The sequence below is a fragment of the Aliinostoc maniaoense genome, assembly GCF_058172895.1.
In genome coordinates, this window is sequence record NZ_CP187952.1 from 1,498,629 (window position 1) to 1,556,299 (window position 57,671).

At 41.2% G+C, this 57,671-nt stretch carries 56 protein-coding genes and 1 pseudogene (2 of these 57 cut by a window edge); 26 read left to right on the forward strand and 31 right to left on the reverse strand.

Translation table 11 applies throughout. The features are described from left to right. On the reverse strand, window positions 1–524 hold the start of the coding sequence (locus tag ACPZ3T_RS06685; RefSeq protein ID WP_490274575.1) for a DUF4335 domain-containing protein. Its footprint begins 946 nt before the window's first position; the window shows 524 of its 1,470 coding nt (coding positions 1–524); it begins with the start codon at window positions 522–524; its stop codon lies off the left edge, out of view. Then, window positions 521–1,147: a DUF3038 domain-containing protein gene (locus ACPZ3T_RS06690; RefSeq protein ID WP_490274577.1), complete on the reverse strand. Its 627-nt coding sequence runs from the start codon at window positions 1,145–1,147 to the stop codon at window positions 521–523. Before ACPZ3T_RS06690 ends, ACPZ3T_RS06685 begins: the two co-directional genes overlap by 4 nt. Before the next feature lie 348 nt (window positions 1,148–1,495). Here ACPZ3T_RS06690 and ACPZ3T_RS06695 point away from each other — a divergent pair, with 348 nt between their 5' ends. Genes ACPZ3T_RS06695 through ACPZ3T_RS06705 form a run of 3 tightly spaced genes read left to right on the forward strand, consistent with a single transcriptional unit; the run spans window position 1,496 to window position 3,225 of the window. Beyond that, window positions 1,496–1,645: a hypothetical protein gene (locus ACPZ3T_RS06695; RefSeq protein WP_490274579.1), complete on the forward strand. Its 150-nt coding sequence runs from the start codon at window positions 1,496–1,498 to the stop codon at window positions 1,643–1,645. Window positions 1,646–1,650: 5 nt separating this feature from the next. Further along, on the forward strand, window positions 1,651–2,169 hold the full coding sequence (locus ACPZ3T_RS06700; protein ID WP_490277143.1) for an adenine phosphoribosyltransferase: 519 nt from the start codon (window positions 1,651–1,653) through the stop codon (window positions 2,167–2,169). Between the two features lie 15 nt (window positions 2,170–2,184). After that, entirely contained in the window at window positions 2,185–3,225 is a 1,041-nt protein-coding gene (locus tag ACPZ3T_RS06705) for an ABC transporter permease (RefSeq protein WP_490274581.1), read from the forward strand. A gap of 6 nt (window positions 3,226–3,231) precedes the next feature. Here ACPZ3T_RS06705 and ACPZ3T_RS06710 read toward each other — a convergent pair whose 3' ends face one another. Continuing rightward, window positions 3,232–3,378 carry a hypothetical protein gene (locus ACPZ3T_RS06710; protein WP_490274583.1) on the reverse strand — a complete coding sequence of 49 codons (147 nt, stop codon included), beginning with the start codon at window positions 3,376–3,378 and terminating at the stop codon, window positions 3,232–3,234. Between ACPZ3T_RS06710 and ACPZ3T_RS06715 the strand changes: the two genes are divergently transcribed. After that, window positions 3,377–3,658, forward strand: a complete 282-nt coding sequence (locus ACPZ3T_RS06715; protein ID WP_490274585.1) for a hypothetical protein — start codon at window positions 3,377–3,379, stop codon at window positions 3,656–3,658. The genes ACPZ3T_RS06710 and ACPZ3T_RS06715 overlap by 2 nt on opposite strands. A gap of 27 nt (window positions 3,659–3,685) precedes the next feature. Further along, window positions 3,686–4,291: a hypothetical protein gene (locus ACPZ3T_RS06720; protein WP_490274586.1), complete on the forward strand. Its 606-nt coding sequence runs from the start codon at window positions 3,686–3,688 to the stop codon at window positions 4,289–4,291. Between the two features lie 58 nt (window positions 4,292–4,349). Here ACPZ3T_RS06720 and purF read toward each other — a convergent pair whose 3' ends face one another. From purF to ACPZ3T_RS06745, 5 genes are all read right to left on the reverse strand, one after another. Continuing rightward, complete coding sequence (gene purF / locus ACPZ3T_RS06725) at window positions 4,350–5,849, reverse strand: amidophosphoribosyltransferase (protein ID WP_490274588.1); 1,500 nt, start codon at window positions 5,847–5,849, stop codon at window positions 4,350–4,352. A gap of 243 nt (window positions 5,850–6,092) precedes the next feature. Continuing rightward, window positions 6,093–6,224, reverse strand: coding sequence for a hypothetical protein (locus ACPZ3T_RS06730; protein WP_490274590.1), 132 nt, complete (start codon window positions 6,222–6,224; stop codon window positions 6,093–6,095). 39 nt (window positions 6,225–6,263) lie between these two features. Next, window positions 6,264–8,603, reverse strand: coding sequence for a phosphoribosylformylglycinamidine synthase subunit PurL (purL, locus tag ACPZ3T_RS06735; RefSeq protein ID WP_490274592.1), 2,340 nt, complete (start codon window positions 8,601–8,603; stop codon window positions 6,264–6,266). Window positions 8,604–8,765: 162 nt separating this feature from the next. Next, window positions 8,766–9,416, reverse strand: coding sequence for a hypothetical protein (locus ACPZ3T_RS06740; protein WP_490274594.1), 651 nt, complete (start codon window positions 9,414–9,416; stop codon window positions 8,766–8,768). 487 nt (window positions 9,417–9,903) lie between these two features. Further along, window positions 9,904–10,389, reverse strand: a complete 486-nt coding sequence (locus ACPZ3T_RS06745; protein WP_490274596.1) for an allophycocyanin — start codon at window positions 10,387–10,389, stop codon at window positions 9,904–9,906. 125 nt (window positions 10,390–10,514) lie between these two features. Here ACPZ3T_RS06745 and rlmD point away from each other — a divergent pair, with 125 nt between their 5' ends. Then, window positions 10,515–11,897 carry a 23S rRNA (uracil(1939)-C(5))-methyltransferase RlmD gene (gene rlmD, locus ACPZ3T_RS06750; RefSeq protein ID WP_490274598.1) on the forward strand — a complete coding sequence of 461 codons (1,383 nt, stop codon included), beginning with the start codon at window positions 10,515–10,517 and terminating at the stop codon, window positions 11,895–11,897. 413 nt (window positions 11,898–12,310) lie between these two features. Next, window positions 12,311–12,760 (forward strand): ATP-binding protein, encoded by a 450-nt coding sequence (locus ACPZ3T_RS06755; RefSeq protein WP_490274600.1) that lies wholly within the window; start codon window positions 12,311–12,313, stop codon window positions 12,758–12,760. Window positions 12,761–12,773: 13 nt separating this feature from the next. Here the strand turns inward: ACPZ3T_RS06755 and ACPZ3T_RS06760 are convergent, their stop codons facing one another. Together ACPZ3T_RS06760 and ACPZ3T_RS06765 are read right to left on the reverse strand one after the other, a co-directional pair. Further along, a complete protein-coding gene (locus tag ACPZ3T_RS06760; RefSeq protein ID WP_490274602.1) occupies window positions 12,774–13,988 on the reverse strand; it encodes an RNA-guided endonuclease InsQ/TnpB family protein in 1,215 nt (404 codons plus the stop codon). A 263-nt stretch (window positions 13,989–14,251) separates the two neighbouring features. Beyond that, the gene (locus ACPZ3T_RS06765; RefSeq protein WP_490274604.1) at window positions 14,252–14,542 is read right to left on the reverse strand and encodes a DUF6439 family protein; all 291 of its coding nucleotides are present in this window, start codon (window positions 14,540–14,542) and stop codon (window positions 14,252–14,254) included. Between the two features lie 50 nt (window positions 14,543–14,592). Between ACPZ3T_RS06765 and ACPZ3T_RS06770 the strand changes: the two genes are divergently transcribed. Then, window positions 14,593–14,958 carry a sll0565 family protein gene (locus tag ACPZ3T_RS06770; protein WP_490274606.1) on the forward strand — a complete coding sequence of 122 codons (366 nt, stop codon included), beginning with the start codon at window positions 14,593–14,595 and terminating at the stop codon, window positions 14,956–14,958. A 3-nt stretch (window positions 14,959–14,961) separates the two neighbouring features. Further along, window positions 14,962–16,353: an asparagine--tRNA ligase gene (gene asnS / locus ACPZ3T_RS06775; protein WP_490274607.1), complete on the forward strand. Its 1,392-nt coding sequence runs from the start codon at window positions 14,962–14,964 to the stop codon at window positions 16,351–16,353. A gap of 55 nt (window positions 16,354–16,408) precedes the next feature. Here the strand turns inward: asnS and ACPZ3T_RS06780 are convergent, their stop codons facing one another. The 5 genes and pseudogenes from ACPZ3T_RS06780 to ACPZ3T_RS06800 all read right to left on the reverse strand — a co-directional run bounded on the left by ACPZ3T_RS06780 (window position 16,409) and on the right by ACPZ3T_RS06800 (window position 19,410). Continuing rightward, window positions 16,409–16,594, reverse strand: coding sequence for an Rpn/YhgA-type helix-turn-helix domain-containing protein (locus ACPZ3T_RS06780; protein ID WP_490274608.1), 186 nt, complete (start codon window positions 16,592–16,594; stop codon window positions 16,409–16,411). Between the two features lie 42 nt (window positions 16,595–16,636). Further along, a complete protein-coding gene (locus ACPZ3T_RS06785) occupies window positions 16,637–17,458 on the reverse strand; it encodes an Rpn family recombination-promoting nuclease/putative transposase (protein ID WP_490274610.1) in 822 nt (273 codons plus the stop codon). Window positions 17,459–17,528: 70 nt separating this feature from the next. Continuing rightward, window positions 17,529–17,870, reverse strand: coding sequence for a DUF1815 family protein (locus ACPZ3T_RS06790; RefSeq protein ID WP_490274612.1), 342 nt, complete (start codon window positions 17,868–17,870; stop codon window positions 17,529–17,531). Between the two features lie 288 nt (window positions 17,871–18,158). Beyond that, a pseudogene (locus ACPZ3T_RS06795) lies at window positions 18,159–18,430 on the reverse strand (gluconokinase); the annotation flags it as partial. A 302-nt stretch (window positions 18,431–18,732) separates the two neighbouring features. Further along, complete coding sequence (locus ACPZ3T_RS06800) at window positions 18,733–19,410, reverse strand: response regulator transcription factor (RefSeq protein WP_237992963.1); 678 nt, start codon at window positions 19,408–19,410, stop codon at window positions 18,733–18,735. An 832-nt stretch (window positions 19,411–20,242) separates the two neighbouring features. Here ACPZ3T_RS06800 and ACPZ3T_RS06805 point away from each other — a divergent pair. From ACPZ3T_RS06805 to ACPZ3T_RS06825, 5 genes are all read left to right on the forward strand, one after another. Further along, window positions 20,243–20,377: a hypothetical protein gene (locus tag ACPZ3T_RS06805; RefSeq protein ID WP_490274615.1), complete on the forward strand. Its 135-nt coding sequence runs from the start codon at window positions 20,243–20,245 to the stop codon at window positions 20,375–20,377. A gap of 42 nt (window positions 20,378–20,419) precedes the next feature. After that, entirely contained in the window at window positions 20,420–20,731 is a 312-nt protein-coding gene (gene groES, locus ACPZ3T_RS06810; protein ID WP_066375868.1) for a co-chaperone GroES, read from the forward strand. Between the two features lie 122 nt (window positions 20,732–20,853). Further along, the gene (gene groL, locus ACPZ3T_RS06815; protein WP_490274618.1) at window positions 20,854–22,488 is read left to right on the forward strand and encodes a chaperonin GroEL; all 1,635 of its coding nucleotides are present in this window, start codon (window positions 20,854–20,856) and stop codon (window positions 22,486–22,488) included. A 145-nt stretch (window positions 22,489–22,633) separates the two neighbouring features. Next, window positions 22,634–22,921 (forward strand): hypothetical protein, encoded by a 288-nt coding sequence (locus ACPZ3T_RS06820; RefSeq protein ID WP_490274620.1) that lies wholly within the window; start codon window positions 22,634–22,636, stop codon window positions 22,919–22,921. Next, entirely contained in the window at window positions 22,922–23,326 is a 405-nt protein-coding gene (locus tag ACPZ3T_RS06825; RefSeq protein ID WP_490274622.1) for a type II toxin-antitoxin system VapC family toxin, read from the forward strand. A gap of 29 nt (window positions 23,327–23,355) precedes the next feature. Here the strand turns inward: ACPZ3T_RS06825 and ACPZ3T_RS06830 are convergent, their stop codons facing one another. From ACPZ3T_RS06830 to ACPZ3T_RS06850, 5 genes are all read right to left on the reverse strand, one after another. Next, window positions 23,356–23,775: a hypothetical protein gene (locus ACPZ3T_RS06830; protein WP_490274624.1), complete on the reverse strand. Its 420-nt coding sequence runs from the start codon at window positions 23,773–23,775 to the stop codon at window positions 23,356–23,358. Then, window positions 23,776–24,618, reverse strand: coding sequence for a ParA family protein (locus ACPZ3T_RS06835; protein ID WP_490274626.1), 843 nt, complete (start codon window positions 24,616–24,618; stop codon window positions 23,776–23,778). 219 nt (window positions 24,619–24,837) lie between these two features. After that, window positions 24,838–25,365, reverse strand: a complete 528-nt coding sequence (locus ACPZ3T_RS06840; RefSeq protein WP_490274628.1) for a hypothetical protein — start codon at window positions 25,363–25,365, stop codon at window positions 24,838–24,840. A 26-nt stretch (window positions 25,366–25,391) separates the two neighbouring features. Beyond that, a complete protein-coding gene (locus ACPZ3T_RS06845; protein ID WP_490274630.1) occupies window positions 25,392–25,838 on the reverse strand; it encodes a Tse2 family ADP-ribosyltransferase toxin in 447 nt (148 codons plus the stop codon). Window positions 25,839–26,041: 203 nt separating this feature from the next. After that, complete coding sequence (locus ACPZ3T_RS06850) at window positions 26,042–26,986, reverse strand: restriction endonuclease (RefSeq protein WP_490274632.1); 945 nt, start codon at window positions 26,984–26,986, stop codon at window positions 26,042–26,044. A gap of 114 nt (window positions 26,987–27,100) precedes the next feature. Here ACPZ3T_RS06850 and ACPZ3T_RS06855 point away from each other — a divergent pair, with 114 nt between their 5' ends. Then, window positions 27,101–27,919, forward strand: a complete 819-nt coding sequence (locus ACPZ3T_RS06855) for an Rpn family recombination-promoting nuclease/putative transposase (protein ID WP_490274634.1) — start codon at window positions 27,101–27,103, stop codon at window positions 27,917–27,919. 67 nt (window positions 27,920–27,986) lie between these two features. Here the strand turns inward: ACPZ3T_RS06855 and glgA are convergent, their stop codons facing one another. The 3 genes from glgA to ACPZ3T_RS06870 form a co-directional block, all read right to left on the reverse strand. Continuing rightward, a complete protein-coding gene (gene glgA / locus ACPZ3T_RS06860; RefSeq protein ID WP_490274636.1) occupies window positions 27,987–29,465 on the reverse strand; it encodes a glycogen synthase GlgA in 1,479 nt (492 codons plus the stop codon). Between the two features lie 215 nt (window positions 29,466–29,680). After that, window positions 29,681–30,436, reverse strand: coding sequence for a circadian clock KaiB family protein (locus ACPZ3T_RS06865; RefSeq protein ID WP_490274638.1), 756 nt, complete (start codon window positions 30,434–30,436; stop codon window positions 29,681–29,683). Between the two features lie 179 nt (window positions 30,437–30,615). After that, complete coding sequence (locus tag ACPZ3T_RS06870) at window positions 30,616–31,920, reverse strand: type IV pilus twitching motility protein PilT (RefSeq protein WP_490274640.1); 1,305 nt, start codon at window positions 31,918–31,920, stop codon at window positions 30,616–30,618. A 705-nt stretch (window positions 31,921–32,625) separates the two neighbouring features. On the opposite strand from ACPZ3T_RS06870, the gene ACPZ3T_RS06875 reads away from it, so the two are divergent. Together ACPZ3T_RS06875 and wecB are read left to right on the forward strand one after the other, a co-directional pair. Beyond that, window positions 32,626–33,003: a hypothetical protein gene (locus tag ACPZ3T_RS06875; RefSeq protein WP_490277144.1), complete on the forward strand. Its 378-nt coding sequence runs from the start codon at window positions 32,626–32,628 to the stop codon at window positions 33,001–33,003. Window positions 33,004–33,193: 190 nt separating this feature from the next. Next, complete coding sequence (wecB, locus tag ACPZ3T_RS06880) at window positions 33,194–34,312, forward strand: non-hydrolyzing UDP-N-acetylglucosamine 2-epimerase (protein WP_490274642.1); 1,119 nt, start codon at window positions 33,194–33,196, stop codon at window positions 34,310–34,312. Window positions 34,313–34,423: 111 nt separating this feature from the next. Here wecB and ACPZ3T_RS06885 read toward each other — a convergent pair whose 3' ends face one another. Together ACPZ3T_RS06885 and ACPZ3T_RS06890 are read right to left on the reverse strand one after the other, a co-directional pair. Next, window positions 34,424–35,254, reverse strand: coding sequence for a peptidoglycan-binding protein (locus tag ACPZ3T_RS06885; RefSeq protein ID WP_490274644.1), 831 nt, complete (start codon window positions 35,252–35,254; stop codon window positions 34,424–34,426). A gap of 329 nt (window positions 35,255–35,583) precedes the next feature. Beyond that, on the reverse strand, window positions 35,584–36,501 hold the full coding sequence (locus ACPZ3T_RS06890; protein WP_490274646.1) for a M23 family metallopeptidase: 918 nt from the start codon (window positions 36,499–36,501) through the stop codon (window positions 35,584–35,586). Window positions 36,502–36,869: 368 nt separating this feature from the next. On the opposite strand from ACPZ3T_RS06890, the gene ACPZ3T_RS06895 reads away from it, so the two are divergent. Beyond that, on the forward strand, window positions 36,870–37,544 hold the full coding sequence (locus ACPZ3T_RS06895) for a nitroreductase family protein (protein ID WP_490274648.1): 675 nt from the start codon (window positions 36,870–36,872) through the stop codon (window positions 37,542–37,544). 171 nt (window positions 37,545–37,715) lie between these two features. Here ACPZ3T_RS06895 and ACPZ3T_RS06900 read toward each other — a convergent pair whose 3' ends face one another. From ACPZ3T_RS06900 to tig, 4 genes are all read right to left on the reverse strand, one after another. Next, a complete protein-coding gene (locus tag ACPZ3T_RS06900) occupies window positions 37,716–38,636 on the reverse strand; it encodes an alpha/beta fold hydrolase (protein WP_490274650.1) in 921 nt (306 codons plus the stop codon). A gap of 126 nt (window positions 38,637–38,762) precedes the next feature. Further along, window positions 38,763–40,103, reverse strand: coding sequence for an ATP-dependent protease ATP-binding subunit ClpX (gene clpX / locus ACPZ3T_RS06905; protein WP_490274652.1), 1,341 nt, complete (start codon window positions 40,101–40,103; stop codon window positions 38,763–38,765). Window positions 40,104–40,112: 9 nt separating this feature from the next. Beyond that, on the reverse strand, window positions 40,113–40,814 hold the full coding sequence (gene clpP, locus ACPZ3T_RS06910) for an ATP-dependent Clp endopeptidase proteolytic subunit ClpP (protein ID WP_490274654.1): 702 nt from the start codon (window positions 40,812–40,814) through the stop codon (window positions 40,113–40,115). Between the two features lie 310 nt (window positions 40,815–41,124). Then, complete coding sequence (gene tig, locus ACPZ3T_RS06915; protein ID WP_490274656.1) at window positions 41,125–42,546, reverse strand: trigger factor; 1,422 nt, start codon at window positions 42,544–42,546, stop codon at window positions 41,125–41,127. Between the two features lie 470 nt (window positions 42,547–43,016). Here tig and ACPZ3T_RS06920 point away from each other — a divergent pair, with 470 nt between their 5' ends. The 4 genes from ACPZ3T_RS06920 to ACPZ3T_RS06935 all read left to right on the forward strand — a co-directional run bounded on the left by ACPZ3T_RS06920 (window position 43,017) and on the right by ACPZ3T_RS06935 (window position 48,054). Beyond that, complete coding sequence (locus ACPZ3T_RS06920; RefSeq protein WP_490274658.1) at window positions 43,017–44,057, forward strand: aspartate-semialdehyde dehydrogenase; 1,041 nt, start codon at window positions 43,017–43,019, stop codon at window positions 44,055–44,057. Window positions 44,058–44,239: 182 nt separating this feature from the next. After that, window positions 44,240–45,124 (forward strand): 4-hydroxy-tetrahydrodipicolinate synthase, encoded by an 885-nt coding sequence (dapA, locus tag ACPZ3T_RS06925; RefSeq protein ID WP_490274660.1) that lies wholly within the window; start codon window positions 44,240–44,242, stop codon window positions 45,122–45,124. Window positions 45,125–45,411: 287 nt separating this feature from the next. Beyond that, window positions 45,412–47,181 carry a ribonuclease J gene (locus tag ACPZ3T_RS06930; protein WP_490274662.1) on the forward strand — a complete coding sequence of 590 codons (1,770 nt, stop codon included), beginning with the start codon at window positions 45,412–45,414 and terminating at the stop codon, window positions 47,179–47,181. A gap of 495 nt (window positions 47,182–47,676) precedes the next feature. Next, entirely contained in the window at window positions 47,677–48,054 is a 378-nt protein-coding gene (locus tag ACPZ3T_RS06935; RefSeq protein ID WP_490274664.1) for a Mo-dependent nitrogenase C-terminal domain-containing protein, read from the forward strand. A gap of 279 nt (window positions 48,055–48,333) precedes the next feature. On the opposite strand, the gene ACPZ3T_RS06940 is transcribed toward ACPZ3T_RS06935, so the two are convergent. Beyond that, window positions 48,334–50,331, reverse strand: coding sequence for a caspase family protein (locus ACPZ3T_RS06940; protein ID WP_490274666.1), 1,998 nt, complete (start codon window positions 50,329–50,331; stop codon window positions 48,334–48,336). Between the two features lie 196 nt (window positions 50,332–50,527). Between ACPZ3T_RS06940 and ACPZ3T_RS06945 the strand changes: the two genes are divergently transcribed. Next, complete coding sequence (locus ACPZ3T_RS06945; RefSeq protein ID WP_490274668.1) at window positions 50,528–51,076, forward strand: hypothetical protein; 549 nt, start codon at window positions 50,528–50,530, stop codon at window positions 51,074–51,076. On the opposite strand, the gene rsmH is transcribed toward ACPZ3T_RS06945, so the two are convergent. Further along, the gene (gene rsmH / locus ACPZ3T_RS06950; protein WP_490274670.1) at window positions 51,073–51,969 is read right to left on the reverse strand and encodes a 16S rRNA (cytosine(1402)-N(4))-methyltransferase RsmH; all 897 of its coding nucleotides are present in this window, start codon (window positions 51,967–51,969) and stop codon (window positions 51,073–51,075) included. The two genes, ACPZ3T_RS06945 and rsmH, sit on opposite strands and share 4 nt — an antisense overlap. A gap of 593 nt (window positions 51,970–52,562) precedes the next feature. On the opposite strand from rsmH, the gene ACPZ3T_RS06955 reads away from it, so the two are divergent. The 3 genes from ACPZ3T_RS06955 to ACPZ3T_RS06965 form a co-directional block, all read left to right on the forward strand. Continuing rightward, complete coding sequence (locus ACPZ3T_RS06955) at window positions 52,563–53,747, forward strand: NAD(P)H-quinone oxidoreductase subunit H (RefSeq protein ID WP_490274672.1); 1,185 nt, start codon at window positions 52,563–52,565, stop codon at window positions 53,745–53,747. 708 nt (window positions 53,748–54,455) lie between these two features. Beyond that, window positions 54,456–55,820: an AAA-like domain-containing protein gene (locus ACPZ3T_RS06960; RefSeq protein WP_490274674.1), complete on the forward strand. Its 1,365-nt coding sequence runs from the start codon at window positions 54,456–54,458 to the stop codon at window positions 55,818–55,820. Window positions 55,821–56,395: 575 nt separating this feature from the next. Further along, window positions 56,396–57,671: the start of a WD40 domain-containing protein gene (locus ACPZ3T_RS06965; protein WP_490274676.1), read on the forward strand. The gene runs 2,258 nt beyond the window's last position; 1,276 of the gene's 3,534 nt are visible here — the first part of the coding sequence; the start codon lies at window positions 56,396–56,398; the stop codon falls past the right edge of the window.

The following is a 57,671-nucleotide window of genomic DNA, read 5'->3' on the forward strand; positions in this document are numbered from 1 at the left end:
GCCTGTTTGATCACAGCTTGACTAGCACCGCCATACCGTCTAGTCACCGGTTGTAATTCTAGGGATAACTCCGGTAAAGTTTGGGTATCTGCAAAAAACTGATCTACAGCTTCTACTAAATCAAATAACTGTACCGTATTCAAATCTATTTGAATGGGTTGTTGATGATTGCTAGAGCCACCATTAAATTCATCTGGTGCATTCTCAGCATGAACTATTAATCTGTGGCGGTTAACATCTATCTTCTGTAACTCCACTAATTCTGAGTCTTGGTTATGGGCTTGTGGGTTGGGGACATTACTCAAAAATTCTTGAGCATAACCACTAACTGCTCTCACCAAACTTTCAAAAAATTCTCTTCCTCCCACCAGGGGTTGATTGTGGTTAGAAATATAGCATTCTGCATTTACCAGTATTGACAGTTCAGGACGCAGTTCTTGAAAGTGTGCGCCCCTGGTAGCATCACTTAATCCCTCTAAAAGCAAGGTACAATTAGGTAAACTGTACTTACGTTGAATATTCATTCCACTTCACCGTCAAATAGACTAATCCAGAAACGCTGCATTCCAGCCGTACCAGTACAAAATAGCAATTGTCCCAATAAATTTATTGCTAATTCATTTAATTTTTCATCAGAATTTAAAGCTAATGCACCAAATCGGCGAGCGTTCATTCTGCTTTTAAAATGCGCTCTAAACCGTTCTAAGTAATTAGAGATGCGTAAATTCTGTTCTAAGGGGATTTGCTTGTCGTTCAGTTGTTGACAAATCATCAACATTTGGCGGATGACTACTGTTAACCGCCGGGCGATGTAACAAGCAATTACGACTAAGGCTTTTGCTTCCATAATAGTCAGAGGGCGACGAATATGCGCTCTTCTGATGGGGTTAGAACTCCGCATCCGCCATAAATTCACCCTATCCTTGACAATGCCTTTCAAATCCAACTCCTGGGCAAAAGCGAGGATGGCTTCAGAACCACCTAATTCTAAAGCTTCAATCGCCAGTAAGATGAGATCAATTTGCAATCTAGTTCTAGGGGGACACCCCTGTCCAGCGATCGCAGGATCTGGTAAAGTGTCCAAAATCATCGGCAATGATGGGGGATTTGGACTATTGAACGGCGTTAAGCTTGCAGAAACATTCATTCTATAAAATACCCTGTGCGGCTCTAATAGACTAGGCAAACCTAGTACGACTAATTTAAGATCAACAGCTAAAAAGCAAGATTAAACTTGTAGCCATAACAAGTCTAATGGATATATACATTACTTATTGCTTCTACTTCTAGGTTAAGTTTTACGTAAATTTAAGTTTTTAAAGCATAATTTTACTCTCTTTTTGTATGAGTATTAATCTATCTTCAGCTTGGTGTAGATTCCCAATATCGTCAATGGATCAAGCGTATGACATTATAGTGTACGATTTTTCACGTAACTGGGGATAAAGAGGCAAGGGGGCAGGGGGCAGGGGAGCAGGGGAGCAGGGGGCAGGGTGTGGGAGGATGGGGAAGAAATCTTTCCTCCCCACACTCCCCTCTCTCCCCACACTCAAAAAGCCAGTTATATCAAGGCTTTGCGATTAACAAGCGTGCCATTCCCCCATGCCCCATGCCCCATGCCCATTTCCCAATGCCCATTCCCTAACAACTATGGATTTAAAATCTCTCATTCGTGACATCCCTGATTTTCCTAAGCCCGGAATTATGTTTCGGGATATCACTACTTTACTCCGCGATCGGGAAGGATTGCGCTATACTATTGACTTTTTGGCAGAAAAATGTATAGCGTCTGGTTTTGAGGTGGATTATGTTGCGGGTATGGAGTCACGGGGTTTTATTTTCGGAACACCGTTAGCTTATAGATTAGGTGCTGGTTTTATCCCTGTCCGCAAAAAAGGCAAGTTACCAGCCGCCGTGCATTCAGTAGAATATCAGCTAGAGTACGGTACGGACTGTTTAGAAGTGCATCAAGATGCTTTACACCCAGGTAGCCGAGTCTTGATTGTAGATGATTTGATTGCTACGGGGGGAACAGCCAGTGCTACCGCTCAACTAGTCCAGCAAATAGGCTGTGAATTAGTGGGCTTTGGGTTTATTATCGAGCTACGAGATTTACAAGGGCGCACAAATTTACCAGATGTGCCGATTATTTCTTTAGTTGAGTATTAACATTCATTAATTGCTATGACATCTACACGAATTTCCGGGGATAGAGTGTGGGACTGGTTGATAAGATTGATCACCAGCGAAACATTTATTTATGTGGTAAAGCGCATATTGCAAGCACTTTTGACTATCGTGCTAGCATCGGCATTGTCGTTTTTTATCATGAAACTATCTCCAGGGAATTATGTAGATACATTGCGGCAAGATCCGAAAATTTCTCCAGAGAGGATTCAAGAGTTAATCGAGCAATTTGGTTTAAATAAGTCTTGGCCGGAACAATATTGGTTCTGGTTGTTGAGTATTTTCACCAAGGGCGATTTCGGCACAAGTTTTGTTTACAAGCGTTCAGTTGCCTCTCTATTGTGGGAGAGAATACCGGCTACTCTAATTTTGGCGATCGCTTCCTTAATTGTGACATGGGCGATCGCCATTCCTTTGGGTATTGTTGCGGCTGTCAAACAAAATAAAGCCACTGACCGGATTTTACAGGTGATTAGTTATACCGGACAAGGATTTCCCAGTTTTATTACTGTTCTTTTTCTACTCATATTTGCTCAGTTCACCACACCTTTATTTCCGGTAGGTGGGATGACTACCATTGATCATGCGGATTTATCTTGGTTCGGTAAAATCCTTGATATTGGTTGGCACATGATTTTACCTACCATTGCCTTAAGTATCACTAGTTTTGCTGGCTTACAACGCATCATGCGCGGTGAATTATTAGACGTGCTACGCCAAGATTATATTCAAACCGCACGCGCCAAAGGACTCCCAGAAAACCGCGTGATTTATGTCCATGCCTTGCGGAATGCCATCAACCCCCTAATTACTTTGTTAGGCTTTGAGTTAGCAGGTTTATTAGGCGGTGCATTTATCGCCGAACAGTTCTTTAACTGGCCCGGTTTAGGTAGATTAACCTTACAGGCAGTAATTGCTAAAGACGAGTATTTAGTCATGAGCAGTTTAGTTATGAGTGCTGTATTACTCAATTTCGGCAACCTGATGGCAGACTTATTACTCAAAGTAGCAGATCCCCGCATTCGCTTAGAAGCATAGTTTTGACTAATATTTCTCCCGGTGAACGAAATTTTGTGTGGGATTTCTAGCTAACCAAAAAATTATCCTCCACACTCCCCAGACTCCCCACACCTTTTTTCTCTCCCCTGCTCCCCTGCCCCCTGCCCCCTGCCCCCTGCCCCCTGCCCCCATGCTCTCTGAAGTCTATTACATACTGCGTTCTAAAGCTGATGGACGTTACCTCACAGCTCGTCCTACTGAGGAAACATCAGGTTATTTATTATTATTTCGAGAAAATTTTGATGCCCTAAGTTATCTCAACACCCATGCACCGGAAGTAGCCAACCGTTTTGCTGTAGAATCTCTGCCAGGTACACAGTTAGGCAGTTTACTCAAACGTTGGGGTTTTATAGGTGTGGGAATTGTAACTGACCCATTGTTACCAAAAGTAGACTTTTTACAACATAACTAAGTAATTTTGGCGAGGTAGCGGTAAATTATGCCCTACAGTGACTTTACTGTCCGCAAAGTCAAGCAAGCTTTTGGACTGACTACGATTGAAGGGGAGAAATTCTTACCAGAAATTACACCCATTGCGCCTAGTTCTACTTTGAATGAGTTTCTAGCCGAAAGTTTACCATTAGCGATCGCTAATGGTAGCGAAAAAGCTCGCTCTGAATTAGTCATTAGTCCAGTTTTACTAGAAGTACGCAAAATTCTACACCGACAAATCAGTTTATTTTCAGGGACGGAATTTACTGTAGATGCTGCATCTGGATTGAGTGGCGTTTGTGATTTTTTAATCAGTCGCTCTCCTGAACAATTTGAAATTGAAGCTCCAGCTTTAATTATTATTGAAGCAAAAAAGGCAGATTTAAATTTAGGAATTGGGCAATGTATTGCCGAAATGTTTGCTGCTCAAAAATTTAATGAAATGAACAATCAACCTGTTTCCAGAATTTTTGGCAGTGTTACCAATGGTACTGCTTGGCGATTTCTACAATTAATAGAAAAAACTGTCACCATTGAGTTAACAGATTATCCTCTACCTCCAGTTGATTTCATATTAGGAATCCTAGCTTGGATGTTGTCTGTTGTTGATTGAAAATAAAAAAGTCAAAAGAAAATCATCTTTTGACTTGTTATTTTTAACTTTTGACTTTCTAAACTACTACTTTTTCCAAAATCAACTTAGAACGCTTCACCTGTTCAGGAATTGCCACTGGGTAATCTCCAGTAAAGCAAGCAGAACAAAAATTATTGGTGTCTTCTCCTGTGGCTTCTAACATTCCTGACCAACTCAGGTAAGCAAGGCTATCTACTTCTAATTGTTGAGCGATTTCTTCTACAGATTTTGTAGCTGCAATTAATTGATCTTGGGTATCAGTATCAATACCGTAGAAGCAAGGATGAGTGACTGGTGGGGAAGAAATCCGCATATGTACTTCTGCTGCACCAGCTTCCCGCAAGGCTTTTACTAGTTTGCGGCTAGTTGTACCCCGGACAATGGAGTCATCAACGATAATCACTCTTTTGCCTGCCAATACATCTCTAAGCGGGTTGAGCTTCATTTTGATTCCCGATTCTCGCATGGTTTGGGTAGGCTGAATAAATGTGCGTCCGACATAACGGTTTTTAATCAACCCTTCACCATAGGCGACACCAGAGGCTTGGGAAAACCCAATAGCGGCAGGTATCCCAGAATCAGGAACTCCAAATACAATATCTGCCTCTACATAGGATTCTTTTGCTAATTGTCGTCCTAAACGCATCCGATAGCTATACAGACTTTCATTGTGCATTTGGCTATCGGGACGAGCAAAGTAAATCATTTCAAAAATACATAGTTTGGGTTGGGGTTTTTCACTCCAGTGGTAGGAAGCTAAACCTTCGTCGGTAATCCAAACTACTTCACCTGGTTCGACATCCCGCAGGTATTCTGCTCCAATAATATCTAAACCGCAGGTTTCCGAAGACAAAACATAACGGACTGGATTTTCTGGTAAAGTCCCAATAACTAAAGGACGAATCCCATTAGGGTCACGCACACCCATCACACCCACGGGTGTACCTACAACTAAACTAAACGCGCCTTGACAACGATGAAACGCCTGAATAGCACCTTCTAACCAGTCTGCACCAGCGTTAACAGCTTCAGCGATCGCAAAGGCAATCATCTCTGAGTCAGTCGTAGTCAGTAAGTTACAATTACTCTTAACTAACTCCTCCCGCAATCGCACAGTATTGACTAAATTACCATTATGTGCTAAAGCTAAAGAACCTAAGCGGGTTTCCACAACAGCAGGTTGAGCGTTGACTTTCCGACTAGAACCGGTGGTGGAATAGCGAGTGTGACCAACACCGATACTTCCGGGTAATTCTTCTAAAATCGATTCATTAAAGACTTGAGACACCAAACCCATGTCTTTGTGCAGGTGTACGGTTGTCCCGTCAAAGGTGGCAATGCCAGCTGATTCTTGACCCCGATGTTGTAGGGCATATAATCCAAAATAAGTTAGTTTGGCAACATTTTCTCCTGGTGCGTAGATGCCGAAAACTCCGCAAGCTTCTTCAGGCTTGTCAGGACGATTTCCCAGACTATCGGTTGAGTCATCAGTATACTGGGGGTACTCATCCAAAGTGACGGAATCAATGGGAATCATGCTAGCTTTGCTCCTGGTTGGGGTGTCAAGTCATGCCAATTCAAAACTCACGCCTACCCTGCGGTGAGGCTTGCGCCTACAAAATTCAAAATCGAGAAAGCCAGATTTTACAATAGCCTCTGATTGCTGAATCTTGGCGAATTGGTGTCACTGGGGTTGTCTATAATGAACTGGATAGTATGGCTATTCTTAATAAATCTTTAACCATACATTAAAACAGTACCCTAAATGTGTCCGAATATGCTATCGATTTGATGAAATTGGGCATGGGGCATGGGGCATGGGGCATGGGGCATGGGGGAGGCAGCCGCGTGGGCGGGTTTCCCGACTTGAGCGGACTGCCGTCATGGGGCATGGGGCATGGCAAAAGGTCAAAGATAATTTTTACCTTTTACCTTTTACCTTTTGCCTTACTTATTCTCTGACGTAAACTAAACGTCTAGCGATCGCATTTTGATAAAGATTGTTCATCTCTTCGATACTAACTTGAATTAAGGTTTGGTTATCAGTGGTTAAAACACTTAAATCTGTATCGGGATTACCGACTGTACCGAGTTTTTGCCATGCCTGAGTTAGATTTGTCTGTAAATATGATTCCCAATTTTCTTGTTGTGCGGGAGATACAGAGACAATAATTCTTGTGCCACCTTCACCAAAGAGTAATTGATCTAGGCGTTGTGACTGGCTAGCTTCTAAATAAATTTGCGCCCCCAGTTTACCACCCAGACAAGATTCTGCTAAAGCAACGGCTAAACCCCCCTCAGCACAATCATGGGCTGAATTTATCCAACCTGCGCGGATACCTTCACGACAGGCGGCTTGCACACGGCGTTCTAAGTCAAAATCTACCGGAGTTGGCCTACCTGCTACAGTGTTGTGAATGGTGGCTAAATATTCCGACGCGCCTAAATTATGGGCAGATGAGCCAAGGAGATAAATTATATCATCTGGGTTTTGCCAACCTTGTCCACAAATTTTAGTTAAATCAGGAATCAGTCCCACCATCCCCACAACCGGAGTCGGGTAAATTGGTTGGGGGTTGCCTTGGGAATCAAGGGTTTCGTTATATAAAGAAACATTCCCACCAGTTACGGGTGTGGCTAATTCTCGACAACCTGCCGCCAAACCCCGACAAGCTTCGGCTAATTGCCAATAACCAATCGGTTTTTCAGGACTACCAAAATTGAGGTTATCTGTCACCGCCAAAGGTTCTGCACCCACACAGCTAAGATTCCGTGCCGCTTCCGCAACCACTGCCTTAGCTCCTTCATAGGGGTCAAGGTAAACATAACGAGGATTACAATCTACCGTAGCAGCAACGCCGCTTGGGGCATTACTACTTCCCCCCTGCTTCCCTTCCAGTGGTCTTAATCTAACTACTGCCGCATCTGCGCCACCGGGGAAGATGACAGTATTATTCTGAACTTGGTGGTCATATTGACGATATACCCAATTTTTAGAGGCAATTGTTGGTGTATCTAGTAAAGTCAAGAAAATATCACGCCACGTTTTGAGATTACCTTGAATTTCTATCCCTGCCGTTGTGCAAGGTGGTAAAGTATCAACCGACCATTCCCAGGCTTTTTGAGCATATTCTGGGGGTTGTGTCAATAACTCACGCTCATACAGTGGAGTATTTTCTGCCAAAGCATCAGCCGGAATTTCGGCGGCGACTCCACGTTGAAAGAGAATCCTCACAATGGGTTCAGCAATGACTGTACCTGCCACAACAGCCTGTAGTCCCCAACGATGGAAAATATCAATTAACTCTTGCTCTCGTCCTTGATGAGCAACAAACAGCATCCGTTCTTGAGATTCTGAGAGTAAATATTCATAGGGAATCATCCCCAATTCCCGCACCGGAATCTTATCTAAATCTAATTCAATCCCGACACCACCTTTGGCTGCCATCTCGGAAGTAGAACAGGTAATACCCGCAGCACCCATATCTTGAGCCGCCACCACTGCACCTGTTTTAAACGCTTCCAGACAAGCTTCTATGAGTGACTTCTCTAAAAAGGGGTCGCCTACCTGCACCGCCGGACGGTCATCCATAGATTCATCGCTTAATTCTGCACTAGCAAAACTAGCCCCGCCCATACCATCCCGTCCAGTTGTAGAACCGACGTATAACACGGGATTTCCAATACCTGATGCGCCAGATTTGACGATTTCCGGCGTTTCCATTAATCCTAGTGCCATCACGTTCACCAAAGGATTACCAGAGTAAGCAGGGTCAAAGTAAACCTCACCGCCGACAGTAGGAACGCCAACGCAGTTACCATAATGGGAAATACCAGCAACTACGCCAGAGAATAGCCTTTGGGTTTTGGGGTCGTCTAGAGAACCAAAACGCAGGGAGTTTAACAAAGCAATAGGACGCGCACCCATCGTAAAAATATCCCTGAGAATACCACCAACTCCAGTGGCAGCACCTTGAAAGGGTTCAACGGCTGAGGGGTGGTTATGTGACTCAATCTTAAAGGCTAGTTGGAGTCCCTCGCCCAAATCGACCACACCAGCATTTTCCCCAGGCCCTACTAAGATGCGGGGGCCAGTCGTAGGAAACTGTTTGAGTAAAGGACGGGAATTTTTATAGCAGCAATGCTCAGACCACATCACCCCAAACATTCCCAATTCAGCTTTGTTGGGATGACGACCTAAGCGGCGGACAATTTCTGTATATTCTTCTGGTTTTATACCTTCAGCAGCAATTTCTTGGGGAGAGAAGGGAGCAGGAGATGAGGCAGTCATGGAAATAATGCACCAAAAAGTACAGAGCATTATTGTATCGACTTACTTGTGCTGTATCTACAGTTCTCTAGAAGTCCTCTTTCAACAATTACGAATTAATTTAACTCTTCCCCCTACACCCTACACCCCACACCCTACACTCGCCCCAGAGGGGCTTAGTCATTAATTAACCTGTAGGTTCTGTAAAATCAAATCAGCTCTTGGTGCAAATCCGTCAGCGTACTCTGCTGGGTAATGGTTAATCACATAGAAAAATTTATCGTTTTGTTCACCCAGGTATATAGTGCCTGTAATATCTTGCCCCTGACGAAAATCAATTTTTTGTTTCGCCCAAGGGTACGAAACATCGGAACTACGACCGATAACGCGCCATTGATTCGATGTAATTAGTCCCGATTGACCATTTACAAAGCTTTCTAGTTCTGCCATAGTTTTGACATTATTGGGGAAAAATACGCTAATATAGGCATTTTCGTTCCTTTGAGCGTCAAAATTAACGATAAACTTCACCCCTGTTCCTTCCCCAGAACTCACACCTTCAGCAACAAAATCCTGATCAGGGAAATATGTGATGAATAAAGACTTATACTCTTCGTAGAGTTTCAAGATTATGGGAGTTTTTTCTCCTTCAATAGAAATTGTTGCTGCTTTTGTTGCTGGCAGTTGAGATGATTTATCACTGTTGTCGGCAGCATCAGAGGTGAGTGGAGGACTCTGAGTTTGCATAACTTTCTCCTCTTGTGGCAGCGCACAACCAAAGAAAGTTCCTAAAATAATTGAGGCACTTAAGAAGTAAATAGGGCGAATATTCATTTCTACTTACGTGTGTTGATAATTAAAAAAATCTAAATTTCGTGGTTTTTACTGGATTTGTTTGGTATTATAGTAGAATTTTTGTTGATACAGTTAGAAAATTTCCTAGTAAATGCAGTCTTTTCACAAAAACTAAGTGATAACAATCACATAGACTCATGATTAAGATCGTTTCTTGTCAGTGGGCAAATTGGGATGATTAGCTCATTACTGAACTCTAGCCGAGTCATTAATAGGGAACACACTAATTGCCGACAGTCTTATGAAAAGGTTGTCGGCTTTTTGTTTTGTATTGGGCATGGAGAACTAGGAACTAATAAAATTTCCCCACCTCTGGTTGGTAACTTGACGTAGATTTTGCCAGAGCCACAGCCAGATGTGGGGAGGGTATGATCAAATTGGAGATGTTATCGATGTATGAGGTTAAGACTTCACACTCAATTTAGAAGTTTACAAGCACACTTCCAGAACCGACATAAACTTTTGACTAGGACATCGCTTGAATGATGTAATCAAAGTAAGGGGCTGTGGCTGCTGCATCTTCTGCACTGAGTAAGTCTAAAGATGCTGTTTTTAGGCAATTGATAGCTTCTACCATTCCGGGAACAGGAACACCCAAAGAGTTGTACATTTCCCGCACTCCAATTAAACCAATGCTTTCAATTGGTTCTTTATCGCCAGCAAGTACACCATAGGTAATTAGGCGTAAGTACCAGCCATAGTCACGGATGCACAAAGCACGCTGTTTGTCGCCGTAAGCGTTACCGCCGGGCGCGATAAAATCAGGACGCTTTTGCCACAGTTTTTTGGTGGCTTCCTGAACTATCTTTTTTTCGTTTTCCGCTAAGGTAGCAGCAATGCGTGTTCTTTGTTCGCCGGTTTTCAAGAACTCTTTAATGCTCTTGAGTTCGCCACTGCTGGGATAGCGCAGTTCGTCGTCGGCTTTGAGGATAACTTGGCTAATTACAGTCATGATTATTTAAATCACGCGAAATATTATTTGTTAGTTTAACGAGTTGGAGGTACAGAAGTGAAGAGGGGATTGGGGATTGGGGATTGGGGACTGGTGACTGGTGAAGAAATATTGAGTAATGACTAATGAGTAATTCTATTTGGCAACAGGGTGAATTAATAGAAGTGACGATCGCAGATTTGAGCGATACTGGTGATGGTGTGGGGCGTTTCCAGGAACGGGTGGTGTTTGTGCCGGATACTGTACCAGGCGATCGCGTTCTGGTACGCTTGGTACACGTCAAACCTCAATACGCTCACGGCAAACTTAAAGAATTATTACAACCTTCCCCCCACAGGATTCGCCCTAGCTGCATTGTGGCTGATAAGTGTGGTGGTTGTCAGTGGCAACACATTGATTATGAATACCAACTCGTTGCTAAACGGGAGCAAGTTATTCAAGCTTTACAAAGAATCGGTGGTTTTACTGCACCATCAGTAGATCCTGTGTTAGTGGCACAGTCGCTTTTAGCTTATCGTAACAAAGCTACCTATCCTTTAGATATCTCTCCTACGGGTCAAGTCCAAGCTGGTTATTACCAAAAGGGTAGCCATCAACTAGTTAACTTAAATCAATGTCCCGTTCAAGATTCACGCTTAAATCCATTATTGGCAGAAGTTAAGCAAGATATTCAGCAGCAAGGCTGGACAATTTACGATGAAACCCGCCATCAAGGAGAAATTCGCCATTTAAGTCTTCGTATTGGACGACGGACAGGTGAAATTTTGTTAACTTTGGTAGTCAAAGATAAAGATTTACCAAGAATTAAACAGCAAGCGGAGGCTTGGCTAAAGCGGTATCCTGATTTAGTTGGGGTGTCATTAAATTACAACCCTCAACGCACCAATGCGATTTTTGGCAGAGAAACACGTTGCATTGCGGGTGTACCCTATCTACGCGAAATCTTTGCCGGGTTAGAATTTCAAGTCCGTCCCGATACATTTTTCCAAGTTTCTACTGAAACCGCCGAGGCTCTTTTACAGGTAATTCAATCACAACTAAAATTGCAAGGCGATGAGGTACTAGTTGATGCTTATTGTGGTATTGGGACTTTAACTTTGCCCTTAGCGAAACAGGTACACCAAGCCATAGGATTAGAAGTACAAGCCGAAGCAGTACAACAGGCGATCGCTAATGCCCAACGCAATAGTATACATAATGTTACATTTCAGGCGGGAGCAGTTGAGAAATTGCTGCCCAATATGGGAATAATACCGAGTGTAGTCATACTAGACCCGCCACGGAAAGGATGCGATCGCACTGTTATCGAATCTTTATTATTCTCGAAACCACCGCGCATCGTTTACGTCAGCTGCAAAGTAGCTACCCTCGCTCGTGATCTTAAATTACTCTGTGAAAATGGCTTGTATACTATTGAACGCATTCAACCCGCCGATTTTTTCCCCCAAACATCTCATGTGGAAACTGCTGTATTTCTGGCGTTATCACATAATGGTAAGAATGCTTAAGTCTTTACAAAAAACTCACATTGCAAATTTGTGGTCTATTGGATAGTAAAAATGCTAAAATCGAATTAGCATAAAAATACCAATGATTTTGTTAATAAAACTAAAGTTGCATAGGCTCTATTTAACTAATGAAACAGATTGTTTAGAGTATAAATCGGCCATTTTTAAGAAAGTGAAAAAATCCTTGTAATTTCTATCATTTTCCAAGTTGGTAACTTTACTACCATGATTATTCCCAGCCGTTTTATGTATCAACAATCAAAAATCAACAACAGAGTCAATGCTCCCCAGCATTTTCAATATTTAGTAATTAAGACGCAAGTTTGAAGGCAGCATGACTACCTCAAATAATATCAGGGTGCGTGTAAAAGCAAACTGATGTCTAGCTAACTGAAAGCTATGGGGTTTCTCTCGTGATTACCATTTCCCTTCGTCCAGTTGGACGTTATTGGGGCACACTTAGTTTCGCCTCAACGCTTTATCTCTGTCCTATTTTAGATTTACTTCTGGCAGAAATACCCTCGAAATTACAAGCTGAACTCCGGCTAGGACTCCAAGAAGCCCTAGTGAATGCAGCTAAACATGGAAATAATCTTGATCCTAGTAAAAAAGTTGTAGTCCGATTTTCCTTAATAGATAATCAGTATTGGTGGGTGATATCAGACCAAGGCCAAGGCTTTAATCCCGTGATTAGAGAGAATGAAGAGCCAACAGATTATTTACCAGCTGATGAATCAGAAAGTGGGAGAGGTATGTGTCTCCTGCACCAAATTTTTGATCAAGTAGAGTGGAATCGCAAAGGCACAGAATTAAGATTATGTAAGCAAATGGAAAACCGCCCCCGTCTGTCTTTGAGGCGTTGACACTCCCCCGTGTTTATAAAACGGGGGATTCTTGGGTCAAAAGGGAGCTATTGCTTAACCCCTCGCCAAGCATCTTCACCGTATGCCCTACGGCTGCAAGTCCACGCTGCATCACCACCATAGCGGCAGCAACGTCTCTATCTGTTTCAAATCCACATTCACGACAAAAATGCACTCGCTCGGATAAGTCTTTCTTGCCTGTGTGGTGGTTGCAGTTGGGACAGATTTGGCTAGTTCCATCAGGATTAACTTTGGCAAAATAAACCCCACGCTTCCAACACACCCATTCTAAGATAGAAAGAAATTCATTGAAGCCAGCATCTAAGGTATGTTTTGAAAACATTCCCTTCGCCCATGCTTTAAAGTTCAAATCTTCAACAAATATCATTCCACCTTGGTCACATAGGCGATGTGCCAATTTAAAATGAAAATCTTTACGAGTGTTGTGAATGTGTTCATATAGCCGCGATACCTTCTGTTGAGCCTTTCGCCAATTATTTGACCCTAATTTCTTGTGGCTTACTCTTTGTTGCAGCAATTTCAGCTGGCGTTGGAGATCCAGGAAAAATTTAGGCCTAGCAATTTGCTCTCCAGTAGATGTAGCTAAAAAACTTTTTAACCCCAAGTCTATACCAATTGGTTGACCGTGCGGTACAAAACTGGGAACATCAACATTGGCTTGCAGTGTGAGCATCACGTACCATCCTGAAGCCTTCTTCACCACTTGAGCTTGTTTGGCAACAAACCCATCTGGAATAGGCCGGGATAACTGCATTTTCACCCAACCAATACCGGGAAGTTTAACTTTGTTTCCTTGAATGGGATTAACACCCAATTGCGGGAACAGCAAAGAGCGTATTCTTCCTTGTTTTTTAAATCGGGGAAAGCCTCTGCCTGATTCCCACATCCCAATAAATGCTTTCTCTAATCGCCTCAATACTTGCTGCAACATCTGAGAATGTGCTGCATTGAGGTTAGTATTAGTTTTTCTGGCTTGAGTTAAAGCTTTGCATTGAGATGCGAATGTTGGGCGTGGTGCATCCGCTTTAATGATGTACTCACTTTTAATACTGCAAGCATCAATTCTGCATGACCTTGACTTATACCAATCTTTCCTTTCCGCTAAGGCAAAATTCCAAACCCTGCGAGATGTTTCTAGCCATGCGTCGTAGGTTTGGGACTGTTGCTGCAAAAGTTTTAGGCGATAGGTATAAGTTAGGTTTAGCATATACCTATTGTATCTTAAAAACCAGTCAACTTTTTTTAAAGCCGAATAAATGAGCCACTGCGTTGCGGTGAATCCAGCCCTGTAGGCGGGTCTCCCGCCGTAGGGGACTGGTGAACCCGGAGGGGGGTTTCCCCCGTTGTAGCAAGTGGCGTTCGGCACATTCGCTTATATCCCCCTTTTAGAAAAAGGGGGCTTTACGCATCACGACTCGTAATTAATTTAAGTAAAAAGGTAAAAGTAATAAGATTTATTACTTTTACCTTTTACTTTTCCGCTTGCTTATGCCCATGAGTCGGACAGGGAGGAGCGGAAATGGAACGATCTAACCAACCAACAGCTTGTTCTAGTCTAACAAGAGCTTCTTGGGGTTGGTTTTTGAGTAGAAATACCATAGCGGCGGCAATTTGTTCACTAGCACGAGAATTGCGGTTAGACTTGAGGCGATGCCAATCGTTAGGGGAAATAGTCAGCCTTTCCATCAGGGCTTGGGCTAGTTCTAAGTCGCTCAATTCATGGAGTTGATTGGTGTGAGATAGCTGGCTAGGTTGAGACATAAATAACCATTGGCAACAGTTAGATTTACTTATTACTTTACTACCTGTAAATGAAGCCGCCAAAAAAATCATCCCAGCCGCCAGGGGAAAATCAACAACCAAACTTTGAGCAGGAACTAGAAGAACTAGAGCGATCGCTATTGGCATTAAAACAAAGGTATGATCAAGTAGAGCGCGATCGCACCCAACAGGCACAATGGCAACAACGTCAGCAAGAACTACAGGACAATAAAAATAAAACACCAGAAATCAAAGCCGAGTTACGGCACATCAAACAACAGTTAGAAGTGCTAGAACTAAATTTAGAAAGCCAGCTGTTTTCTTGGCGTAGCCTCAAGAAACCTTTCTGGCAAGCTGTCCGCTTTGGTGGAATGGGCGTTATTATAGGCTGGATATTAAAGTCCTGTGCTGGGTAAAATATGGTAAATCAACGGATTGCAGAAATATTGCGAAGTGGTCAACCCGATGAGTCTGTTGTAGTTCAAGGCTGGGTAAGAACGAAGCGCGACTTAAAGGGGTTCGCTTTTATTGAGATAAATGACGGCTCATCATTAGCTAATTTGCAAGTTGTCATCAATCAGGATTTGCCAGACTATGAAGCAATTTTAAAACAACTAAATACAGGTGCGTCAGTGGAAGTCAAAGGGTTATTGGTGGCTTCCCAAGGCAAAGGACAGCGTATTGAATTAACAGCCGAGGCAGTGAAAGTCTACGGTGAAGCTGATCCCGAAACCTACCCACTACAAAAGAAACGCCATTCTTTTGAATTTTTACGCACCATTGGACATTTGCGATCGCGTACTAATTCTTTTGGTGCAGTTTTTCGGGTTCGTAATGCTTGTTCCACAGCCATTCACCAATTCTTCCAAGAAAGAGGCTTTTTGTGGGTACACACCCCTATTATCACCGCTAGCGATTGCGAAGGTGCAGGAGAACTATTTAGTGTCACCAGTTTAGATTTAAAGAATCTACCCCGTACAGAAACCCAAGCAATTGATTACACCCAAGATTTCTTTGCTAAACCCACCTACTTAACCGTGAGTGGACAACTAGAAGCCGAAGTCATGGCAATGGCTTTTAGCAACGTCTACACCTTCGGCCCTACCTTCCGTGCAGAAAACTCCAATACATCCCGCCATTTAGCAGAATTTTGGATGGTTGAGCCAGAAATGGCTTTTTGTGACTTAGAAGGTGATATGGATTTAGCTGAGGCGTTTCTCAAACACATTTTTAATTATGTGTTGGAAAAATGCCCAGAAGATATGGAATTTTTCAACCAACGCATTGATAATACAGTCTTAGCCACAGCCGAGAATATTATTCACAATCAATTTGAACGCCTAACTTACACAGATGCGATCAAACTATTAGAAAAAGCTGATGTTAAGTTTGAATATCCTGTCAATTGGGGCTTAGATTTACAATCAGAACACGAACGTTATTTAGCTGAACAATTGTTTAAAAAACCCGTAATTGTCACAGATTATCCCGCGCAAATTAAAGCCTTCTATATGCGCTTGAATGATGACGAGAAAACCGTCCGTGCAATGGATATCCTTGCACCGAAAATTGGTGAAATTATTGGCGGCTCACAAAGAGAAGAACGCTTAGATGTCTTAGAACGTCGTGTGTTAGCCCAAGGAATGAAACCTGAAGATTTGTGGTGGTATCTTGATTTACGCCGTTATGGTACTGTTCCTCATGCTGGTTTTGGCTTGGGTTTTGAAAGACTGGTGCAGTTTATCACAGGGATGAGTAATATTCGGGATGTGATTCCCTTCCCCCGTACACCACAAAACGCTGAGTTTTAATATCACTATCAATGAGACGAACAAAACCCGCAAACGCGGGTTTTTTGTTGAGATTTTAAGATTCTTGCATCTGTTTTTGTAAAGCCTGAACTTGCTCAATAGATAACTCGGTAACTTGAGAAACTTGCTCTAAATCCATACCTATTTGCAGTAGGTTTAAAGCTAGCTTTCGTGTTGCTTCAACTCCACCTTCGGCTCTACCTTCTTTGAGAATTTCCTGATAAATGACTGATTCGCGCATAATCTCACTCCTGAGAATGGAAAAAACCACTGTTACGCGGTTTCATATTTTTCTTTCAGAGTCTTGCATATCTTGTTGTAAAGCCTGAATTTGCTCAATAGATAACTCAGTAACTTGAGCAATTTGCTCTAAATCCATACCTATTTGCAGTAAATTTAAAGCTAACTTTCGTGTTGCTTCAACTCGACCTTCGGCTCTACCTTCGGCTCGACCTTCAACTCGACCTTCGGCTCTACCTTCTTTGAGAATTTCCTGATAAATGACTGATTCGCGCATAATCTCACTCCTGAAAATTCTGCTAATTACATCTTTTTGTAAAACGATACCTGCTAAAACTGCGCTGGCGGTTGCTATGTTCCTTTGTAGCTGTTGATCTGTAATTGCTTCAACCGCCTTTGCTACTTCGTTTAATACCATTGTAGGATCTTTAGTCTGACTTAAGGCAGCGAATGGTAATAAGCCAGGAACAGTCATAAACCTTTCTGTTGGTTCTTCCCATAGGCGTATGACTTCAAACTCATGGTAAGTTTTCTCTAACCGAAAATCGCTTTTATTGACCAATGGAGAAGCGGTTTTTCGCAAATAGATTACTACTTGACGCATTTGTTTTTCAGGAAAACGCCGATACACCCTCACGCGATAATCTAACATCCGAAAGGGCATATCTTCATCTGCATCGGTTTGAAATTCGGTATGTAGCACTAGGTTATCTGACTGTAATAAGATTAACGAATCAGCGCGGATAGGTTCGTTAGATAGTTCCGTAGGACTTAACTCTGTTAGTTTAATCGGTGAACCTAGTAACCATGTTGCTAAATCATCTTTGAAATTTTCAGCAATAAATTTACAGATATTGTCATACATAATTTAAATAAATTAATAATTGAAGCTTAAGTAATATTAATTTTGTTGCAGTTAAATTTCCTAATACACATTAAAGTTTACTGAAGAAATGTAATTTGCAAGTTTTGCAGTTAGGATACTTAACTAAATTAGCTAACTCGTCTAATTGGGTGATAGCCTCTGCACCCTCACATTTCATTAACTCGCGGTCATCCCACATTTCCATCCAAGTAATCCCGTAGTCAGAGACTAAAAACCGAATTAAGTGCTTTTCTTCTAAACTGACCATGAAGGAAGCACTTCTCATTTGATCACCACAACTATAGAAAGACGTAGTATATCCTTTATTCTCCAGCGCGATCGCTAGGGCTTGCAAGTTAATTACCAAGTCGTGAATGAATGTCTGATGTTGTTGCGCTAATCTGATAAACATAAGTTTTCTCCTACTGCGATCGCAGTTAAGCTAGGACGAAGTGAAGATTGATCTTCAAGACGAAACAGAAGGGAACAGGGTTCTTAGATATTGTATTATTCTTCACTCAGTTTAGTTTTTCCCCGTCTTTCTGACTCGAAAAAGGGGTCTATGAAAGCCTGAAAGCTCCTTAGTTGCCTAGTTTAAAAGCTCATGGAGTTTTGTAAATGAAGCCACGCTAAAATAAGTTTTACAAATATGAAGCAATATTTAGCTAACGGTATCAGCATCGTCGCTATCCATGACTCAAAATTGACGATAACTTGCTTTTAGTGGAGTACACGCCAGCACAACCTTTCTATTTGCGTGCAACCATTGCTTAATTGCCGTTTGTAAATCTTGTAACTAGGGTATCCTAGCAACTCACTCAAAGGAATACCACGGTGCATTTTATCAATGTTTTCTGGCGAGTGGAAATTATCCGCATCACTAAATTCCCCGTTTCAGGATGCTGATGCTGCTAGCATTTGTCCTATAGAGGTCTTCGCAGAACCAAAAACACCCATAAGCGAAATAATCACTATCAAGTTTCAAGTAGCGAATGGCATCAAGGGTACATCTAAATTTCTACCCCAAAAGTTTGTCTAGTAATATTTTTTAAATAAAGGGTATGATTTTGAACTGTTGGTTTCCTGAAAAGCATCCAACAGATAATAAATCAGCAGTTACCAATGAAATGAAACCTAAAATTCTTTGTGTTGAGGAAATTCCAGAAAGTCAGCGCGCATCGCTACACCCCTATTTTTTCCTGCAATAATTAAGCTATCAGCTGTCAGCAGTCAGTTAACTTTTGTAAACCTGACGGCTGAACGCTGATAGCTAGTTAAGCCATTTGATTTTCAATCGCCCACCGCGCCAACTCAGTGCGGTTGTGGAGATTAGTTTTGCCCAACATATTAGAAACGTGGCTTTCAACGGTACGCTGACTAACATTTAATTCTTCAGCGATTTCTCGGTTAGCTAGACCCCTAGCTACAAACTGCACTACCTTGAGTTCAGTTGGGGTTAATTGCACATCAAAGGGAACTTGAATACGAGAACCGTTTTCTCCTCCTTTGGTTTGGTGTTCCTTCCAACGGATAGTTTGCTTCAGGGAAGATTCTACCTGTGCTACTAGTTCTTCCGGTTCAAAAGGCTTGACCATATAGACATCCGCACCTTTATTGAGACCTTTAACTCGGTCTGCACTTTGTCCTTTGGCCGAAAGGAAAAGGACAGGAATCCAACTGGTGCGTTCATTTTGCCGGACTTGTTCTACAAAGGTATATCCGTCCATTTCTGGCATCATCACGTCACAGATAATCATATCTGGAACATCATGTTCGAGAATCTCTAAAGCTTCTCGGCCGTTTTCTGCGGTGATGACTTCATATCCTCGGAATTCCAGATAGTCCTTCACCAGCAAGATGAGGTTAGGGTCGTCATCAATAAGTAAAAGTCGTTTGTGATCTTTCATGCTGGGCTCTTTCATAGCAGTGGCACTTGTCGCGCTTCGATCCATCAAGGTCTTGAATGGTTATCCTTATATGGTGGATTGTTGAGATGTTGTCATTTTTCCCACTTAACTTACCCTTGCTTGACATAAAGTCTCACAAGTAGTTTCCACTTTCTGTAAGACTGTTAGCTCATTGGCAATATTCTAGTAAGGATACGTAGAGCAGTAGTAATTATAATGCGCTATTATATATCCCTTTGAAAGTGGCGGGTGAAAAAACACTGATTAAATAATAATCTTTCTAGTTCACACTAGTTCACTCACTAAGTGTTGGCTTATGATGACCCTAGCGGTTAAACCACCTGCACTTCCATTGGCTGACTACTCTACAATACCCTACCAATGTTCAGCCTTAATCTTAAAATGTTTATCAGCAAGTAAGGGAGTTGTTGGCAAAGGATGGGTTAAAAACGCATATTCTTTCACCACCATTATGCCTATCAAGTGTTCTCGGACGATCCGCTCAATAACCTCCGGGTTTGCTTGGCGAAACCAGACACTATCCGGGTAGACAACTATTATCTATCTAGAACAACAAACTAGCAAGTAAAAACTCGTATTTTGTTGCACCAGGTCACTGTATTGTTACTCATCGAGCGGCTCTCTGATTACTGTTCTATACTAATTTCCCCACTTTGCAAATAAATTTGACCATATAAAAATATTCGTAACTTATAGAAAAAAACCTGAAAAATACTAATAATTAAGGATTTGTACCTACGCAACTAACTAAAAGGGTATAAAAATTAGTTATTTAGTCATTAATTATTAATCATTAGTAATTAGTCATTAGGGAACGGGGAACGGGGAACGGGGAACAGGGAATGGGGAATGGGGAATGGGGAATGGGGAATGGACTAATATTTATGCCCAATGCCCAATGCCCAATGCCCAATGCCCAATGCCCATTCATAGTTCGGAAACCCGTACACACTTAATTATTGCCATTGTGGGCTACTCTTCGATAAATTAGCACTCAGGAGTTGAGAGTGCTAACTCTGGAGAAATTGAAATTATGGCAGCTGTATCTCTAAGCGTATCTACAGTTAAACCTTTAGGCGATCGCGTTTTTGTAAAAGTAAGTGCGTCCGAAGAAAAGACCGCAGGTGGTCTATACTTGCCCGACACCGCTAAAGAAAAGCCCCAAGTAGGTGAAGTAGTCGCCCTTGGCCCTGGCAGACGTAATGACGACGGTAGCCGTCAAGAATTGGAAGTTAAAGTTGGCGATAAAGTGCTGTACTCCAAGTACGCTGGCACAGACATCAAGCTCGGCACTGAAGAATACGTACTGCTCTCTGAAAAAGACATTCTAGCAGTCGTTGGCTAAATGAGTGGTGCGGGTTACGGCACACAAAGCATAAGCATAAACCATGCCCAATGCCCCATGCCCCATGCCCAAATTAATTTTCAAAACCAAATTGACTCACACTACCTGAGATTAAGACACCTATGGCAAAGCGCATTATCTACAACGAAAACGCTCGTCGCGCCCTAGAGCGTGGTATCGACATTCTAGCTGAGGCTGTAGCTGTTACCCTTGGCCCCAAAGGTCGCAACGTAGTATTAGAAAAGAAATTTGGTGCGCCCCAAATCGTTAACGATGGTGTCACCATTGCTAAAGAAATCGAATTAGAAGATCATATTGAAAACACTGGCGTGTCTTTGATTCGCCAAGCTGCTTCTAAAACCAACGATGCAGCAGGTGACGGTACAACCACAGCTACCGTTTTGGCTCACGCCATTGTCAAAGAAGGTTTGCGGAACGTAGCCGCAGGCGCGAACGCTATTCTCTTAAAGCGCGGTATTGATAAAGCTACCAACTTCTTGGTAGAAAAAATTAAAGAACACGCTCGTCCTGTAGAAGATTCTAAGGCGATCGCACAAGTTGGTGCAATCTCTGCTGGTAACGACGATGAAGTCGGTCAGATGATTGCTGAAGCAATGGACAAAGTCGGTAAAGAAGGCGTTATCTCCTTAGAAGAAGGTAAGTCTGTAACTACCGAATTGGAAGTTACCGAAGGTATGCGCTTCGACAAAGGCTATATCTCCCCCTACTTCGCCACCGACCCAGAACGGATGGAAGCAATTTTCGATGAGCCTTACCTGTTGTTAACAGATAAGAAAATTGCGCTGGTACAAGATTTAGTACCCGTTCTAGAGCAAGTAGCTCGCGCTGGTCGTCCTTTAGTGATTATCGCTGAAGATATTGAAAAAGAAGCTTTAGCAACCTTAGTAGTTAACCGTTTACGCGGTGTACTCAACGTTGCTGCTGTCAAAGCTCCTGGATTTGGCGATCGCCGCAAAGCTATGCTGGAAGATATCGCTATCCTCACCGGCGGTCAACTCATCACCGAAGATGCTGGTTTGAAGCTCGACAACACCAAGCTCGATAGCTTAGGTAAAGCTCGCCGTATCACCATCACCAAAGACAGCACCACAATTGTTGCTGAAGGTAACGACGTTGCAGTTAAAGCGCGTGTAGAACAAATTCGTCGTCAAATGGACGAAACCGAATCTTCCTACGACAAAGAAAAACTGCAAGAGCGTTTGGCTAAATTGTCTGGTGGTGTAGCTGTAGTGAAAGTTGGCGCAGCTACCGAAACCGAAATGAAAGACAAGAAACTCCGCCTCGAAGATGCTATCAACGCCACCAAAGCAGCTGTTGAAGAAGGTATCGTTCCTGGTGGTGGTACAACCCTAGCTCACCTCACCCCTGAACTCGAAGCTTGGGCTAACAGCAACCTCAAAGAAGAAGAATTAACTGGTGCTTTGATTGTTGCTCGTGCATTACCCGCACCTTTAAAGAGAATTGCTGAAAACGCAGGTCAAAACGGTGCTGTAATCGCTGAACGCGTCAAAGAGAAGGAATTTAACGTTGGTTTCAACGCTGCTACCAACGAATTTGTAGATATGCTCGCGGCTGGTATCGTTGACCCCGCAAAAGTAACCCGTTCTGCACTGCAAAACGCTGCTTCTATCGCTGGTATGGTGTTAACAACCGAGTGCATCGTTGTTGACAAACCAGAACCTAAAGATGGTGCGCCTGCTGCTGCTGGTGCTGGCGGCGGTGACTTCGATTACTAATATTCTGTAGTCACATAAGTTTAAAAAATAGCTGCTTCCTGAACGGAGGCGGCTATTTTTTTGTCAACTTTTACCTTTCCAGAAAAATGGAAACTGCTAACATAAGATTTAAGCAAGAGAAATATTATTTTGAGGAAATTTAACTATGACTTTAATTAATCATCAACCTAATTCTCAAAAATTAACTGAAATTGTCAAAACCTTAATTGACAATAATCATCTTTATCAGGAAAATTTAGATAAACAGGAAATGATTGCAGAAATTACTCGTACTTTTAACCCTGTAGCTGTTCCTGATATTGATAGTATCTCTGAAGAGGAATTAACAAAAAGGATTAAAAGCATTTTATCTTTACATTTAGTTTCAGGAATGCTAAATGATTTGACTCCAGAGCAAATGCAACTTTTTGATGAATCTGTAAAACGAGGTTAGATGGGTTATTTATTAGATACTAATATTGTTTCAGCATCACTGAAACAAAATATTGAAATAGGATTAAAAATTACAGAAAAACGTCGCCAAGGTCAATTTATTGGCATTAGTGGCATAACTTACTATGAAATCCAAAGAGGACTTTTAAGAAGTAATGCCACTAAAAAACTAGCTTTATTTAAACAATTTTGCCAAGATTATCCTATATTATTTCTGGATGATATCAACATTTTTGAAAAAGCCTCAGAAATTCATGCTGATTTAACCAGAAGAGGTCAAATTATTCAGGATGCGGATATATTGATAGCTGCAACCGCCATAATTCATGATTTAATTTTGGTTTCTCATGATTCTGATTTAACTAGAGTGAAAGATTTACAGTTAGAAAATTGGTTAATTTTATAATAAAAAAATTAGACATAATTTAGATAAATTTAATCCTTAGAAATTATGCCTGCAAATATTTTGCCACTTTTATCTTGAGCTACTAATTGTTGAATAATATGCTCAACAATACTATTTAAGTCTTTCCGCCGACGAATAGAACGATTTCTGTCAAGTTGACCATATTTCAATAATTCCCTAACCTGCTCTCCTAATTCAGTCAGGTAAATTTTTAATTCTTCTTCACCTTGTTCACGTAAGATTCGCCGACATTCTGCTAATACAGCATCACCGTTTTCTAAATTATTAGAATCGTTGGTAGAATTGTATTTTGAATTTGGTAAATTATTATCTGATTGAGAGCTTAGACGATTGCTGAAATGCTTTTCTAAAGCTTTAGCTAATTTGGGTTCAGATTCTATAATATCTGCAATTGCCCTTAATAAACTTGCAATTTGTGAGGAATCCATTTATTTACCTACTCTTTGAATGAACTCTTGGGCTAATTCCATCATAGAACTATGGGAATCGTCATATTTTTGTCTATATGTCAAATAATTACTCAATTCTAAACCTTCCGCAATTCTGGCTCTTTCTAGAATTTTCGTTTGAAATACTGGTGGATAAAAAGGATTTGTAACAATTGAGTTTAAATTTTCACTTTGATGGGCTATGGTTCGGTTATAACGAGAGATTAAAATCCCCACTGGTTTTAGGTTGTATTTATCAATTTGCTTTAGGACTAGCTCTACTCCGTGCATTGACATTCTATTTGGTACACAAGGTATTATGCAATAATCACTAGCGAGGAATGCACTTTTAGTCACTTGGTTAATATTTGGTGGACAGTCTATTAAAACATAATCATAATTTTTCAATAAAGGTTTGATAATTTTCCGAATAAGGTCAACAGGTCTTAAATTAATAGAAGGATAGTCGCGTGGTAAATCTTCCTGAATCTCAAATAATCTGGGGCTACTAGGTATAAGATGTAAGCAAGTAAAAGAATTTCTGTTTCTGACGTTTGATATATTTTCTTTGACGATAAAATCTTGATGTTGAAAGTTGTCTAAGAAATATTCAGGATCTTGAAATAAATATGGCAAAGTGACTTTTCTTCTTTCAAATTGCTTTTCCCAAACTTCTTCAGACATCAGTGCGCCAGTCAAATTAGTTTGAGGGTCGAGATCAATGGCAAGTACCCGTTTGCGGTACATGGTATCGCCTGCTAGATATTCTGCCAAGGCCATAACTATCGTAGTTTTACCTACCCCACCCTTGAGGTTACAAACACTAACAACTTTAGCTGTCATATTTTTCGGTATATAGAATAGATAGTTTTATATTTCCCTGAAAAATTAACGATTTAAATTACATAAGAAAAGCAAATACATAATCTTGATTCTATTTACACAAATTATGAGTAAAATTTTATCGAATTTATCACGGGTTTGTCCTTTGAAAAGGATTCGATTTACAAATTATTATGGTGGGATATAAGGTGGGGTTCTTTAATTTATCAAGACATAAGTTCAACTTGCAGCCAAAAGTTCATCAAGTTTATTTTTTAAGTCTGGGGATGCCATTAATGGATTGTAAATTTCTCCCTCATAAGGTTGCCAAACATAACCAGAACTAAAAATTCTAAAAACTTTTAATGCTTCAACTTCCTGTTCAATTTTTTTGGCTAACACTAATCCTGGGATAGATAAATTAGGTAAGTCTTCAATCAGTTCACTATAGGTTCTAAATTCATCAACTTCCACACCTACTAAAGCATAACGAAATGGCGGAGCAAGGCGGAGATGTTTATAGAGCAAAATACCTAATTCTGTCATTAAATAAGCACTTTCAGGGCTGTCTATTCCTAGTTCACTAATATTATTGGGGTAAACGCGACACCACCAATTGTTTTCGATATCTTGAAAAGTATCTGTACGACATAGGCATCGGCTACCATTTGAGAGTATCAATATTTGCTCCATAAAGTGTTGAGCAAATTTACTGGCACTGATTTCTTCAGATCCACATTCTGCTGATAAGCTAAATATCCATGCCATGTATGTAGCCTCCTATTGTTATATTCCTAATCAATTCTTTCCCAATGGTTTTGGGTGTTTGCTAAGGCTAATTCGTACCTTTCTAGAGACATTGTAACTTTTGGCAAAATGCTAACGTGCGTTGGGCTATCCTGAATAGCTTGTAAGTCTCCAGTAATCATGTTGTCATCAATTTGCCATAGTGGATCTTTTCCAGTTCCACCAAATTTTGCAGGTTTGCGAAATGCTGGTAAACCTTCAATGGAGAGTGAAACGGACATTCCCTTTGTATCCCTGATAGCGACAGTAACAAGCTCTCCTCGAAACTCGCGCTCCGACTCTGCTAACAAATATCCTTGCTCATTCAGATAACCTACAGGCATTTGCTCAACATTTATATCAATACTCGGTCTAACTCCCAATAGTCTCGCACTCCGACCGATTTTAGGCTTACCATTTTGCTCTGCCATGCCTCGATAGTATAGTTTTACCATTAGCTAATACAGAATTTTAGATACAAGTCATATTAATCATGATGTCTTTTGAAGTATTATTATTTCAAAACATTATAATTTACGGTTTAATGCACGACTTTTTTTATTAAGACTGTAGAGTGCGTCAGAATAAGTAATTTATTAATATTTGAAAATATTCTGTAACTGACGCACCCTACAAACTATAATAATTATTATTATTTTTATTCATCTGTGAAAAAATCTAAATCTATTTTTTTAATTTCATAAGTTGATATAGTTGATACTCCTACATTGTTATCAATCATTAACTGAGCTAGTTCCTGACCATCTATTAACACAATTTTGCTGTCGATTAAAGCTACATAATCTTTTGCGTCTTGTGAGAATTTTGAAGTTGTAATAAAAACTCCTTTTCTAGCCCTTTGTCCATGTAAAGCACCAACAAATTTTTGAATTTCTGGTCTGCCTACAACAGTAGCATCCCATCTTTTAGCCTGAATATAAACAATATCTAACCCTAATTTATCTTCTTTGATAATTCCATCTATTCCACTGTCACCACTTTTACCTATAGCCTTTCCTGCATCACGCCTTGAACCGCCATATCCCATTGTGACAAGCAAATCCACTACCAATCTTTCAAAGAAATCTGGAGAACAACTTTTAACACGGTTGATAATTTCTATCTCTAGCTCTTGTCGGATTTGATGATATCCACGTTCTATAGATTCTTGAGGAGTGTTGTCTAAAATGGCAACATTATTAGATAAATCTTCAACTGTCTCAACTAGAGAATTACTGCTATTAGCTATTTTTTTTGTGTTTTTGAATTGAACGTACTCAGGAAATTGTTCAAGAAATTGTAGATTTATTACTAGTGGATTTTTATGTAATATTTGAGAACCACGGTTAGTAATTTTGAAAAATCCTCTTTTGGGAGATTCTAATAATCCTGCTTTTATCAAATAAGTCTTTGCCCATCCTACGCGATTATCAAATATTGCCTGCTGCCCACTTGGTAACAGTTCTTTCCTTTCTTCATCGGTCAATTTAAACTCATTAGCTAGAGCTTCAATAGTTTCTCTAAGAGAATGTTCCTGTTCATCACTTGCATACTGGAGCAAAGGAAGCATAATTGTTTGGAAGTCAGGTATCGTCATAGCCATCGTTGAGATACTGAAAAACTTAGTTTCATCATATACTAATAAATCAAGGCTATTAGTAGAGTAAATACTTAGTTAATTAATAGATTACTGGTAATTAGAACAAAAGGATAAACTTTGAGTTACGACAACGCTTGTAAATATTTAGCTGAACAGTATCCAGAGGATTTTGTGCGCTGGTTACTGGGAGTAGATGCACCACAAATAGAAGTCTTAAAAACAGAACTGACGCTTGAACCAATTCGCGCTGATTCTGTGACATTTCTACGCACAGCAAACCGAATTTTACATATTGAATTTCAAACTCTAGCAACATCTAATCCACCGCTTAATTTCCGAATGCTTGATTATTCAGTCAGGTTAAAGCGTCAATATCGATGTTCTGTAGCGCAGGTAGTGATATTTTTGCAAGAAACGACTAACGAAGTCGCATTTACTGAAGAATATCGAGACGACACTACCAGTCACAATTATCGGGTTATTCGTCTTTGGGAGGAAGATTCAGCAAAATTTCTAGCAAATCCCGCACTATTACCTCTAGCAACTTTAACCCGAAGCAACTCACCATCAGGTCTACTTACCCAAGTTGCTGAACAAGTCGCTAAAATTTCAGATAGAGAGGAACGACAAAATATTGCTGGGTGTACAGAAATTATTGCTGGTTTGCGGTTTGGGAAAGATTTAATTCGTCAACTGTTAAGGGAGGATATTATGCGCGAGTCTGTAATCTATCAAGATATTTTGCAACAAGGAAAAAAACAAGGTAAAGAAAGTTTGATTTTACGTCAAATCAATCGGCGTTTTGGAGAGATTGAAACTCCATTAATTGAACGGGTTCGGAATTTATCTGCTGACGAGTTAGAAGATTTAGGAGAGGCGTTATTTGATTTTTCGGAAGTTGGTGATTTAGAAGTATGGTTAAATCAGCGAAATTAAATAGTATCAGTTTATGCCAATAAAAAAGTAGCTGTCTAAAAACAGCTACTTGGTGATGGGTATTAAACTACCATTTATATTTAATCCAGTCGTAAATCTCTAAGTATTCTGCTCCTGGTTGATTCCATGAGTAATCATACTTCATACCCTGAATCGCTAATTGTTGAAACTCTTCAGGGGATTTGTACCACAAATCAATTGCCCGATTCATGGCTGATTCTAACGCATAGTTATCTGTCTCATAAAATACATAACCATTACGTTTTTCTGGTGAATGATTTTGGTCGTAGTCTCGATCAAATACTGTATTCACTAGTCCACCGACACCGCGCACAATGGGAACAGTACCGTACTTCAAACCAATCATTTGAGTTAAACCACAAGGTTCGTAATTGCTGGGAACAACAATCATATCTGCACCTGCATAAATTAGGTGAGATAATTCTTCATTAAAGCCCAGTTCTAAATGAACATCTGGATTATTATTTAGAAATGCTTTTTCATGACGAAAATGAGCGTTGATTCCTGCTTCTGTCGCAGAACCTAGTAAAACAAATTGTGCTTCTTTATTCAAAGCATGATAAATGGCATGGTGAACAAGATGCACACCTTTTTGATGATCTAATCTGCCAATGTAAGCGATGATTGGTTTATCTGATGGTTGCAGCAATAGCCGCTCACGTAAAGCTTTTTTGTTATATAGTTTTTGTTCAAAATCATCGGTGGTATATTTATAGGGTATGTAACGGTCAATTTCTGGATTCCAAAAATCGTAATCAATACCGTTAAGTACGCCTTTAAATTTCTCTCGATGCAAGTACAAAGTATGACCTAAACCACAACCAACTTCTGTTTGTTCAGCTTCTATGGCATGGTTAGGCGAAACTGTAGTGACTGCATTGGAATAAACAATTCCCCCTTTCATATAGTTCAAGGCGAAGGGGTTAAAGTTGTCCCGCAGTTTGTCGTATTGGAAGTAATAAGACTCACGATTTAAACCTGTAGCCCAGAGAGTTTTAACACCACCAATTCCTTGATGTTTAAAGTTGTGAATGGTGTAGCAAACCCGTTGATGATCCATGCCATGATATTTGTAAATCTCATAGAGCATGACGGGAACTAAGCCTGTTTGCCAATCATGGCAATGGATGATATCAGGACGTTTATTGCTTTGATGGAGAAATTCTAAAGCGGCTTTGCTGAAGAAAGCAAAGCGCATATCGTCATCATCACAACCGTAATAGCAACCACGATTGAAGTAATTATCTTCTGAGTGGGGTTCGATGAAGAAACACACTCGCCCATGTACCCAACCGCAATAAACGGTGCAGTGAATTGCCCCACCATACCAAGGTACATATAAGTTGAGGTAGGCTTCATGTAGTCCCCAAATATGGTCGTAACGCATACAATCATACTTGGGTAAAATTAGTTCGACGCAATTGCCCCGAATGTCTAATTCCCGACTCAAACCGTAAACGACATCCCCTAAACCTCCTGCTTTGATTACAGGAGCGCATTCCGAGGCAATCTGTACTATGTACATCCGTAGTCCTCGCTTTACAAAACTTTATCTTACTATACCTCTCAGTATATGAAAGATGTACTCATTGACAAGCGAGTGTGGGAATGATAAGTGGTGATAATTTACCAGAAACCTGGATTTAGCTGATGGATGTTCAAGATTTCTTGACTTGATGAGAGTGGTAATTTGAAACGCAGGGGGCGCGGAGTTAAATGCAAAGTTACGTGGAGAGTGTTTTAGATTTTTTCTTTTGCGCCTAGCATTTGTAGGAGTTTGTCTGTGTTGTCTAAGTCGCCTACTAAACGACGGATGGGGTGTGGCCAAACTTTGACTAGGGTGGGAGTGGCGGATACTTGATCGATTTCTGCTTGTTCGGGATTGGTTAACACGTCGATGACTTTCATTGTATAGGGGTATCCTAGCGATCGCTCTAATTGTTCATGCAGATTCTTAAGGATACGTTCTGTGTTAGCACTGTGTCCGGCAACGAACAAACGCAGGACATAGGTTTTGATTTGGGCTTTTTGGATTGTCCTGGCTGGGGGATGATATCTGGGGACTGGTTCGGAAAGGTCTAAATTGATAATTAAGTCGTGGTCTTCCCACAGTTGAGGAAATGCTGTGCGATAAGTTGACAGTACCATGCGATCGCACAAACCATCCTGCCAAGGTGCAGGTTGCCACACTAAGTCACCTGTATCAAAAATCGCATTCAGTAGAGCTTGATGCCGCATCACAACTGGGTAAGCTTCCGCAAAAGTTTTCACCTGCTGGGTTTGGGGATCTAACCAATGGTCAATTGTGGCTGTATAACAAGGAACTAGAAAGTGGGGCGGTTCTGGTAAATCAAGAATTTCCTGTAAAGCAGTACATAAATGGGAATGCCATCGACCTTGTTTATTGGGGTCGATGCAGTAAATTAAATCTCCTGCTGGTGTAAAGAGGGCTATGCCCTTAAATAACTGAGGTTGAAATAGTTTATCTGTAGTCAAGTTAATTAGTTAGTTCTGGGAACTGGGCATTGGGCATGGGGCATGGGGCATGGGGCATTGGGCATTGGGCATTGGGCATTGGGCATTGGGCATTGGGGTAAATATTTCCCCCTTGTCTTCCTTGTCTCCCCTGTTTCCCCTACACCCTTACACCCCTACACCCCTACACCCCTCCTCTGTTAGACTCTACCTCGCAGGAATTGAGCCATTTCGTTAGGTGTTGGGGACATTTCTAGGGCTGTTTCTTCAGTGATGCGACCGTCTTGATAGAGGTTGAGCAATGACTGATTCATAGTAATCATACCGTCAAAACCAGCTTGCTTCATCAATTCAGAAATTTCATCATACTTACCATCTTTGACCCATTCTTTGACTGCTTCTGTATTAATCAGGATATCGTGGAAGGCTGCCCGCTTACCGTCAGTTGTCCGACACAAGCCTTGGGCAATAACTGCTACTAAAGATTCTGCCAGTGCTACCCGCATGGCATCTTGTTCTTCCCCGGAATAGAGGTTCAAAATCCGTTCAATAGTTTTTACTGCACTGTTCGTATGTAGTGTTCCCATGACTAAGTGACCAGTCTGAGCCGCTTTTAGGGCTGTGTTGACTGTTTCCTTGTCCCGCATTTCACCCACCAGAATCAAATCTGGATCTTCCCGCAAGGCTGCTTTTAAAGCATTGTCAAATTTGCGGGTGTGCATTCCTACTTCCCGTTGCTTAACTAAAGATTTACGGCTTTGATGCACAAATTCCACCGGGTCTTCAATAGTAATAATATGTTTAGCCATTTCTCGATTAATGTAATCAATCATGGCTGCCATTGTTGTTGATTTACCAGAACCAGTAGGCCCAGTTACTAAGATTAAGCCTTTGTGATAGTGACAAATATCTCGAAATACTGGGGGTAATCTTAACTGATCAATAGACAGGATTTTTAAAGGAATTAACCGCAGCACCATTGCATAGCCTTTGAGAGAGTCAAAGACGTTAATCCGTACACGGGCAAATTCATACTGAGTTGCACCATCAAATTCCAAGTGTTCTTGAAATCGTTGAATTTCTGACTCAGTCATAATCTCTCGTAACCAACTCATAAAAGTTGATTTGTCCGTTTCTGGGTAATCAGTTGGGTTAATCTCACCTCGGTTACGGAAGCGAGGTACTTCACCTATTCCCAAGTGAATGTCAGAATACCCATTATCAAAGGCTTCTCTAATAATCTCCGCTAAACTTAGCCCTGAACTATTAGCACTAACTACAGGCATCGGTGGTGGCGTTCCCGGACGATGAGCCGCAGCAGGCGCAGGAGTTGGGGGCGGTGGTACGGGTTGTCCAGCACTTCTATTCACTGACGACATATCCAATGTTTGCGTATATTGGCGTTGCGTCATCACATTTGGTGGTGGTGGGGGCAATGGCGGTGCTGGTGGGACATTCCGAGCAACAACAGGATTGGAATTTGATGGCTGCTGTGATTCCGTCATATAACTTTAAATTTTTGTAGGTTAAGTATTCAATGAGTCAAAAGATCGGTGGAAACGTTCTGAAGGTTCTCAGGAAGGCAATTTGAGGTTTCTGATTTATCTGAGGACTATTAGTAATATTTCGTTACATTTGCCTCGGTTGTGTGTATAACTTATAACTCTGGCTGATAATATAAAAATTGTAACCTCCTTTATAAACTGGTTTATCCTAAGAGTTTCTTAAAAAACCTCAGTAAATATATTGGTAATTTTGAGTGATTTTTTACGCTTTTATCGCTTGTGGCTAGAGATATGAGTATTAAATGAGAAGATTTTGTCTATGGTGACTATAAGTAACTAGCAAATAACAGCAAAATCATCTGTAGATAATTTGTTGAGCTTCCTAAGAGAATTATGAGAAACATCGTCAATTTGTATAAGAAATGTTAAGAGCAATGTAACTCAAAAGTCGTCAATAAACTTTTTGGTCAAATGACTTTTGCCTTCTATACCTTTAGAGAGATATCGAAAGCTATATTTATGGTGAAATGTGAACTTAACTTTACATTCATAATTGCAAAAAATTAATTGTAAAGTTTAATAAATAAACGCTCATTTTCTCACAGGGGTTTTATATACTGAAACTTCATTGAATCAATTCAGTAGCTTGCCAAAAGCGAGATATTACTGAAACTAAATTTTGCTGTGTACTTAGGAGGACAAGTCATGGTTTTAGCTCAGAGTTCTAATCTCGAAAAGACCTACTCCTTGTTAATGATTAAAAGTTTCTTGATATGGACTTTTACATTGGCAGTATGCTTGTTGGTTGTCGGATTTCCATTAGTAGTATTAATGGCTACGGTCGGATGTTTGTTGTCGATTGTGCTGCAATCTGTAATGCCTGTTAGTGCAGTATTACTTGTTGCAGGTGGCTTAATTATGTTGAATGTGATGGCAGTTTTGATTGCTGCTGGTGTGCTGACCTTTAAAGGTGTACATCCAAAAGAAATTCAATGGTTAAGCTGGTTGCATGGAGGAGAAGCAGAGCAAATGCAGACAACTGTATATGCTGCTTGCCCATTAACTTGTGATCTCAAACTATAAATATTCTGAAAAATTCGACAAAAGCATCTGCCCGGTTCAGCCGGGTTTTTTCATGTTTAGGGGAATTAGGGGTGTAGAGGTGTAGGGGAAAGAGAGACAAGATAGAGAAACTGTTATCTAATGACTATTGACTAATAACTATTAACTAATAACTATTAACTAATGACTATTAACTAATGACTATTGACTAATGATTAATCAAAAACGTATTTGCATTATCTTGGGAACACGTCCAGAGGCAATTAAACTAGCTCCGGTGATTCAAGTATTTCAGGAATCGCCGGACTTTGATTTACAGGTGATTTTAACTGGACAGCATCGGGAGATGGTTGAGCAAGTGATGCAGCTGTTTAATTTAAAGGCAGATGATGATTTAGAGATTATGCAACCTCAACAGTCTCTGAGTGATATCACTTGCCGCAGTTTGCGAGGTTTAGAGCAATTATTCCAGAAAAATAAGCCAGATTTAATTATTGTACAGGGTGACACGACTACAGCTTTTGCGGCAAGTTTAGCAGCGTTTTATCAAAAAATCCCTGTTGGTCATGTTGAAGCAGGTTTAAGAACTGATGATTTATTAAATCCGTATCCAGAGGAAGCTAATCGACGGTTGATTTCACAAATTACGCAGTTACACTTTGCGCCAACTGCCTTGGCTGTAGAAAACTTAGAGCGTTCTGGGGTTTTGGGTGAGATTCATTTAACTGGCAATACAGTTATTGATGCGCTGTTAAATGTCGCTGCTACTCAACCTGCTTGTAATGTGCCTGGTTTAGATTGGAGTTCCTATCGGACTTTATTGGCTACTGTGCATCGACGGGAAAATTGGGGTGAACCACTACAAGCGATCGCCCAAGGTTTTTTACAAATCTTAAACAAGTTTCCTGATACCGCTTTACTTCTACCCTTACACCGCAACCCAACGGTGAGAGAACCCTTGCAAGCACTGTTAGGCGATCATCCCCGCGTGTTTTTAACTGAACCCCTAGATTATGCCGAACTAGTGGGAGCAATTGGGCGATCGCATTTTCTCTTAACTGATTCCGGTGGCTTGCAAGAAGAAGCCCCCAGTCTCGGAAAACCAGTATTAGTCCTCCGAGAAACCACAGAAAGACCAGAAGCTGTGGCTGCGGGTACAGCTAAATTAGTAGGTACTGCTAGTGATAGTATTGCGGCGGCTGCCGATGAGTTACTCACTAACCCCGTAGCATACGAAACAATGGCTAACGCCATTAATCCCTTTGGGGATGGTCACGCAGCCGAATATATTTTGCAGATTGTTAGAAAATACTTTGGGATTGGGGATTAGGGATTGGGGATTGGGGATTGGGGATTGGGGATTGGGGCAGAAAAATTCAAGAGTTTTTCTCTCCTTCCTTGTCTCCCTTGTCTCCCTGCCCCCTGCCCCCTGCCCCGATGCCTATCCTCTTAACAAAGCACTGCGAGTTTCCGGGCCAACTATGCCATCTACACGCAAGTCATTCTTGGCTTGAAATTCCCGGACTAGCCGAGCGGTGACAGGGCCGTAATAACCTGTAGGTTGAATGCCTAAAACTTTCTGCACTTCTGATACAGCCTGACCTTTAGAGCCAAGACTCAAAGTTACAGGGCCACCAGTAGGTGTAGTTGGTCTAGTAGGTGTAGAGGCGGTTCTAAATAAAGCACTGCGAGTTTCCGGGCCGACTATGCCATCTACACGCAATTTATTATTAGCTTGAAACTCCCGGACTCGTCGAGTAGTCACAGGGCCGTAATAGCCTGTTGGGTTAATTCCTAAAACTTTCTGTACTTCAGATACAGCTTGACCTCTAGAACCAAGACTAAGGTTGACACGGCCTCCCACCCCAGCATTATTCATAGGTTTGCTGGAATGAGTAGTGGTAGACATATTACCCACCCATTTAGCGGATACATATCTATTTGTGGATAGACGAGCAAAACCATTTACTGTCCCAGTGGTTGTGATTTTAGTGCCGTTGGGCAAACAATCTACAACTTTAGAATTGAGGTTGGGATCTACACGCACATTCAAACAAGTGCCGTTAGTTCTGACATAGGCTGCTAAAGCTGCTGGAGCTTGAGTAATAGCTGCTAAAAATACCATGCACCCAGCTAAAGACAACCAAGCCGACGATTTCAGGAGTTTGTGCCAATTGAAGTCAAATTTGGGAAATTCGTAGTCAATATATTCTGCTTGGCCATTCGCCTCTTCGTTGGCAATAACCATAGAGGAATAAGCGATATATTCCATTGGTGAACACCTTTATTTAGTAAAGATTAAAACTGTACAGAGAATATTGAGTTTTTGTATTTTTAACTACTCTATATTTATCATAAGTTGTTTTTCTGTGGGGATGGTCGAAAATCAGGGAAATTATGAAAATTGTTACAGAAATAATTGGCGATCGCACTATGAAAAGGGATGTAGGGGTTTAACGGTGTAGGGGTGTAAGGGAAAGACTTTTTGATGTTTTCTTGTGTACGCAGCCATCATGGCTACTTTTGAATATTTCTCTCCTTAATTAGACTGAGACAAAAGTCATAAAATCTTAATTTATCTCCTGAGATAAAACTAATTTGTCACTTCTTAAAAGTAAAAAAAACATCAGTCCGAATCTGATTACCATTACGCCATACTTCCACTTTCTCTGGACTGACTAAATAAGAGAAACTGCCGTTATTTGCTTGATATTGATTTTGACCAATGTGCCAAGCTGGTATTTTGACTGACTCGTTAACGAGTTGTTTTAACTGACCGATATAAAATAACTGACCGTTTTCTTGGCAGACTTGGACGAGTGTATTTTTGGTTTCACCTTGTAAGAGGGTGACACCATGACATTTTGTATCTGTTACAGGTGCAACAGCCACGGGAATGGGTATAGATTGGGCAGGTGAAACTGCTTGTGTAATTGGGGGTGTGGTACTTGGTCGGGGTTTATGAAGTTGAGAGCCACCAGCCGCCACGGGAGAAGTTTGTGGTGATGGAATATTGCTAGCGATCGCAGATGTTAACAAACGTTGAGGATCAGCCGCAACTCGACCATTGGGATAAATTTCAAAATGTAAATGTGGTGCAGTGCTATTACCAGTAGATCCCATTTCAGCAATAATTTGGCCTTGTTTAACCTGTTGACCTTTGCTGACCAATAAACGCCGGTTATGACCATAGACTGTCACACTACCGTTATGATGTTTAATTTCTATAGCATTGCCTAATCCCCATTCATCCCAACCGGCTTTCGTGACTGTTCCTGCTGCCGCCGCTACAATTGGTGTTCCAGATGGTGCAGCAATATCAATACCTTCATGTTGATACTTGCGGAAGCCTTGAGAGATATATCCTGTGGTTGGCCAAATTAACTCAGCTGTAGGAATAGGTGTTTGTTGAATTGCAACTTGAGTCAAGGCACTCGTATTAGTAATTAGTACGGTGCTTAATGAAATTAATGCTGTACAGCCATAAGTACAGGCTTGCAAGATAGTATTTTTTGTCACAAGTTTTAATCCTTGCAAATATAGTTTAGATAATCTTTATATATTCGTCTGTTCAAGATAACACTGGAAAAAACAGGATAAAATCCGTAAAATTTATTACTTTTATAGATGTTGTATCTCACATAGACGAAGATGGTCATGAGAAAGTGTCAGGCAGCGATAATTTGTGCAAGGATAGCAAAAAATCCTGCTGTCTTACTCAATTCATCCCAATTTTACTTAAGTAAAATTACTGTAAAACTATGTATTAAATATATGATATGATTAATGTAATCAATTGTGACTATTAGTACTATCTAACCCATAGATAGAGGGGATAAACCAGAAGTTAAGGGGAGAATATCAAAGAAATACACAAATAAAAACCTATGTTTGTCGAAATGCACCCTTATATTGGTCTGATAGAAGCAATTAAACAACGTCGTGCTGCTAGATCATTTAAACCCAATGCTATCCCTGAAGCAATTTTAAGAGAAATCCTAGAACTTGCATTAGAAGCACCATCAGGTTTTAACCTCCAACCTTGGCGATTTATTATAGTCAAAGAACAAGAAAATCAAGAAAAACTCCAAGCCTGCGCCTTTAATCAACGCCAAGTAAGTGAAGCACCAATTGTTTTAATTTGCTGTGGTGACAGACGTGTAAAACAAATAGAAAATATTACCTCTGTCATCCAACTAGGGGAAGAACAGGGAATTATGACTCCCAGCTACGCCAACTATATGCGTTCTAGCATTCCAGAGTTCTTCACCAACCATCCCAGTTTCGAGACAATAGAAGCCTGGACAAATCGCCACACCATGATAGCTGTAGCCTACATGATGATTGTGGCTAAAAGCTTTGGTGTTGATAGCTGTCCAATGGAAGGATTTAATAGCGAGGCAATCAAAAAAACATTTCAAATCCCTGAAGAACTTGATATTTGCTGCTTACTAGCCCTAGGCTACGCTGCCGAACCCTTCAAAGAATATGGCGGACGCTTTCCTCTCAACCAAGTATGCTTTCAAGAAAACTACAACCAACCCTTCCCAATACATTCTTAAAAAACTCCGCGTTCCTCTCCTCTGCGCTAACCCCGCGCCACGGCAGTCGCTACCCTGCGGGAACGCTCCGCGAACAAGTCGGCATTCGCCCTTGGCGTTGCCGTTCGCGTTAGCGTCTCTGAAGGAGAAGGCTAGCCGCCCAACGCGCTGCCTCCCCTTTGCGTTTAAACCCTAACCCACCTGCAACCCCACCACAGGAACTTGCAAAAACTCCCGCACCCGTCGCAGATAAGTCTCTGCATCCTCCAACATCGGGAAATGCGCCGTATCAGGAATCACCACAAATTCCACCTTGTCATTTAACGCCGCCGCTTGTCGCCCCATTTGTGCCGGAATAATTTGGTCATACTCCCCAGAAATCATCAAAGTAGGCACTTGCAACTTAGCAAACTCTTGGGGCATTAATTCCGCCTGCGCCTTACTCACGGAAGTAAAAATAGTACCTAAAGCCGCATCATAATCAGCATCGAGAAAATCTTGTAAAAAAGCCTGACGCTCAGATTTCGGTATAGGACGATTTAAAAATCTCGCCATAAACATCTTGTCAACCAATGGTATCTTTGCTAACCATTTGGGGCGAAACTTGACTACATACCCACCAAACTTATGAAAAGAAGTAAAAGCTTTTTCGTCATACTCAAAAATCCCACTACAAGTCAAAATTCCCTTTTCGACTCGTTGGGGATACTGATTAAAAAATAAAGCAGCAACGGAAGCACCCATTGAATGAGCATTCACATAAACACGCTGAAGATGCAATTCATCTAACAAAACTGCCAAATCTTCAGCATATTCTTCCAATTCGTAGGTTAATTCTTGAATAGCTGGGGATGTCTCCTGGTTTGACTCTGACTCAGCAACACCTTTACTAGCTTGAACCACTGTCGGTTTACCACTAGAACGCCCAAAACCCCGCAAATCGTAGAGTAAACAATCAAATTCGTCTACTAAAGCATTAGCTGTACTTTTCCAGTACCTAGCAGAACCAGCCCAACCATGAACAAACACCATCACAGGCTTTGTCAAATCATCAGATGGCTGTTTCACCCACTCATAATAATGCTCAACCCCACGAACACTGATGTAAGGCATTGATCAAAATTCCATCATAGTCAAAATAATTCGTAATTCGTAACTGTTAACCCAAGCCATTGATTCCTTCAATAACCAAAGGGATTATACAATTTTAATGACGAATTACGAATTACTAATTACTAATTATGCTGATTCTGGCTTGGGCAAAGAAGATGGGTGTACTATGAGTTCAGCTGTTGAGCGTTTCTCCACCATTTCCCGTGTGACTGTGCAACGTGTCACGTCTTTACGAGATGGCAACTCGTACATTACATCTAGCATTAGTTCTTCCACAATACCCCGTAACGCTCTCGCGCCAGTTTTCCGCCGATAAGCTTCTTGGGCGATCGCTCTTAAGGCATCTGGTTTAAAATCTAGCTGGACGTTATCCATCTTCAGCAGTTTTTGGTACTGCTTGACTAAAGCACTGCGCGGTTGAGTCAGAATCGCCATTAAAGCTTCTTCATCTAGGGGATCTACCACCGCTACCATTGGTACACGGCCGATAAATTCGGGAATCATGCCAAATTTGACTAAATCATCTGGTTCAAGATGACGCAGTACATCTGCTGCCCGTTTTTCTTTCGATTGCCCCTCCCCTGGTTGCACAAAGCCTATTGACTTTTTGCCTGCTCTCTGCTCTACAACCTTTTCTAACCCTACAAAAGCTCCACCACAAACAAAGAGGATATTGCTGGTATCAATTTGGATGCAGTCTTGATAAGGGTGCTTACGTCCGCCTTGGGGTGGCACATTGGCAATTGTGCCTTCCAACATCTTGAGTAAGGCTTGCTGTACACCTTCCCCAGACACGTCACGGGTAATTGAGGGGTTTTCACTTTTCCGGGCGATTTTGTCAATTTCGTCGATGTAGATAATCCCTCGCTGGGCTTCTTCTACGTCTAAATCAGCTACTTGTAGCAGTCGTAGTAGAATATTTTCCACATCTTCCCCTACATACCCTGCCTCTGTGAGAGTCGTAGCATCAGCAACTGCGAAGGGAACATCCAAAATTTTGGCGAGGCTTTGGGCGAGGAGAGTTTTACCACAACCAGTAGGCCCAATTAAGAGAATATTGGATTTTTGCAGTTCTACGGCATCGTCAGCACCATTTTTGCCACTGCCTTTCGACTGCAATATTGCCAGCCGCTTGTAGTGGTTATAAACAGCCACAGATAAAACCTTTTTGGCTTCATCTTGTCCGATGACGTGTTCGTCTAGGTATTTCTTAATTTCTCTCGGTTTGGGTATTTGGTTTAAGGAGAGACTGGAAGAACGGGCGCGGCGTTTTTGGGGTGGTTCTGATTTTGGTGCTGGTTGTGCCGCCGCCCCATTAGTATCTAGCAACTCCTCATCTAGTATTTCATTACACAAGTCAACGCATTCATCGCAGATGTAGACTCCCGGCCCTGCGATTAACTTACGCACCTGCTCTTGAGACTTGCCACAAAACGAACATTTTAAATGGGAGTCGTACTTAGACATACCAGCCTCTTATTTGACAATGGTGACATTTTCCCCTGCGGTGGGAAGATTTTGTCTGGTGATCACTTGATCAATTAAACCGTAGTTTTTTGCTTCCTCTGCCGACATAAAGAAGTCGCGGTCAGTATCTGCTTCAATTCTTTCTAAGGGTTGACCAGTGTGTTTAGCTAATAACTGATTTAATAGTCCCTTGATGTAAAGAATTTCTCTTGCTTGGATTTCTATGTCAATAGCTTGCCCTTGCGCTCCCCCCAGAGGTTGGTGAATCATAATCCGGGAATCAGGTAAGGACATCCGTTTACCAGGAGTTCCGGCTGTGAGCAGAAATGCTCCCATGCTTGCGGCTAATCCAAAACATATGGTAACAACATCGGGACGTATCTGCTGAATTGTATCATAGATTGCCATGCCTGCGTAGACTGAGCCGCCGGGAGAGTTAATGTACAGTTGAATGTCTTTTTCTGAGTCTTCAGCGTCTAAGAACAACAACTGGGCGACAATTGTGTTAGCTACGGCATCATCTATGGGTGTTCCCAGAAAGATAATGCGCTCACGCAGTAGGCGCGAGTAGATGTCAAAAGCCCTTTCTCCCATGCCCGATTGTTCCACAACCATAGGCACAATATTACTAATGCCATGCAAATGGGAGTAAATGCCGCCAATTTGACCTAAACTGCTGATGGGGTAGTTTGCCGACTGCGATACAAGCATAGGAGAACTTTTAAAGATAGGTTGGTTAGAGATATTGTGCTAGCGATCGCTGCTAGATATTGAATAGAGTAAATTTTGATTTTACCTATGTGTATTATGCCTCATCTATATTCTTCTCGTGTAGCAGGGTATCAGGCAAGTAAGATCACAAATCTTATTTTCTTGGGGATGGGCATGGGGCATGGGGCATGGGGCATAGTGAATAGGATTATTTACTCAATACCTCATTTAACTGTTATAACCCACGGTTTATGATATTGTATTTTTCCCCTAAACCCCTAAACCCCTAAACCCCTACACCCCTACACCCTTACACTTCTGATTCTGTGGTAGATTCTGGAGTTTCTGCCTCAGTCTCAGGTACGGTTGTTTCTGTTGCTGCCTCTTCTTCTTCGCTAGAGAGTGAACCTTCTGGGACAAGTTCTACAGTAGAACGCTCTAATAACCAATCCATAATTTTTTCGGTTAACATTTCGTTTTCTACCATAGACCGGAGTCTATTTTCATCAATATCTTCTTCTGGATACTGCTCTAATAGTTCTGTGACTCTGGCTGCAATTTCTTCGCTAGTGACGGTAATTGATTCGCGTTTAGAGACTTCTTGTAAAGCCAAAGATCGTTTTAAACGTTCTATGGCTTCATCGCGCGATCGCTGCCGTAACTGGGGAATGATATCTTCAGTAAATAACTTCCGCACATCCAAACCTTGCTGAGACAGCTTAATTGCTGTTTGAGTCAGCATGGTGTCAATTTCTTGATCGATCATAGTTGCTGGTAAATCGACTTCTACGTGCTTGACTAATTCGTTTACCAGAGCTTCTTGTTTGTTACCTTTGGTTTTTTCCTCGGCTTCTTTTTGATATCGCTCCTCTAAGGATGCACGCAAAGCTTCTAAGGTGTCGAAGTCGCTCACTTCTTGGGCGAAGTCATCATCTAATGCCGGTAGTTCTTTTTCTTTAAGTTCTTTGAGGGTAATTGTGAAGATGGCGGGTTTACCGGCTAATTCTTCGTTGACGTAAGGATCTGGGAATTGCGCCGATACTTCTCTGGTTTCTCCAGGATTCATCCCTACCATCCCAGAAATAAAACCGGGAATAAATTTATCTTCTTCTAAATCTACTTGAAAATCACTAGCTTCACCGCCAGGAATTGGCTCTGGTTCAGCTTCTGGATCTGCATCTTCAGCTTTAGCGATCACACCTTTAAAGTCTACTACCGCTACATCCCCAATTTGGGCAGCACGGCCTTCTACGGGAATTAATGTGGCCATTTGCTGACGTTCTTGTTCCAGAACTTCATCTACCCGATTGGGGTCATACTTGATTTCTTCGGCTTTAAATGTTAACCCTGTGTAGTCGGTTATGGTAACTTCTGGTTTGACATCAACCTCGGCTATAAAGGTGAGGGGTTTTCCCGGTTCATAAGTATTAATTAAATCATCAAAGGATGAGCGTAAGCGAGGTTGACCGATCGCTTCAATGGCTTCTTGTTCTACCGCTTTTTCAATGCCATCTTGGATTAATTCTTCCAGGGCTGCTGCTTTGATGCGAGTACTGCCCAATTGCTGTAACAATATGTGCCTAGGTACTTTGCCTTTACGAAACCCAGGAATATTGATGGTTTTGGCTAAATTTTTGACAACTTGTTCGTAGGTTTGCTGAGTGCTTTCTGGTGTAATCTCTATTTCCAGCCCAATTTGGCTGGCGGGAAGTTTTTCCTGGGTAACTTTCATGCTTCGTCTCTAAATTTTTTCGTGTTTGTGACTTCAACTACACACAAGATGCGATTAACCATCCTCAGTCTTGAGTGGTGTTAGCGGTAGCAGGGGGTTTAGTCTGCCAGAGCTTTAGTAGAGATCCAGTGTACTGCCAATAGCAAAGGACTGGACACTTTACCGCCATAACTTTACTGAAGGGATTACCCACAGGCTTCGTTTACGCTACTATATATTTTCTGCTCTAGAGCATATTATTGTACAATGTACTTAATTTTTCGATTCTAGTGGTAAATTTCAGCAACAAATACAGTAAACTTTACTATTAACTTATGTCATCTAGTTGAAACAATATTTTTATCTATCAAAAAGTCAAAAATATTCAATGAAATTAAAAAAAATTAATTGAAGTTCGCTTATTGCTATTTAATTGCTGAATCTGACGAAAAATTTAATCATCCATAAGCTCTCAAAAGGAGAAAATCAATTTGTCAAAGTTGTATCGTGTGGCTATTTTAGGCGCGACTGGTGCTGTAGGTACAGAGTTGCTGGAATTGCTAGCAAGCCGGGATTTTCCGGTGGCAGATTTAAAATTATTGGCATCGCCAAAAAGTGTCGGGCGATCGCTACCCTTTAAAGGAGAAAATATACCAGTAGAGGCGGTGAGCGATCGCGCCTTAGAAAACGTAGATATAGTGCTGGCTAGTGCTGGGGGTTCAACCTCCAAAGCCTGGGCAAAAGTCGCAGTTGCAAAAGGCGCAGTAGTTATAGATAACTCCAGTGCCTTCCGTATGAACCCGGATGTTCCCCTGGTAGTACCAGAGGTGAACCCCCAAGCTGCCGCTCACCATCAAGGGATTATTGCCAACCCCAACTGCACTACAATTTTGATGACCTTGGCAGTTTGGCCTTTACATCAAATCAAACCAGTGCAGCGCATCGTTGCCGCTACCTATCAATCTGCTAGCGGCGCAGGGGCAAAAGCAATGGAGGAAGTGAAAATCCAAACTAGTGCTATTCTCCAAGGAGATTCACCCGTTGCGGAAGTATTACCCTACCCCCTAGCATTTAACTTATTTCCCCATAACTCCCCCATGACAGATGCGGGATACTGTGAGGAAGAACTGAAAATGGTCAACGAAACCCGCAAAATTTTTGACAGCCCAGAAATCAGAATTACCGCCACTTGTGTACGGGTTCCCGTATTGCGGGCGCACTCAGAAGCCATTAACCTAGAGTTCGCTGAACCATTTTCCCCAGCAGCCGCCAAAGAAATTTTAAGTCACGCTCCTGGAGTAAAATTAGTAGAAGACTGGGGGAAAAATTACTTTCCCATGCCCATAGAAGCCAGTGGCCGAGATGAAGTTTTAGTGGGTAGGATTCGTCAAGACATTTCTCACCCCTGTGGCTTAGAACTATGGCTGTGTGGCGACCAAATTCGCAAAGGTGCAGCATTAAATGCAGTTCAAATCGCTGAGTTGTTAGTAGAAAAAAACTTACTCCAACCAGCAAAAGCATATGTTTCTTGAAGTGAGTCGGCAGCAGGGAATTTGAGAGTTGAGATTTTGGGTTGTAACCAATCCAAAATCAACTGATTGAATTTTTTAATGCCCCAGAAACTATATCTTGTAAACAACTGATAATTTAAGTTATTACAATAAAAACCACCAAGACATCAAAACAAAAAGGTAGTGTTAGGAGTAAAAAGAGGGTGGGAGATTTTGGCAGAGTTTTAACCGCGATGATTACGCCGTTTAAAGCCGACGGTAGTGTAAATTATGCTCTAGCGGCAGAACTGGCAGCACATTTAGCTGAAAACGGTACAGATACATTAGTAGTTTGTGGTACAACTGGAGAATCTCCTACCCTGACTTGGGAGGAAGAATACCAGTTGTTTGTGGAAGTTTTGCAAGCAGTAGCAGGCAAAGCCAAAGTAATTGCAGGTTGTGGATCTAATTCCACCAAAGAAGCGATCGCAGCAACCCAAAAAGCAGCTAAAATAGGTGTACATGGTACTTTACAGGTTGTACCATACTACAACAAGCCCCCACAGGCAGGACTGTATCAGCATTTTCAGGCGATCGCCCAAGCCTGTCCCGATTCACCGATATTGTTGTACAATATCCCCGGACGTACAGGTCAAAATCTCTCTCCAGAGACAGTTGTACAATTAGCTGCCATTGACAATATAGTAGGCATTAAAGAAGCTAGTGGCAATCTCGACCAAGCCAGTGAAATTCGCAGGTTGACACCAAAAGAGTTTCAGATTTACGCTGGAGATGATTCGTTAACCCTGCCCTTGTTAGCGATCGGGGCTAAGGGTGTTGTGAGCGTAGCTTCTCATCTAGTAGGCAACCAACTCCAACAGATGATTCAAGCATTTGATGCAGGACAAGTTGAAATTGCCAGTGAAATTCACCTCCGATTTTTCCCATTGTTTAAAGCATTATTTCTCTCTACAAATCCTATACCCATTAAACAAGCACTGAAATTACAAGGTTGGGAGGTTGGTTCAACTCGGCTGCCATTATGTGACACTGACCCAATTGTGAGTGAAAAGTTAGCAGCAGTCATGAAAAAACTGAATTTAATTTAATCATAATTACCACTATTGCCGTGTTTGTTAATTGCTACTATTTCTCAAAACTGTATATCAACTAAATTGGCATAATTATCACTCAATTGCTGCTATGACAAAGCCTATTGCAAAAATTAATAGATATACAATGACCTATTCAATATAAAAGTCCTTTTTATTGAAGCAAAAGCTGCATATTTAATGGAAATTTGGCTGCTGAACAACAGTAGGCTCATGTTGTCGTTCATAGAAGATTAATAAGTTTGAATTTCTTAACTCTAAAAAACAAACAACCTCAGGAGAAAATGGCTAAAAACGAAACTACATCTGCCCTCAAAATTATTCCTTTGGGCGGTTTACATGAAATTGGTAAAAATACCTGCGTTTTTGAATACGATGATGAAATCATCTTATTAGATGCAGGACTAGCTTTCCCCACCGAAGCGATGCACGGAGTGAATATCGTCCTACCAGATACTACCTATCTGCGGGAAAATCGCCACAAAATTCAAGGCATGATTGTGACTCATGGCCATGAAGATCACATTGGCGGCATTGCTTTTCACCTCAAACAATTTGATATTCCGGTGATTTACGGGCCGAGACTGGCTATGGCCATGTTAGAGGGAAAATTAGAAGAAGCAGGAGTACGCGATCGCACAGAATTAAGAAAAGTCCTACCCCGTGATGTAGTACGCATCGGCAAACACTTCTTTGTAGAATACATCCGCAACACCCACTCTATTGCTGATAGCTTCACCGTTGCTATTCACACACCCTTAGGCGTTGTCATTCACACCGGAGATTTTAAAATTGACCATACCCCCGTGGATGGCGAAAGATTTGACCTCCAACGCCTAGCAGAACACGGCGAAAAAGGCGTACTGTGTTTGTTGAGCGATTCCACTAACTCCGAAGTACCAGGCTTCACCCCTTCAGAAGCCGCAGTTTTCCCCAATCTAGATCGAGTCTTTGGTCAAGCAACTGGAAGATTATTTGTCACCACCTTTGCTTCTAGCGTCCATCGCATCAACATGATTTTGCAACTCGCTAAAAAGCATAATCGTGTTGTCACAGTGGTTGGGCGTTCCATGCTCAATTTAATTGCCCATGCCCGGAATCTCGGTTATATCAAGTGTGAAGATAATCTCTTTCAACCATTGCATACAGTGCGTGGTCTTCCCGATGAAAATGTGCTGATTCTCACTACAGGTTCTCAAGGTGAGACAATGGCAGCCATGACACGGATTGCCAATCAAGAACACCCCCACATTAAAATTCGAGAGGGAGACACCGTTGTCTTTTCTGCTAACCCCATCCCTGGCAACACCATTGCCGTTGTCAACACCATCGACAAGTTGATGATTCAGGGGGCAAAAGTTGTCTATGGACGGGAACAAGGTATTCACGTTTCTGGCCACGGCTGTCAGGAAGACCAAAAGCTGATGATTGCCTTAACTCGACCCAAGTTCTTTGTACCTGTTCACGGTGAACATCGAATGCTGGTGAAACATTCCCAAACAGCGCAAAAGATGGGAATCCCACAAGAGAACATGGTAATTATTCAGAATGGTGATGTAATTGAACTAACTGAAAATTCCATCCGTGTAGCTGGGAAAGTACCATCCGGTATTGAATTGGTGGATACTACAAGTTCTGGAATGGTCAGTGCTAAAGTTCTGCAAGAACGGCAACGCATGGCAGAAGAAGGAATTGTCACCATTGCCGCCGCCATTGATTGGCAAGGTAAACTCATGGCCAAGCCAGAAATTCACCTGCGGGGTGTGGTTACTAGTGTAGAGCGATCGCTCGTGCAAAAATGGGTACAACAGCGCATTGAAGAAATTCTTACCGTGCGTTGGTCAGAGTTTGTCACTGGAGAAGGTGAAAAACCCGATGTTGATTGGGGTGGCTTGCAAGGAACTTTGGAGCGAGAATTGCACCGCTCTATTCGCCGGGAATTGCAATGTCAACCTTCTGTAACTTTGTTGATGCAAATCCCTGATGAGCCACCTGTCAAGGTTGCTGATGGTAGAAGGCGGCGGACTCGCACGGCAGCGCAAGTAGCTTCATAAAGGTTGTGACTGTTGACTGTTGGCGGTTAACAGTCAACAGCCAACAATAAACAATGTGCAACTCGGATGCACGACAACTTAGTTGCACTAAATACCTTATAATTCCAAATCTAATTATATTTACTTTTTATATTGAGTTATTGATATGACTGCGGCATGAAGATAGAAATTGCTGCATCTATTTCAATCAAGCTTTAATTGATCAAAATCTGTATATTAAGCTTTGTAAAAATTATCGCACAACACAACCAAAGACAGATGTCTTTATTAGAATTTAAACTGTGTCAAGTTCCAATTAAGATTGGATGACTACACTAGTCATTTCATAAAAATTGCGGTTAACTTGACCTAGTAATCAATCACGTCCTGATGGCAGTGGCTAGTAAAAGTTTTCATTATATGTTCTTCAGGACGGTATTTTCCCGATTGAGTAACTTGGACGCTGTATATATTCACCGCAAGGGTGAATACCCTCATTAACATAGAGGCACAACCATGAAGGTATTTGATAATACCACGAAAAAGATTTTTCTTGCAAGCTGGGTTTGGATAAATCAACAAGACGTAACAAACTCTCATCCCCACCAGTTGCAAAGCTCTGCTTCCCCAGTTAGAAGGGATCTTCTCCAACCTCTACGCCGATGGTTAGACAATATTGAAATCCGCGATCGCCAATTTGCTCACCGTTTGTGTCAGTTAATCCCTGCTCAATGTCCCTTTGAACGCGATATTAATTTATTTGGCAAAACTTTATTTCACATTCCCGCCTTATGCAAGCTGAATCCTTTGTATGAGGAAGTAGTAAGTTTGCGTTTTCGAGCTATGTGCTATCTAGCCGATGAGTGCGGCGAGGATGTAACCCGATACTGTTAGAGACTTGATAAATTGCGTCTTCTCACTGCACCTCGGTTAAAAACCGGGTTTCTTGCAAATCCCTCAGCTTAAAACCTTAATCTTTCGTTCAGGTTAAAAACCGGGTTTCTTGCAAATCCCTTAAAACCTTAATCTTTCGTTCAGGTTAAAAACCGGGTTTCTTGCAAATCCCTCAGCTTAAAACGTTAATCTTTCGTTCAGAAACCCGGTTTTTTAGGGCTTGTTGAGAAATAATCAAACAGAGTTAGCAGTTAAATCGCTGCTAACTCTTAGTTTTAGTTAATTTTTAGTTTTTCTCGCTTGCCATTTTTGGATGACAGCTTGCGCGTCTTCATAAACAGGTGTAACTTCTGGAACTAGGGTGGCGGTGGTAATGGCAGCAGAAAAATTCCCTTGTTCGGCGCGAGTTTTAGCTAAATCTAAAATCTTTTCACTCCATTGGTTAATAGATTTCTTGGCTAAGTAGTAACCGGGTTGTCCTGGTGGTACTCTTTTGGCAACTTCAATGGCGCGATTGTATGTGGATGCTTGTCCTGGTTTAATCAGGGCGTTAGCTGCATCTAAGAGAGTCGTATTAGCGAGATATTGTTTGGCTTCTGTGCGCCACTGAGTAATAGCTGCTTGAGCTTGGGGATATAGAGCTTGGTCTTTAGGGATTAATTTTGCAGCTGCGATCGCATAATTATATTGTTTTTGTTTAGCTCGACCTTCAGCTAAATCTAAAATCATCCGACTCCAAATTTTAATATTTTCCTGGGCTTGCTCGTAGAGGGGTTCACCAGGTTTAATTTTCTTAGCTGTAGCGATCGCTAAATTGAGATCGCTAGCTTGAGTTTGTCTGAGGGACTTTTTAGCTAAATCTAGTAAAGCTTGGTTGCGCTTTTGTGATTCCGAAATCGGGGCAATTTGGGCTGTTGATTGATTTTTTGGTGGTTTGAGGGGCAATACTTTGGGTGCAGGCTGGGAACTTGAGGCGGTTTTGATAATCGAAGTCTCATCATTAGCAGCTACAGAGTATGTTTCTCTGGCTTGTAACACTCTGGCTTGATTACGGAGCAGAACTACACTAATTAAGGTGACAACCATCATCGTCCCTCCACCCCAGAGCATAAACTGTTTCCACAATGATGAATCTGGTTTACTCTCCGGTAGGCGAGAGATATAGGGTTGGGGACTGTTGGGAATAAATCTACTCCCCATCTCCTCATCGGCTGAAATTGCTGGAGATGGTTGAGGAAAGTATTCTTCCTGATGGTTGCTTTCAGGATGAAGATCAGGAAATTGTCGTTGATTGAAATTTAAGTTTGGAAAAGATAATGGCTGTGATCGATCTTTAATAGCGGTTTCTGCAATTTGAGCTTCTCCCCACATACTCAGAGGATAGGAATTAGCAGGGGGTTTGGCAGATATTTCTCCTAGTGGGGGAGATGCTATAGCTACCGCGAAGCTTTCTTCTGGAAAAATAATTGGTTCTGTAGGTTCTAATGTATTAGGAATAAATGTACTAGGAATTGCGGCTCTAAATTGTAAGTTGTGGTGGGTAGTTTCCACAGGCGGTAAGATGATTGGCGGTGTAGAGGGAATTACTGCGATGGGGTTTTGAGTCGGTCGCCAGTAGTGTTGAGATAATTCTGGGGTGATTATGCTGAGGTGTTTTTCTAAATCCGCCAAACTAATGCCATAACCAGAACGTAAAGCTGCTAGCAGTGCGGCAGTAAATATACCGTGACCGAGTTCTCTACTTTCTTGGGAAAATTGTTCTGGTTGGCAAGAAAAAATAGTTGCTAGTTGTAGTTCTTCGGCTAATTCTAGAGTTTCTTGACCGACAGGAGTATCCCCAGCCGCACCAGAAGCACGGTTGATATCAAATAGCAACAAGACATTGAGGTGAGCCAGTTGCAGACGTTGCATGAGCGATCGCAATTCTATCCCAGTTTCTGGGACTCTTTTGGGATCACTATCTACAGCCATCAGGTAATCTCTGCCTTCGTAGTTCACCCCATAACCGCTAAAAAATAACCATATATTGTCTTGGGGTTGCCAACAAGCGGCTGCTAAATCTTCCAATAGCAGCAGAATATTGTCTTTAGTGGGATAAGTTGATCTGTCGCCAATTGGTGGCGAAGTATCACTCATCAGCAAGCATCGTTGATCTAAAAAACCTGCTTGTTGAACCAAAAAATCTCTGAGTGACTCAGCATCTGCTTGAGCGCAACTTAAAGGTTGAAATAACTGATATTGATTGATGCCTATTGCAATCGCCCAGTAGTTTGCCATCCCGCCCTTTGTAGGTTGTTGTGTGGTTGCCTAAAATTGCGGTTGGCTTTGCTGAAAAAACAAAGCTAACCTAATGTTTGATAATCTTGGTGATTTCGATTGACTCACCAAATTAATGTGATTTTTATTACTTAAAAATCCGTAAAAACCCTCGATTTATTAAAAATACAGAACTTCGCCAGCGAGCCATAAAGTCATGATCAAAATTGCTGTTCACCAACTATCATCGATCATTCCCTTTCAAGTTATTAGCCAATTTGACAAAAAAATCCGGACATTTCCGTTAATCTTTTTGTTGCTATCCCCTGCGTCTGTATGGATTTTGACAGAAACGATTTCACCTCAAATTGTGCAAGCTTACACAGCCAGAGTAGACTTGACTATTGACCGATTACCAGATGAAGGTTATGAAGCCATACTCAGACGAGCCGAAATGACTGCTAGAGCAGCAGCACAACGCAGCTTTGACCAAGATATTTTGGTGACGGATATTTCCGTAATAGTATCCGTACAAAGTTATGGAGCGATCGCCCCCATCCTATCTTTAGAAGTCAGCCGCAAACAATGGCGCACCCGTCCCGATCCTCGTCGCTGGGCAACTTATTTCAAAAATGCGCGATCGCTCCTCCGGTTTGAAGAACAACCAGCAACTACCAAACCAGCCGCCGCCATCACAACGCCCACAACTCCCCAAGAGGCCGATAGCAATAAACCCGAAGTAGGAGAAAATACTGCCAATCCCTAGGAATGATCATTGATTCTCTCTGCTATCCTCAGTTTGGCAGAACGCGATCGCGGATTGTTAGCAATCTCCTCTTGAGTGGCAATTATCGGCTTTTTCGTCAAAACTTTTAATAACAGTGAATTACGTAAGCCATGCTTGACTAAGCGGTCTTCTAGACTATGGAAACTAATAATAGCGATTCTGCCACCTGGAACTAAAGCTTTAGGTGCTGTCTCTAAAAAAGTTTCCAGGGATTTTAACTCATCGTTGACTACTATTCGCAACGCTTGAAACACACGGGTAGCAGGGTGGATTCTACCATATCTGTATTTAGGGGGTACACAACCGGCGATCGCCTCAGCTAATTGTGTAGTTGTCTGAAAAGGTCGTTTTTCAACAATGCGCTTGGCAATGCGTCTTGATAGTCTTTCTTCACCGTATTTAAAGAAAATATCCGCTAATTCTGCCTCACCCCACTCATTAACCACATCGCCAGCCGTCAAAGATTGCCTTTGATTCATTCGCATATCTAAACTAGCAGTGTGACGAAAGCTAAAACCCCGTTCTGGTGTATCCAAATGATAAGAACTCACACCTAAGTCTGCCAAAATACCATCAAAACTCCCTACAGGAAAATCATAAGACGCAAAATTACTGTGAATAAACTTCACCCTTTCCCCAAACTCTGCTAACTCTTTTTGGGCTGCCGCTAAAGCATCCTCATCTTGATCAATAGCTGTTAGCTGTATATCCGGTACAGCCGCTAAAATCAAACGACTATGACCCCCACCGCCTACCGTTGCATCTAGATAATGACCACCAGAACGTACTCCTAAACCGGTGATTACTTCCTGGGGTAAAACTGGTAAATGAGAAAATGTTGGTTCTTCAATAGTTGGTAAATTAGCATTCATAAAATAGAGTACAAACAGATAGGCTCTGGAGTTAAGTTTTGATTGTGATCACTATAAATATTTAAAATCATCTCAATTTCCTGATAGATGAATCAACATCAAAACAGGCGATCGCATTAATCATAATTATTTAGCATTGGAATACAGAATATAAAACATCTACAATACTCTATTTATCAGTGGTATTAAAATTACAATTGAAATTAAAAATATATCGCACTATTTTTTCTGATAAATTCAAATTTAATGGGCAAACAGGGCATTGGGGTAAAATCTCCTCAGCACCTCAGCACATTGGCTTGTTCCCTCTCACCTCTCACCCCACACCCCAGAGATGAAAAAATCCAGTGCCTTAATTTATTGGTTATCCCGCTTCCATATAATAGTTGAAGAAGTGAAACAAAATGCAACCTCAACAAAAAGCCCTCAGCTGCCCCCATCTCTCCAACATACTCCTGTATGGGCAATAAATGCCGGGCTTGTCCCAAAATATTGCCTTTACCAACAATGATATTGGCAGACACGGAAACTCCTGTCTGGATGGCGTATACGCGGTTCAATTCACACTTTTCTAATGGGAGAACACGGAATTTATGGCAAGAATAGAAACCCGCACTGAACCTATGGTGCTGAACATGGGGCCACACCATCCCTCTATGCACGGGGTTTTACGGTTAATTGTCACTTTAGATGGTGAAGACGTTGTTGACTGTGAACCGGTGATTGGCTACCTACACCGAGGTATGGAAAAAATCGCCGAAAACCGCACAACTGTCATGTATGTCCCCTACGTTAGTCGCTGGGACTATGCAGCAGGTATGTTCAATGAAGCTGTCACCGTCAACGCCCCAGAAAAATTAGCGGGAGTGGCTGTACCCAAACGCGCCAGCTACATCCGTGTGATTATGCTGGAATTGAATCGTATTGCTAACCACCTGCTATGGTTTGGCCCCTTCCTCGCTGACGTAGGCGCGCAAACTCCCTTCTTTTATCAATTCCGGGAACGGGAGATGATTTATGATTTATGGGAAGCTGCCACAGGCTACCGTATGGTAAACAACAACTACTTCCGCGTCGGTGGTGTAGCGGCTGATTTACCCTATGGCTGGGTAGATAAGTGCATGGAATTTTGTGATTATTTCTTACCCGTAGTTGATGAATACGAAAAGTTAGTTACCAATAACCCCATTTTCCGCCGTCGTATTGAAGGCATTGGTACTATTACCCGTGAAGAAGCTATTAACTGGGGACTATCTGGCCCTATGTTACGAGCTTCTGGCGTAAAATGGGATTTGCGGAAAGTTGACCACTACGAATCCTACGACGATTTTGATTGGGACGTACAGTGGGAAACCGCCGGTGATTGCTTGGCGCGTTACATGGTGCGGATGCGGGAAATGCGCGAATCTGTCAAGATTATCAAGCAAGCCCTCAAAGGATTGCCCGGTGGCCCCTACGAAAATCTAGAAGCCAAGCGTTTAGCAGCCGGGAAAAAATCGGAATGGGATGCTTTTGATTACCAATATATTGGCAAGAAAGTTTCCCCAACTTTCAAAATGCCCAAAGGCGAAATTTACGCCCGTGTAGAAAGCGGTAAAGGTGAACTGGGTATTTATCTCATTGGCGATGATAACGTCTTCCCCTGGCGGTGGAAGATTCGTCCAGCAGATTTCAACAACCTCCAGATTCTACCTCACTTGTTACGTGGTATGAAAGTTGCAGATATTGTCGTGATTCTCGGCAGTATCGACGTAATCATGGGGTCTGTTGATAGGTAGCATCTTCGCTTCACCTAAAACCTAAATTAGAGTTTTTGAGAACCCTGCTTTTTCTTCAGAAGCGGGGTTCTGTATTTTCAGAAGGGTGCAGGGAGCAATGCGGTCTTGGGCTTTGTGGAGCAATTGCGGAGGGGCAGGGGGAAAGAATAAAAAACCATTAATTTGTATCAAGCTTTTCGTGAAGTGAAAATTGTCATTGCTGACTGCTTAGTAAAAATCTACTCTTGTGAGAGTTGGGGCTTGGGCTAAAATCAGCCTCTAAATTTATTGATGAAAAGAGTTGAAAAAAATCTATTTTCAGACGCGTAGCGCAAAAAATACGATATCCTTGTTAAATACCCTAAATTCATTTATAGGGATTTAGCTATTGCTTTTTGACCATTCCCTGTTCCCTGTTAAAGACTTAAAAGCCTTTGATCGTCAGCTTTTAATGCTGGTTTGATGTCTTAATATATCTGCCTACAGGTATAATTCCCAAAAAGAATGGAAAAGATAAAATATCTGTAGAGATGCGATTTATCGCATCTAATAAATAATGTGTCATCCTTGATCAAGTTTGGATTTGGATGAAATTCCGCCTACAAATGTTTAGGGAATCACAAAATTTTAATTCACATTAAGCGTTGTTTGTTAATACTAGAAACAATTGACTTATTAATACTATACCTAGTAGATTTTGTATAAGAGACAGCTTTTTATACAAAATATATGGAATTAAAACAAAATAAAACCAAGAGGAAAAGAGGAGTTTTGTTAACTCCCCAAGGACTAAAACATTTACAAGAAGCAATTGTATCCTGCGAGATAGTTGAAAATCAAGGCGATCGCTTAACTCTAGAACAAATATCGCAACGAACCAATATTTCCACTAAAACTCTAAGTCGATTGTGGTCTTTAAATAAAGGTGTAGACCAAAAAACTTTAAAATTATGTTTTAATGCCTTTAATTTAGAATTACATCAAGAAGATTATATCGTTGTTCAGGAAGGAAATGAAACAGAGATATTAGAGCTTTTAGCAGAAGATTTACATACAAAAGAAAATATTTCTTGGTCATTTCCAGATGGGCCAGTACCTCTGGACTCTCCTTTATATATTGAGCGTCCACCTATAGAAGAACAGGTATATCGAGAAGTTACTCAACCTGGTTGTGTAATTCGGATTCGCTCCCCCAGACAGATGGGTAAAACTTCTTTGGTACTCCGTTTATTAGCCTTCGCCAAACAACAAGGGTATCAAACAGTTAAAATAAACTGCTGCCAAATTGATGATCACTGTTTAACTGACTTAAATAAGCTCTTGCGTTGTCTTTGCCGACAAATTGCCACAGCATTAGGAGATAATCCCAACCTTGATGATATATGGGATGATGAGATTGGTTGTAAGTTGAGTTGTAGCTTTTACTTACAAAACTATTTACTCAGACAGAGTGACAGTCCAATAGTTTTAGTGCTAAGTGAAGTTGATCGTTTTTTTGAATATCCTCACATCGGGCGAGAGTTTTTTGCTTTGTTGCGTTCCTGGTGTGATGAAGCGCGACAAAATCATCATTGGCAAAAATTGAGGTTGGTAGTAGTTTACTCAACAGAACAGTATATTTCTTTAGATATTAACCGTTCGCCATTTAATATTGGACTGCCTATCCGTCTATGCGAATTTACGCAAGAACAAGTAAAAGAATTAGCTAGACGATATGGATTAGACTGGAATGCACAGCAAGAATCTAAACAGTTGATGTCTTTGGTAGGAGGTCATCCTGCATTAATTCAACTAGCTTTATTTCATCTTTGCTCTGGAGCTATGACTTTAAAAGAGTTAATAGCTGAAGCGATCGCTAACGGTGGGATTTACCGTTATCATTTATGGCTACATTGGGTAAAACTGCAAGCTAATCCTCATTTGATGCAGATTTATACTGAGCTAGTCAATGCACAACCAGCTATGACGATTGACCCTGTGGATGCTTATAAACTCGAAAGTTTAGGATTAATTCGGTTTGAAGGCGATCGCATCTTACCACGCTGCGAACTCTACCGCATTTATTTTGCCAAGCAACTATCTAAAACTGTCTAAAACAATTACATGATCAAGAAGATTTATTATATGTAAATCAGCTTGATTGTGTAATTACATTGGTTTTATTGAATATTTAGTCTGGGAAGATTGATTTTATTGTTCCTTTTGAGGGTAGCTCATTGCAAAGTTATTTGTTTGGGTTCTTCTTTGCGTCTACCCAGAGGATTCTGCTTGCGCGAACTTTTAAATAATATTTTTGGTAACACCAAAGGATTCATGCAAGAGGTCTATTGAATGCTTATTATTTTATGTTTTATCACCGCTTATTGCAATCATTTTTAAATCCTAATTGATTTTGTTGAATTTTTATGTATCGCATATTTTTCCAAAAATGCAAGGACATTTAAGACATTTAAAGAGAGATTTTAATTGATATTTAAGACATTTAAGAAGAAAATATATCAGCCCTATGCTGGTGATATAAAATTACAATACTTGAATATTTTTATCTAATTTCACGAGTATTCACCCATCAAATTTTATAGAAAATATGTCATACTTACTTACAAGAAATTGTCTACCAACTGTCTATTAAGCAGTTAATATCTTAAATTGGATATCAAATATCTGATATGAAATACCAAGTTGGCGGTAGTTTACCTAGTAATGATCCGAGCTATGTTATTCGTGAGGCAGATGAACAACTCTACACCAGCTTAAAGACTGGTAGTTTTTGTTATATTTTCAATTCTCGCCAAATGGGTAAATCATCGCTGCTGCATCGCACAAAAGATCGTCTGATGCAAGAAGGTCATAGCTGTATTTATATAGATGTTACACGGTTGGGTAGTGAAGATACAAAGACAGAACAGTGGTATAAAGGGATTATTATTTGTCTTTTTTATGGCTTAAATTTAGGTGATAAAGTCAACTTTAAAGATTGGTGGGAAATGCAAGCAGGTCTTTCCCCAGTACAGAAGCTAAATCAATTTATCGAAGAAATTTTACTTGTCCAAACACAAAGTCAACGAATCTTTATTTTTATTGATGAAATTGATAGTTTATTAAGCTTAAGCTTTTCAGTCAGTGACTTTTTTGCCTGGATTCGTCATTGCTATAATCAACGCGCCCACGATCCAAAATTTCAACGCTTAGGATTTGCAGTGTTTGGGGTAGCCAGTCCATCTGACTTAATTACCGACAAACGCCGCACACCTTTCAATATTGGCACAGCAATTGAGTTGTATGGTTTTAAGTTAGAGGAAGCTACCCCATTACTCCAAGGGTTAAAACCAGTAATTAGCCAACCTCAAATAATACTACAGAAAATTATTAACTGGACTGCTGGACAACCTTTTCTAACGCAAAAAATTTGTGAGTTAGTTGTACAAGCCGCTAGGGAAACACCAAACAAAAAAATTGATTTACCGCCAGCAACAGAAGGGTACTGGATCGAGCAACTCGTAAAACAGCAGATTATTCAACACTGGAAAGCCAAGGACGATCCAGAACACCTCCGCACAATTCGAGATCGCCTCTTGTTTGATGAACAACGTGCTGGCAGATTGTTAGGCATTTATCAGCAGGTACTGCAAGCTGATGCTGGTTATCCTCCTGTAGCGATTGATGATAGTCGAGAACAAAAAGAACTGTTTTTATCTGGCCTAGTTGAAAAACACAACGGCTATCTCAAAATTAAAAATCGTATTTATCGCCATGTTTTCAATGCTGAATGGGTAGAACGACAATTAAACAACCTGCGTCCTTACTCGCAAATCTTCAATGCTTGGGTAGCATCAAATTATCAAGACGAATCACGGTTACTACGGGGCAAGGCTTTAAAAGATGCTCAAAATTGGTCACTGGGTAAAAGCTTAAGTGATTTGGACTACAAATTTTTTGCTGCTA

Bases quoted from the DNA above. Each gene is read 5' to 3' on its own strand.
- ACPZ3T_RS06870 (WP_490274640.1), bottom strand. From the start codon at position 31,920: ATGACGGAATCACAGCAGCCATCAAATTCCAATCCTGTTGTTGCTCGG.
- rlmD (WP_490274598.1), top strand. From the start codon at position 10,515: ATGAGTAATTCTATTTGGCAACAGGGTGAATTAATAGAAGTGACGATC.
- ACPZ3T_RS06840 (WP_490274628.1), bottom strand. From the start codon at position 25,365: ATGGCATGGATATTTAGCTTATCAGCAGAATGTGGATCTGAAGAAATC.
- purF (WP_490274588.1), bottom strand. From the start codon at position 5,849: ATGATTCCCATTGATTCCGTCACTTTGGATGAGTACCCCCAGTATACT.
- ACPZ3T_RS06780 (WP_490274608.1), bottom strand. From the start codon at position 16,594: ATGCGCGAATCAGTCATTTATCAGGAAATTCTCAAAGAAGGTAGAGCC.
- tig (WP_490274656.1), bottom strand. From the start codon at position 42,546: ATGAAAGTTACCCAGGAAAAACTTCCCGCCAGCCAAATTGGGCTGGAA.
- wecB (WP_490274642.1), top strand. From the start codon at position 33,194: ATGATTAATCAAAAACGTATTTGCATTATCTTGGGAACACGTCCAGAG.
- ACPZ3T_RS06765 (WP_490274604.1), bottom strand. From the start codon at position 14,542: ATGTCTCAACCTAGCCAGCTATCTCACACCAATCAACTCCATGAATTG.
- ACPZ3T_RS06690 (WP_490274577.1), bottom strand. From the start codon at position 1,147: ATGAATGTTTCTGCAAGCTTAACGCCGTTCAATAGTCCAAATCCCCCA.
- ACPZ3T_RS06930 (WP_490274662.1), top strand. From the start codon at position 45,412: ATGGCTAAAAACGAAACTACATCTGCCCTCAAAATTATTCCTTTGGGC.
- ACPZ3T_RS06740 (WP_490274594.1), bottom strand. From the start codon at position 9,416: ATGAATATTCGCCCTATTTACTTCTTAAGTGCCTCAATTATTTTAGGA.
- ACPZ3T_RS06760 (WP_490274602.1), bottom strand. From the start codon at position 13,988: ATGCTAAACCTAACTTATACCTATCGCCTAAAACTTTTGCAGCAACAG.
- ACPZ3T_RS06715 (WP_490274585.1), top strand. From the start codon at position 3,377: ATGCTCTCTGAAGTCTATTACATACTGCGTTCTAAAGCTGATGGACGT.
- ACPZ3T_RS06825 (WP_490274622.1), top strand. From the start codon at position 22,922: ATGGGTTATTTATTAGATACTAATATTGTTTCAGCATCACTGAAACAA.
- asnS (WP_490274607.1), top strand. From the start codon at position 14,962: ATGGTAAATCAACGGATTGCAGAAATATTGCGAAGTGGTCAACCCGAT.
- ACPZ3T_RS06900 (WP_490274650.1), bottom strand. From the start codon at position 38,636: ATGCCTTACATCAGTGTTCGTGGGGTTGAGCATTATTATGAGTGGGTG.
- ACPZ3T_RS06770 (WP_490274606.1), top strand. From the start codon at position 14,593: ATGAAGCCGCCAAAAAAATCATCCCAGCCGCCAGGGGAAAATCAACAA.
- ACPZ3T_RS06945 (WP_490274668.1), top strand. From the start codon at position 50,528: ATGATCAAAATTGCTGTTCACCAACTATCATCGATCATTCCCTTTCAA.
- ACPZ3T_RS06960 (WP_490274674.1), top strand. From the start codon at position 54,456: ATGGAATTAAAACAAAATAAAACCAAGAGGAAAAGAGGAGTTTTGTTA.
- ACPZ3T_RS06790 (WP_490274612.1), bottom strand. From the start codon at position 17,870: ATGTTTATCAGATTAGCGCAACAACATCAGACATTCATTCACGACTTG.
- ACPZ3T_RS06700 (WP_490277143.1), top strand. From the start codon at position 1,651: ATGGATTTAAAATCTCTCATTCGTGACATCCCTGATTTTCCTAAGCCC.
- ACPZ3T_RS06895 (WP_490274648.1), top strand. From the start codon at position 36,870: ATGTTTGTCGAAATGCACCCTTATATTGGTCTGATAGAAGCAATTAAA.
- ACPZ3T_RS06940 (WP_490274666.1), bottom strand. From the start codon at position 50,331: ATGGCAAACTACTGGGCGATTGCAATAGGCATCAATCAATATCAGTTA.
- ACPZ3T_RS06720 (WP_490274586.1), top strand. From the start codon at position 3,686: ATGCCCTACAGTGACTTTACTGTCCGCAAAGTCAAGCAAGCTTTTGGA.
- ACPZ3T_RS06705 (WP_490274581.1), top strand. From the start codon at position 2,185: ATGACATCTACACGAATTTCCGGGGATAGAGTGTGGGACTGGTTGATA.
- ACPZ3T_RS06800 (WP_237992963.1), bottom strand. From the start codon at position 19,410: ATGGATCGAAGCGCGACAAGTGCCACTGCTATGAAAGAGCCCAGCATG.
- ACPZ3T_RS06830 (WP_490274624.1), bottom strand. From the start codon at position 23,775: ATGGATTCCTCACAAATTGCAAGTTTATTAAGGGCAATTGCAGATATT.
- clpP (WP_490274654.1), bottom strand. From the start codon at position 40,814: ATGCTTGTATCGCAGTCGGCAAACTACCCCATCAGCAGTTTAGGTCAA.
- ACPZ3T_RS06885 (WP_490274644.1), bottom strand. From the start codon at position 35,254: ATGGAATATATCGCTTATTCCTCTATGGTTATTGCCAACGAAGAGGCG.
- clpX (WP_490274652.1), bottom strand. From the start codon at position 40,103: ATGTCTAAGTACGACTCCCATTTAAAATGTTCGTTTTGTGGCAAGTCT.
- rsmH (WP_490274670.1), bottom strand. From the start codon at position 51,969: ATGAATGCTAATTTACCAACTATTGAAGAACCAACATTTTCTCATTTA.
- ACPZ3T_RS06785 (WP_490274610.1), bottom strand. From the start codon at position 17,458: ATGTATGACAATATCTGTAAATTTATTGCTGAAAATTTCAAAGATGAT.
- groES (WP_066375868.1), top strand. From the start codon at position 20,420: ATGGCAGCTGTATCTCTAAGCGTATCTACAGTTAAACCTTTAGGCGAT.
- ACPZ3T_RS06805 (WP_490274615.1), top strand. From the start codon at position 20,243: ATGGGGAATGGGGAATGGACTAATATTTATGCCCAATGCCCAATGCCC.
- ACPZ3T_RS06745 (WP_490274596.1), bottom strand. From the start codon at position 10,389: ATGACTGTAATTAGCCAAGTTATCCTCAAAGCCGACGACGAACTGCGC.
- ACPZ3T_RS06935 (WP_490274664.1), top strand. From the start codon at position 47,677: ATGAAGGTATTTGATAATACCACGAAAAAGATTTTTCTTGCAAGCTGG.
- ACPZ3T_RS06710 (WP_490274583.1), bottom strand. From the start codon at position 3,378: ATGGGGGCAGGGGGCAGGGGGCAGGGGGCAGGGGGCAGGGGAGCAGGG.
- ACPZ3T_RS06845 (WP_490274630.1), bottom strand. From the start codon at position 25,838: ATGGTAAAACTATACTATCGAGGCATGGCAGAGCAAAATGGTAAGCCT.
- ACPZ3T_RS06835 (WP_490274626.1), bottom strand. From the start codon at position 24,618: ATGACAGCTAAAGTTGTTAGTGTTTGTAACCTCAAGGGTGGGGTAGGT.
- glgA (WP_490274636.1), bottom strand. From the start codon at position 29,465: ATGTACATAGTACAGATTGCCTCGGAATGCGCTCCTGTAATCAAAGCA.
- ACPZ3T_RS06820 (WP_490274620.1), top strand. From the start codon at position 22,634: ATGACTTTAATTAATCATCAACCTAATTCTCAAAAATTAACTGAAATT.
- ACPZ3T_RS06850 (WP_490274632.1), bottom strand. From the start codon at position 26,986: ATGGCTATGACGATACCTGACTTCCAAACAATTATGCTTCCTTTGCTC.
- purL (WP_490274592.1), bottom strand. From the start codon at position 8,603: ATGACTGCCTCATCTCCTGCTCCCTTCTCTCCCCAAGAAATTGCTGCT.
- groL (WP_490274618.1), top strand. From the start codon at position 20,854: ATGGCAAAGCGCATTATCTACAACGAAAACGCTCGTCGCGCCCTAGAG.
- ACPZ3T_RS06955 (WP_490274672.1), top strand. From the start codon at position 52,563: ATGGCAAGAATAGAAACCCGCACTGAACCTATGGTGCTGAACATGGGG.
- ACPZ3T_RS06875 (WP_490277144.1), top strand. From the start codon at position 32,626: ATGGTTTTAGCTCAGAGTTCTAATCTCGAAAAGACCTACTCCTTGTTA.